Here is a 55,058-nt window from a genome sequence, read left to right as displayed (position 1 = left end):
CGATGGAGGCGTGGAGTCGAAAATATGAGGTCGAGGGGGCCGGTGCGCATGTCGACGTTACAATGCGTGAGCAGACCGATGAAAGCCGTAACCGCGCCGATCCAGAGGAAGACAGGCAACGGCGCGCCGAGCAGATAGAGCGGAATCTGACCGAGCGCGATCTTGAACAGCGTATCGATAACGTGAAAACGGCCCGTGTTGATGACCCATAGCCGTTCGACGCTGTGATGTAGCGCATGAAAGCGCCAGAGCGACAGATGCTCATGCGCGAGGCGATGCGCCATATAGAGACCGAATTCGGCGATGACGAGACCGAGTACTACCTGGAACGCCATGGACCATTGATCCGGCCAGAAATGCGAATGGTAGCTCAACGCCGGCTGCGCGACCGTCGCGACCGCCATCGGGAAGGAGGTGCCGATCGCAGCGGCGATCTGTACGCCCCCCTTGTTCAGCAGCGTGTGGGCAATATCGTTGAACGTCTCACCATCGCGCTTCTGCCAGGTCTTCTCGTAAGGCATCAGCCGCTCGAAGAGGGCAATCACCGCCACTGTCGACAGATAGACGACGTTGAACCAGAGCAGATGCATATTCGATTCGAAGGCGAAATATGCACCGGTCAATCCGGCACAGAAGATGGCGGGCCACAGCAGGGAGGAAACAGCAGCGTAAAGACGCGAACTGCTTTGAAATGTCATTCCATCATCCTCAGATTCTGATCAGCGAAAAATTTACGCGTGAGTATGCGGGATATGTAGCGCGGTGATTGTGGAGTCGAAAGCGAAATTTTTCCGTTAGCCGGCAACAGGCAGTTGGATAGGAGATCAAGACATGCGCATAGAGCGGGCGGCAGACGAATATCTGGAGGCGTGGGCGCGATTGCGTGTCGAACTTTGGCCCCATAGTTCGCTTGAGCATCATCGCGCTGAACTGGCGCAATTTCGTGCTGATGAAAATGCCGCTGCGTTTGTTGCGATCGATTCTGCCGGTCCTGTCGTCGGTTTTGCCGAAGCGACATTGCGGCATGATTACGTCAATGGTTGCGAGACTTCGCCGGTCCTGTTTCTGGAAGGCATCTATGTGCGGCCGGAAAATCGACGGGAAGGGGTGGCACAGGCACTTTGCGAGACTGTCGCCGTCTGGGGGCGGGAGGCCGGCTGCACGGAGTTCGCCTCGGATGCACTGATCGACAATCTTGCAAGCCATGCCTTCCATGCGGCGCTCGGCTTTATCGAAACCAGGCGCGTGGTTTATTTTCGCAAGCTCCTATAGCCGGGGGCGCATAGAAGCACCTGGTCATCCGAACGTCAGCTTGGTCTTCTGCTGGCCAGCCTCATCGAAGTTCTCCGGGGCCAGCCAGCGTTGGTAGCCGGCCTTCAACCGCGGCCAGTCGGCGTCGATCATGGCAAACCAGGCGGTGTCGCGGTTCTTGCCCTTCGCGATCATGTGCTGGCGGAAAATGCCTTCGAAAACGAAGCCGAAACGTTCCGCTGCCCGCTTCGAAGGTTCATTGAGGTTGTTGCACTTCCACTCGAAGCGGCGATAGCCAAGCGTGTCGAAAACGTATGATGCAAACAGATAGAGCGTTTCGGTCGTCACGCGGCTGCGTGCGATGGCGGGTCCCCAGAGGATACTGCCGATCTCGATGACACCATGCGTGTTGTCGATGCGCATCAGAGCCTGCCGGCCTTCGGCACGTCCTGTACGCTTGTCGATCGTCGCGAAGAAGAGAGGGTCGGAACTGGATGCGGCTTTCTCGAGCCAAGGCGAAAAGACGGCGCGATCGGCCGGCGCGTCTTCGAAGAGATAGCGGAAACGATCTTCCGCGCCGGGTGCGCGGGCCGAGGCAAAGAGATCGTCGCCATGACGGGCCGCATCGAGCGGCTCGATCCGGGTGTAGCGGCCTTCAAGGGCAATGCGCTCGGGGCGGGCGACGCCCTTCCAGTTCGTGAGATCCATATCAAAGTCCTTTGGTCATCAAATGCGGTTCAGCGAAGCCGGCCCGATTGTATCAGGTCTGCGAGGGATTGTGGCAGCTCTATCCCATTGGGCATGCCCGGCGCCGGTTGCGGCGGCACAAGGCGGCTTTCGATGGGCAGGATGCCGGCCCAGACGGGATGATCTGCCTCGTCCATGTCGCCGGGCGGGCCGTTGCGGATCTTGGCCGAGGCCTCATCGATCTTCATTCGCATCACCGAGGTCGCTTTCACTTCCTGAGCGGTCATCGGCCTTAAACTATCCCAGCGGCCGGGAAACAGGTCTTCGATAAAGCGACGCAGTGAATCCGTCTTTTCCTCGATGTCGTCGACCAGCCGAGCCGTGCCGAAGACCATGGCTGAGCGATAGTTGACGGAATGGTTGAAGGCCGAGCGGGCGAGCACATAGCCATCGATGATGCTGCAGGTCAGGCAGACCGGCATGTCCTCCGCAGCGCGCAGGAAGCGGCTGGCAGAGGAACCGTGCCAATAGACGTAGTCGTCCTCGCGCCAATGCAGGGTCGGTGTCACATAGGGCGCGCCGTTGATGACATAGCCGACATGACAGAGCGGCGCGGCATCCAGAATGGCGTGGACATCGGCATGAGCGTGGCTGCCACGCTTCGGGCTGCGCCGCACGCGGGTACGCTCGGTGGTTGGGTAGGTGCCGGTATTAGGGGGATAGTGATCGGCCATTTCTTCCTCACAGATCGGGCGTTGATCTGTGTCAGCAAAGAGGTAGGCTATAAACGGCCAGTTTTTCGATTTTTAGCAGACCAGTTGAGGTTTCATGACAGCGGTGGCGCAGTGGCCGGCACTGGACCGGATTTCGGGCGATCTGGAAGGGCAAGTCTATCGCCTGATGCGCGACCGCATTCTTCGTGGTCAAATGCCCGCAGGGCAGCGCGTGCCGTCGACGCGGGCGATGGCCGTCTCGCTCGGCGTTGCGCGGTCGACAGTGGTCAATGCCTATGATCGGCTCAAGGCTGAAGGCTACCTGCGCTCGGCATCGGGTGCGGCGACACGCGTTGCAGCGTTTGCGACGACGCCATTGTCGGGTCAGGTCGCACCGCCGCCGCCAAATTTGCCACGGATTACGGAATTCAAAAGGGGAGGCTTGTTCGAGCCGGGGGTGCCCGATGTCTCCAGCTTTCCCCATGCCGCCTGGGCGCGTTGTCTCGGCGCCCGTGGTCGTTCGTTGCGGGTGCATGATCTCGGCTACAGCGATCATGGCGGCGTTCGCGAATTGCGCGAGGCGATCCTCGACCATATCTCGGCGACGCGCGGCGTGGTTGCGCGTCCCGAGCAGATCGTGATCGTGCCGTCGACCGGTGCCGCGATCGGGTTGCTTGCGAGCGTATTGCTTCAGCCGGATCATCCGGGTGACATCGCCTGGATGGAGGACCCGGGTTATGCCAGCGCGCAGGCGATCCTGCGCATGGCCGGGGCCAGTCTCGTGCCGGTGCCTTGCGATGCCGAGGGTATCGATATCGCGCGAGGGGCTGGGCCATCGCCGCGACTGATCTATGTCACGCCCTCGCATCAATATCCGACCGGCGCCACCATGAGCCTGCCGCGCCGTCTCGCCTTACTGGAATTTGCCCGCGCCAACGGCGCGATCGTGCTGGAAGACGATTACGACAGCGAATTTCAATATGCGTCGCGCCCGATTGCCGCCCTGCAAGGCATCGATCACGGGGAAGTGGTCGCCTATATCGGCACCTTTTCGAAGACGCTCGCGCCTGGTCTGCGCGTCGCTTATGCCGTCATTCCCTCGCGGCTTCTGGCGGCGACCGAAGCGGCCCAACGGCTGAGAGGCGCCGTCGTGCCCGTTCACATCCAGGCGGCCCTTGCCGATTTCATGCGTGAGGGGCGGTTTCGTGCGCATCTGAGGCATATGAACGGTATTTATGCGGAGCGCATGACAGCAACCGTCGAGGCGCTTCGTCGCCATTGCGGCGCTGAACTCCAAGTCGGAGCTGGTAGCGGCGGGTTGCAGCTTGCCAGCTGGTTCCGCGATGCAGAGACCAATGATGTCGCCGTCGCGCGGATCATCAACGCCAATGGTTTCGCCGTGCGGCCGATATCGGCGCTGTATCTCGGCTCCGCGCGACCCGGGCTGCTGCTCGGCATTGCCCGTATGGAGGCGTCGGCGGCGGATGCGGCGGCGGCGAAAATTGCGAGGCTGCTCGAAGCGGCGCTTCTCAGCGCCTGAGGAACATCGCCCGATAGTCGCGCGGTGTCATGCATTTCAGCGCCCTGAACTGCCTGTTGAAATTGGCGAGCGAGCTGTAGCCGACGGCGTCGCTGATATGGTGGATGGCCTGATCCGTGGAAGAGAGGCGGGCGCAGGCATCGCCGATGCGCATGCGCATGAGGTAATCCGATATCGTCCCGCCGGTATGGCGGCGAAACATCCGGTGCAGACCGGAGACGCTGAGAGCCGCGATATCGGCTAGTTCATCGAGGCTGATTGCGCGGGCATAGTGAAGGTGCATATGCGTCAGGACGCGATCGATGCGCTCGCGGCTTTCCTTGAGATCCGGAGCTTGTGCCGGCGCGCTGGCGAGTGGCATCGCGTGCCGGTCTTCCGCAACCGTCACCAGAATGCTGAGCAAGGCCAGAAGGCGCTCGACGGGCGGCTTTTCGAAAATGGTTTCGAAGGTGGGGCGAACGGTGGCGGAGGTCGCCTCGGAAAAGCGGAGGCCATTATCTCCACGCCGCAGCATCGCTTCGATCGATCGGAATTCGACCGCGCCGCCTGTCATCTGCAAGAGCCAGTCGCGATTGAACCAGAGCACCAGTGCGATATGCGGCTTTTCTTCCTCAATCTTGACGCGCGAAACCCAGCTATGCGGCAGATTGGGGCCGACGAGAACGAGATCCCCGTCACCATAGTCGTCACTGTGGTCGCCGATGAAGCGCTGGCCGATGGAATTCAGCGTCAGCGTCAGTTCGAATTCCGGATGGTGATGCCATTGGAACGGAATGCAGTCGTCGAGCCTGCGGTTCAGCATGCTCCAGGATGCTTCCGGCGAACGGGGTAAAACTTCGAGATAGGGCCTCATGGGGCGTCCGTAGTGAGATATAAGCCAGAATAGTATCAGATTTGGCCAGAGCCGGGCAACATTGCCTCGCCGGTTGAAGCTACATCTTCCCTGTCACCCGAAACCAAAGGGGCCAGCGATATGGAGGAAACCGATGCAGCCTGCCTTGAAACGAGACGCGCACCCGACCGCATCCTCGGTCACCACGCAATTGAAGGATATCCAGAAGACATTGCCGCTCAGAGTGCTGTCGAAGGACGATTGGCGGCACTGGATCACGAAAGGCTATGTGATCGTGCGGCAGGCTGTGCCGGCTGCGAATGTCGAGCGGCTTGTCGAGCTTTTATGGCGTTTTGACGAGAAGGATCCGAACGATCCCTCCACCTGGTATGCGCCGCAGCGGCGCGAGCACAAGATGAAGGAACTCAACAATACTGGCATGCTGGAGATCTACAATCATCAGTACCTCTGGGACAACCGTATGGAAAAGCGGATCTATGATGTCTTCGTCGATATTTGGGATCGCGAGGATCTGTGGGTCACCATCGATCGCGCCAATCTCAATCCGCCGAAGAAGGTGAAGGGCAATCCGAATGGCTTCATCCATTGGGATGTCGATACCTCGATCCGGCCGCTGCCAATCGGCGTGCAGGGTGTTCTGAGCCTGAAGAAGCAGGATGGCGACGTGGGAGGATTCCAATGCGTGCCGGAACTCTTCGAGCATTTCGAAGAATGGGAAAAGACGCAGCCGGCAGATCGCGATCCCATGCATCCCGACATGACGGGTCTCCCGGTCGTCAATATCGACATGGAGCCGGGCGACCTGATGATCTTCAACTCGCTGCTCGCACATGGCGTCCGTCCCAACCATTCGGACAACCGCGTTCGCATGGCGCAATATATCTCCATGCATCCAGCGGAATATGACAATATCGCCGAGCGCGAGGAACGGATCCGCCTGTGGAGGGAATTGGATTCCCCGAAGCGCGACGCCTTTCCGGGCGATCCTCGCGAATGGGAAAAGCACAATGCGACGACGGCCAAATTGACGCCGCTCGGTGAAAAGCTGTTGGGCCTCAAGCCTTGGTAAGCAGCGGAAGGCTGATTTTCTGAAAGACATCGAGCGGCCTTGGGCCGCTCGAAGCGTTTGTGGAGACGTGCGGAGACCTGCGCCGCCGTCAGGTCTCATTCCAGCGGCGAATGACCGGCTCGGTCAGATCATGCTCGTAGCCAAGCACGCTGATGCTTGTGGTGTCGAGGATGAAATGCTCACCGCCTTCCGGCGGCAGGCCGACCCAGCGGGCGGCGAAGACGCGCAGGAAATGGGCGCTGGAAAAGATCAGGACGGAGCCGGCGATGCCGCGAAGTTCGCCGATGATGCGGTCGGCACGCGCGCCCACATCGGCGGCAGATTCGCCATCCGGGCAGCCGTCGCGAAAGACCTGCCAACCGGGCCGTTCGGCAAGGATCGCCTTGGTGGTGATGCCCTCATAGGCGCCGTAATCCCACTCCGCGAGATCCTCCTTGACGACGCGGCGATCACCGAAGCCGGCCAGCGCGCAGGTGTTTTGCGCGCGCTGCGACGGGCTGGACCAGACGGCGGCGAAATCGATCTGGGGTAGGCGAGCGGCGAGCTTGCGGGCAGCTTCCTCTCCGGCAGCGGTCAGGGGAATATCGGTGCGGCCGGTATGCCGGCCGGAGAGGCTCCACTCCGTCTGTCCGTGGCGTACCAGATAGACTTCGGGATAGGCGCTGCTCATGCCGTTTCTCCTTTGCATTTGCCGTGCGAAATTCTTCGCATCTGCGAAAGCGTCTGTCGAGAGCTAAAGCGGATTGGCAGCTGACCCGACAACCCTCTGCAAATCCAAGCTCTTGCAGAGGGTTGTGAATCTCATCGTTTCACGGCGCGGCGAACGCTGTAGAGCAGAATGGCGAGGCAGCCGACCAGTAGGAGAATCCCACCTGCGAGCGGCGGCATGGCGAGAAACTCCACCGCTCCGGCAATCACGAGAATGAGGATGAGGCAGAGCGTGGCGAGGCTGCCGTCATCGATGAACATGCCGATAAGCTCGGACAGGGCGATACGCAGGACGGTCATTGGGCTGCCTTCGCTGTTGGATTGCCGCGCAGGCCGCGGATGATGGCGTAGGAGGCAAGCGAGACGATCGCGAAGATGGCGATCAGGGCGAGATCCTCGCCCGGCCAATGCGCGCCAATGCCTTCACCGGTCCAGAAGATGCCAAAGCTCGTCAGCATGAGGCCGACGACGAATTTGAGGGTGTTTTCCGGCACGGTGGCGAGCGGGCGATGCACTAGCAGGCCGATGAGCATGACTAGCACGAAGGCGGCAAGCGCGCCGAGACCGGCATAGAGTGTCAGGCCATGCGCGCCGCCGACGGCGATGACGATGAAGACCACTTCGACGCCTTCCAGCAGCACCGCCTTGAAGGCGGCAAGGCCGGCGAGATAATCGGCGCGGCGATCGGTCGACTGCGCCTGCAGCGCGGCCGTCTCCTTCGAGAAGGCCGCCTCCTCGTCGTGCAGGGCGATGACGCCGAGCGAGCGAAGTATGGCCTTACGCAGCCAGCGCATGCCGAAGAGGATGAGGAGAACGCCGACGACGAACTGCAGCGTTTCGATCGGGATCAGCGCCAGCAGCGGTCCGAAGATGACAACGAGAGCGGCCAGCACGACAAGCGCAAGCGCGGCACCCGTGAGCGCCGGACGCCAGCTTCGTGTGACGCCGACGGCAAGGACGATAGTGAAGGCTTCGACGACTTCAACGAATGAGCCGAGGAACGACGCCGTCACCGTAGATAAAATAGGTGTGAGGCTGTTCATGAGATGATTCCCAAAATTGGGTTAGGGCTTTGAGTGCACACGGTATTTTCCGGACTGCTCTTCCTCATGTGCCGGATGAACTCGCACGTGAGACACTCCGGCTTGGCGATCTGGTTACCATTCACTTGCGTTTCCTGGTGCCGCGTTTGCTCCATGATTTATCGAGTGCACCGCGCAGCTGGCTGAGCTGATCGAGACTGTCGATGGCGGCGTCCTTACCCTTCGCGGCTAGCGCCACGATCAGAGATTCGATCAGCACCAGTGTGCCGGCATGCATGGCGAGGTGGCCGGCATTGCCGCGCGGCACAAGCAGGACTTCAGTCACCTTGTCGGCAATCTGTAAACCGAGATCATCGCTGATCAGGATGACCGGCACCTCATGCTTGCCGGCGTATTCCAGCAGCACTTCGACCTCACGATAGAGCGGGGCATAGGCCATCATCAGCACGACATCGCCTTTGCTTATCCAGAGCAGGCGGTCGGCCAAAGCGATGCCCGGCGTCGAAAGCGCATTGGTCGGCAGGCCGATGCGGTTGAACTGCAGGCTGGCATAATCCGCCATGGCGCCCGACGGGCCGATGCCGAAGACATGACGTCGGGCTGCCTTGGCAAGAATATCGACACAGCGTTCGAAGCTTGCGGCAAATTCCTCGCGTCGCAGAACATCCAAAGCCTGCACGTGCATACCGATGACATGATGAAGCGCATCGCCCGCCTGGCTGCCGGTTTCAGCCAGCGTGCGTTGCATCCGCATTCCGGGTGACGGCGTTCCCGTCAGCTCCTCAAGCAGGGCGGCCCGCAACATCGACAGGCTTTCGAAGCCGAGGGCGCGAGCGGTGCGGACGACCGTCGCGTCGCTGGTGCCGGCGAGCTGCGCGATTTGGGCGGCCGAATTCAACAGTGCGGCCTGCTTCTGATCGACGAAGAAACGGGCGATGCGTTGCTCGGCCGGTGCCAGCGTTTCCATCACATCGAGAACGCGGTCTTCGAAAGTGCGAGGTTTCCGTGTCGCTTCTGCCATCGAATGTCTTTTGTAGTGAATGCTACCAATTAGATTATCTGTAGCATTTACTGCAACAGAATGACAGCGCAAAACAAAGGGCGCTTCGCACCGTTGCAAAGCGCCCTTTTTGATCGCGTTGAAAGGCAAGCGCGGAGAGCAGGCTACGACTATTCCGCCAAGGCCGCGCGCACCGCCGGGATCACCTTTTGGCCGTAGAGTTCGATACAACGCAGCATCTTGTCATGGCCGAGCGCGCCGGCGCTGTATTTCAGCTGGAAGCGGCTGATGCCGAGCGTCTTGACGACCGGGGCGAGCTTGGCGGCGACCGTTTCCGGCGAACCGACATAGAGCGAGCCCTTTTCGATCTCATTGTCGAATTCCGCGCGCGTCATGGACGGCCAGCCACGCTCGCGGCCAATGCGGTCGCGCATCGCCTTGAAGCAGGGCCACAGCTCCTCGCGCGCCTGCTCGTCCGTCTCGGCGACATAGCCGGGTGAATGGATGCCGATCGGCTTGACGGGTTTGCCGAGCTGCTCGTAGGCGCGGTGATAGAGGTCGACATAGGGCTGGAAGCGATAGGGGCTGCCACCGATGATCGCCAGCATCAGCGGCAGATCGTAGTGAGCGGCGCGCACCACCGATTCCGGGCTGCCGCCGACGCCAATCCAGGTCTTCAGCTGGCCGCTCTCGATGGTCGGGAAGACCTTCTGGTTGCGCAGCGGCGGGCGGATGCTGCCCTGCCAGTTTACCGGCTCGTTTTTAAGGAGAGCCGCGAACAGATCCAGCTTTTCCTCGAAAAGCTGCTCGTATTGCGACAGCTCGAAGCCGAACAGCGGGAAGGACTCCGTAAACGAGCCGCGGCCGAGAATGACCTCGGCGCGGCCGTTCGAAACCGCGTTCAGGCTGGAGAAGCGCTGGAACACGCGGATCGGATCGTCCGAGCTTAGCACCGTCACGGCGGATCCCAGATGGATTTTCGATGTACGGCTGGCGATGGCGGCCAGGATCGTTTCGGGCGAGGAGACCGCAAAATCCTCGCGGTGATGCTCGCCAATGCCGAAGAAGTCGATGCCGAGCTGATCGGCAAGGATGCCTTCCTCGACGACATTGCGCAGCACCTGGGCATGCGGCAGTGGCGTGCCCTTGTCGTCGAAGGTCACGTCGCCGAAAGTGTCCAGGCCGAATTCGACATTGTTTGTCGTCATGATTTTTCCTGTCATGTGTCGAAATGATAATGTTGAGACAGCATGTAGTGCCGCTCCCGACCATCCACTACCCGGAAAGTTTCGGCTGACATCTTCGAAGAATTCGATAAGCCGACAGCAATCGACGATATTCGGCAATGCCGGCGTTGCGATCGGTGGCAGTCACGCCAATATTAGCTTCGACCTGAGCGCTGTTGGATCAAGGAGGAAACATATGGTCGCACTGAAAAAGGTGAACCTTACCAAAGCCTTTGCAGCCTTCGATGAGACATGGAGTCCGCGCATCGGCGGCGATATCAACGATTTCCAGGTCAAGCTCACCAAGCTGGAAGGCGCATTCCATTGGCACCATCATGAGGAAGAGGACGAGCTCTTCCTAGTCGTCAAAGGCACACTGCGCATGAAGCTGCGCGAGGAAAACGGCGGCGATATCGTCCTTGGCCCTGGCGAATACATCGTCGTGCCGCATGGGGTGGAGCATTGTCCGGTCGCCGAGCCCACCTGCGAAGTCGTGCTGTTCGAGCGCAATACGACGCTCAATACCGGCAATGTCGAAAACGAGCGGACGATCCGCGCGCTCAAGCATCTTTAAACGATCCCGATGGTCCGGCGGCCCGTCAAAAAGGGCTGCCGGACATTGACCAGTCCATCAGTTGAGCGCCAGCTTGTTCGACGGCGTGCGGCAAGCCGCGAAAACATCCAGCTTCGGATCATAGACCTTCGTCGAGACGTCCATCATGCCGAGAACGCTGTGGAAGATGTTGTCGTGAGAGTAGGTGCCCTCGGCGGCGTGCTTGGCGAGGCAGACCATATCGAAACCGGCGGCCTTGGCGAGATCGTCGGCCATCCACACCAGCATCGGCACATGCGTCTGCTGTGAAGGAGCGATGATATAGGGCGTGCCGTGCAGGTAGATGCCGTTTTCGCCGAGCGACTCGCCGTGATCGGAGAAATAGAGCACGGAGCCGGACATCGAGTTCGAACGTTGCTTCAGCTTGTCGATCACCATGGCGACGATGTGATCCGTGTAGAGGATCGTATTGTCATAGGCATTGGTGATTTCCTCCTGTGAGCAGGAGCTGAAGTCGTTGGAGCGGCAATCCGGCCGGAAACGACGGAATTCTTCAGGGTAGCGCTGATAGTAGGCGGGGCCGTGACTGCCGAGCTGGTGCAGCACCAGCACGCTGTCGCCCTTCACCTTGTCCAGCCAGCGGTCGACTTTGTCGATAAGGATCTCATCCTTGCATTCGCCGTCCTTGCAGAAACGCGGATCGGCAGAGGGTGGCAGGTAGGTATAGGAGACGCGATCGGTGACGTTGTAGCTGCCGGTGTCATTATCCAGCCAGGTCACATCGACCTTGGCATGGGTCAGGACATCAAGCAGGTTTTCCGTTTCCAGCCCCTTGCGATGGGTATACTGCCCGCGCGTATAGACAGAGAACAGGCAGGGTATGGAGGTCGCCGTTGCCGTTCCGCAGCTGCTTGTATTCGGGAAATAGACGACGTTGCGTTTTGCCAGTTCCGGATTGGTCATCTTGGCATAGCCGCCCAGCGAAAAATTCTGTGCGCGGGCCGTCTCTCCGGCAACGATGATCGTGACGCGCGGCTTGCCCTTGTCGACGACGCCGACCCTATGGGCGTCCGTGCCCAATGGCTGTGCGACGACGTTTGCGTTTCTTTGCGTATCTATGACGTAACGCACCGCGCTTGTGATCGGCATCACCGGATTGAGGGTATCCATCAGGTCGCGATGAGCGCGGCCGACGCCAGCATAAGTCTTATAGAAGGTCGTCCCGGCAATGACGAAGATCGCCGAGCAGGCGAGGATGACGGCGGTATTGTAGGCGAGTTTCTTGAAGATCGGGCGATGGACGATCCGGACCCATGCGACGAAAAGCGACGGCACGACGCCTGTCAGCATAACATAGGTGATGAAGCGCGTCGTGATCAGATGGCCGCTTTCCGCGCCTGTCGAAACAGCCGCATTGCGGATCATCTCCTTGTCGATGATGACGCCGAACTGGTCGTTGAACCAGGACGATACGGATGCCACCAGAATGAAGAAGATCAGGACCGGCTTCGTGACGTATTTGGCGGAGAAGAGCGTGAAGAGCGCCATGATGGCCGCGGAAATACCGATGACGAAGGCGGCAAAAGCGGCCGGGTCAGCGACAAAATAGCCATAGGACTTTGTCCAGAACATCTTGTTTGTCACGAGAAGTACATAAAGCGTGGCTATAAGGCACAGTGTGACACTGCCGACTGCTGGCCTGAATATGTGTCGGCCAGATGATGCGTTTTCGCTGGTCAATGGTTGTCTCCGAGGCGTGGGCTATCGGCTGGGCGCCTGTAAACCCATCACTGCAGGATGGCGCTTTGGCTGTTGAAGCCGGCCACCATGGTTGCCAATCCTGACATTTACCTGAATGACAAGCTTTTGTGCAGGGCTATTTCGGGCCTGATTCCGATTGTCGTCTTTTTTGCCGGCTTCATATCCGGAGTTCAGGTCGCCGTCAGAAATAGGCATCATAGCTGCTTGATTGCAACTGGGGATGCAATCGTGCGGCTTCTGTTGGTCGAAGACAATGTACTCATAGGCAATGCCGTACAGGATCATCTGCGTGCGGAGGGGTGGTCGGTCGATTGGTCCATGGATTTGGAATCCGCCAGGGGGGCCGTCGCGGCCGAAGCCCACGACGTGATGCTGCTTGATCTTCGCTTGCCCGATGGCAGCGGTCTCGATCTGCTCAAGCTCATGGAAGCGCGCGGGGAAACGACCCCAGTCATTGTCATGTCGGCCTATGATCAACTGTCGGACCAGATGACGGCCATGAATATCGGTGCCGTCGACTATCTCGTGAAGCCTTTTGCGCTAAGCGAGATGGCAGTTCGCGTGCGTAAGGCGGCAAGGCGCCGCCGCTTGATCCGCATACGCAACGCTGGTTGACCCGGCGGCTTTCAGGGCCGGGCTGTGTTTTCCGACCGCAGGAGATCGATTATAGCGATGGTTGCGGCAAAGACCACCAGGGACAAGAGCCAGCCCAGGACCGCGTCGGACAGATAGTGTGCTCCGGTCATCACGCGCATGATCGGCATCATGATCGAGACGGCAGCCAGGGGAATGCCGAGCGGAAAACGCAGGCGCGGCGGCAGCAGCAAGACGAGGCAAAGCAGCCAGCCGGCAGACGACGCCTCGCCGGAGACGAAAGAGCAATTTCCAAGACACCGGCCGGCAAACGAGCCTGCCTGGACGAAATCCAGCGAGCCGCCGAAGAGATCCGTGCTGCGCGGTCTCGGCCTGCCGCTGTAGCTCTTGAGCAGCGTGTTGACGATGAGGCCGCAGCCGATGACAAGCGATATCAGTGCAGCGATATACCGATCCGTTTTCAGCGTCCGCCAGCCTGCGCCGAATTTGCGCCAGGACGAAATCAGGTTGGCAATCAGGACGACGACGGCGATATAGGGCAGGGCGAGCGTCACATCTCGCACGATCTCGAAGATACGGTTCTTGGCCAGGGCAAAGGCGCCGCAGACTTCACCCGGAATGACGGCGGATGCGCAGGGCGTAGCAGTGAAGACACTCTTCGCGACGACGAGATCGATATCGGGAAATCGATAGAAGACGAACAGCAGCACCCACCAGAGCGCGAAGAGCGCGAGAAACGCAAAAAAGGATCTGCTGACAGCAGCGGTCCGTTTTGTGTAAGCAATGGAGTTGTCGTACATCGTAGACGCTGGCCACTGTCTGAACAGGTTCAAAACAAGTGCCCGTTCGCGTTGTGCAAACGCCCAAAGGCCACTATCGGGCGTCTTTTATGACAGAAGCCTGACAGTAACCTGAAAGATCAAACAGTTAAGAAAGTCCCTTGGGGCTTGCTAGCCCGCTAAAGCGACTGCGGCGGTTGACGGTGCCTTTCTCTATTGTGTGCGGTTACTTATTCGCCGGTCTTGAAATAGGCTTCCAGCCGGTAACCGTCGGGATCAATGACGAAGGCGGCATAGTAGAACTGGCTGTAGTCGGGCCGGATGCCCGGCTTGCCGTTGTCTTCGCCGCCATTGGCGATGCCGGCGGCATGAAAGGCGTCGACAGCTGCCTGGCTTGGCGCCACGAAACAGAAATGCAGTCCGGAACCGCGATCGGCGGGAACGGGATGTTCCACCTCACTGACCCAGAACTGGGCACGCTCCGCCCCATATCCAACTGTGCCATCGAAGTTGCTGACGCGCTCGTAGCCAAGGGGAGAAAGGGCTGCGTCATAAAATTTCTGCGCCCGCGCCAGGTCTTTGACGCCGATCGAAATATGGTCGAACATGAAAACGAGCTCCTGCCGTGTTGTCTGCAGAGCTTTGCGGAAGGTACGCCATGGAGAAGCGCCGGCTTTCGAAAGTCCGCAGGTCGAATTCGTCTCACCATCTTGCAACGGTCATGGGAAGTCAACAAAACGAAGCGATGGGCCGTCTGGTCGCTTGCCCCGGGTGTTTCGTCTATAAATGGTCGAAGGATGCCGCTCCCGGTGAGATCAGCGGATTGAGAGCGGGATTTTTCGATGCTCGGCCGCGATGCGAATTTTTCAAAACGACTGTCGATTTCCGGAGAGCAGCTTCGTCGTCAATATGAGCGAGTTTATTGAGCGGCAATGGTGCCAGCACCTCGCTTCCGGAGAACATTTCCATGCGTTTCATGTCTATCGTCACATCCACCGATTTCATGCATCCGACGCCGGAGCTTGCCGAGGCCATGCACAAGCTCGCCGATCGGGAAATCAAGGCCGGCCGCATGATCGATACGGCGGGACTGATGCCCCTTGCGACGGGCGCCCGCGTCACGATCAAGGATCGCAAGCTGAGTGTCGTCGACGGTCCCTTCGTGGAGGCCAAGGAGGTCGTCGGCGGTTATGCCATCTTCGAACTGCAGAGCAAGGAGGAGGCCGTGGCACTGGCAGTCGAGTTCATGCAATTGCACAAGGATTTTATGCCCGGTTGGGAAGGCACATGTGAGGTGCGTGCTTACTTCGAGCCAAATGCCGAAGGTGTATGCGACCCGCTCGCCGAAGCAAGGGCATGATGCTTTCGATTCGTGGCCGGGGCGGGCGGCCTTGACAGCCGCCGGCACCCACCGAGCGATCCTTGCCGTCTGGCGGATCGAACAACCGCGACTCATCACCAGCTTGGCGCGATTGTTGCGCGACGTGCCGCTGGCTGAGGATCTGACACAGGAAGCGCTTGTTGTCGCCTTGGAGCGATGGCCGGAAACGGGCATCCCCGAGCGGCCGGGCGCTTGGCTTATGACCACTGCGAGGCGTCGGGCGCTGGACCATTTGCGTCGCCGGCGAATGCTAGACCAGAAGCACGAGATGATCGTTCGAGAGATGGAGGAGGAAGAGCAGATCATGCCCGACCTAGACACCCCTCTCGATGACGACATCGGCGATGAAATGCTGCGCTTGATCTTCACGGCATGCCATCCGCTGATCCCGCGCGAGGCGCGGGTGGCGCTTGCCTTGCGGATGATCTGCGGTCTGACGACCGAGGAAATCGCCAGGGCGTTTCTCGCGTCGGAGGCAACGATCGCGCAGCGCATCGTCCGCGCCAAGAAGACATTGTCGGAATCGGGACTTTCCTATGAAACGCCACACGGTGAGGAGCTGTCGCAGCGCCTCGCCTCGGTGCTGGAGGTGGTTTATCTGATCTTCAACGAGGGATATACGGCCGCGCGCGGCGAGAATTGGATGCGGCTGCAATTGTGCAGCGAAGCGCTGCGGCTCGGGCGAATATTGACGTCCGTGGCACCGCAGGAGCCGGAGGCACATGCATTGCTGGCCCTGATGGAGCTGAACGGATCTCGCGCCGCGGCCAGGACGGATGCCGACGGCAATCCGATTTTGCTGCTCGATCAAAATCGCGGCCGCTGGGATCGACTGCAGATCCGGCGGGGTCTGCAGGCCTTGCGACGGGTACAGGAACTTGGCGGCGCCGGCGGGGTTTATGCCTTGCAAGCCGCGATCGTCGCCTGTCACGCGAAAGCGAGGACAGCTGATGAAACCGACTGGAGGCGGATTGCCGATCTCTATGAGGAACTTGCCAAGCTTGTTCCTTCCCCGATCGTCGAACTCAATCGCGCTGTCGCTGTCGGCATGGACAAGGGTCCCGAGGTGGCGTTAGACATCATCGACGGTCTCCGCGATGAGCCCGCGCTGAAGGACTATCATCTTCTGCCGAGCGTTCGCGGCGATCTTCTCCGCAAGCTTGGCCGATGCGATGAAGCGCGGCAAGCCTTTGAGACGGCGGCCGCACTTGCTGAAAATCGGAGAGAGCGTGATTTCCTGATGCGCCGTGCTGCCGAAGCCGCCGACGCCGCCGACACAGGGAAGGATTGACCCGCCGGAGAGGCGGGTCATCTTGCTTTGAACTATTCTGCAGCCTGATAATTCGTGGCCCTTGCCGCGGATGAGCGCGGGCCGACGGCGGCGAGCAGCGTTATGGCGGCAGCGAGGATCGTCACGAAACCGATGCCGGCGATATAGGGGTTCCAGCCGAAGCTCGGAGCCGCACTGAAGACGGCTGACGCCGCCGCCAAAATGATGCCGCCGCCGATCTGGAAGGAGGCAAACAGCATGCCCGAAGCCAGGCCGGATTCATCGTCGCCGACGTCCGAGAGGGCTGCAACCTGGATCGACGGATAGGTCATGGCGTAGCCGACGCCGAGCAGGAGCTGCGAAATGGCGACGAGTACCATCGTATCGATATGCCCTGCCGACAGCACCCAGAAGAGATAGCTGATAGCCTGCAATCCCACGCCGAAGGTCATCAGCAAGGTCGTGCCGCGGTTCTGGCCTATCGTTGCAAAGCGCGGTGCCAGGAACATCACGCAAGTGCCGCCGATGGCGAAAGCGAAGCCGGTGGCGAAGGCCGACCAGCCGACGACGGTCTGGTAATAGAGCGTCGCAATGAACTGGAAGCCGACATAGGCTCCCTGGTACAGCGCGGCGACGGCATTGGCATGGCTGAGCTTGGTGCGGCGGAACATGGCAAGCGGCACCATCGGATCATGATGGCGCGACTCCACGGCCAGGAACAGCAGGATCAGGATCAATGCGGCAAGGAGCGAGCCCCAGGTCGCGAAGGCCTGCCAGCCATCGGCGGCGGCATTGGTGACGCCGAAGACGAAGAGCAGCAGCCCGGGGGTGATCGTCAGGGCGCCGGCCCAGTCGAAGCGGGCGCGCGCGTCGCTGCGCTTGTGGTCGGCTGGCAGGACGAGCGGGGCGACGATCAGCGCCAGGATGGCGATGGGAGCACCCATGACGAGGGTCGCGCGCCAGCTGATGAGGGTTGCCGCTCCACCCAGCACCATGCCGAGCACGAAGCCGGCAGCACCGGTGGAGGAGAAGACGCCGAGCGCCTTGGCACGGGCATTGCCGTCTCCGAAGACGAAGAGAAGAAGGGCCAGTGCTGCCGGTGCGGTGAAAGCGGCCGCAATGCCCTTGATCAGGCGGGCGGCGATGAGCGTCGGCGCGCTGTCGACGAAGCCGCCGGCAATGCTGGCGGCGGCGAAGATGCCGAGCGACCAGAGGAAGACGCGACGGTGGCCGAAGAGATCGGCAACACGGCCGCCGAGCAGCAGGAAACCACCATAGCCGAGCACATAGGCGCTGACGGCCCATTGCAGCGAGGTCGCCTGCATGCCGAGCTCTTTCTGGATTGCGGGCAGGGCCACGCCGATGGTGGAGACGTCCATGGCGTCGAGGAAATTGGCGGCGCATAGCAGCAGCAACGCCAATCCCGCCCCGCTCCGGGTTTGGGAAGAAGTCATCGGGATCGTTCCTTTCTGTGCTGCCGCCTTTTTGGGAGGTTGAAAACGGCAGGGAACGAGAAAATGTACATCTTCAAACCCTATTGCAAATTGATAGTAACCATGTCAGGTATTACTCATAATGATGAATGATGCGACGCTTCGAAAGATCGATCTCAATCTGCTGCTCGCCTTCTCCGTGCTGATGCAGGAGCGGAATGTGAGCCGCGCGGCCGAGCGGTTGCTGCTCGGTCAGCCTGGTCTTTCTGCCGCGCTGCGCCGCCTGCGCGAGACGCTGGACGATGAATTGTTCGTGCGCGTAGGGCGTGGCTTACAGCCCACGCCGCGGGCGCTGGCGATTGCGCCGGCGATCGAGGATGCGCTCTCCGGCATCGAACGCGCCATTCGTCCGCCGGCAGCCTTCGATCCCGAAAACTGGCATGGCGAGTTCCGCATCGGGCTTTGCGACAATCTCGAATCCTCCTTCTTCGGACCGCTGGTGGCGCGGTTGCGCCGGCTTGCGCCGAATGCGCGACTGACCAGCGTGGCGTTCGACCGGCGCGACGCTGTGCGCCTGCTGGACGAGGGCGCCTTTGACTTCAGCATCTCGGTGCATGACGAGCCGGCCTCCTGGCATGTACGCGCGCCGCTGTTCGAGCAGGCTTCGCTCTGCATCTATGATGGCCGGCATCTCAAATGTGCGGCGCCGCTGAGCCTGGAGCACTTCGCCAACGCGCCGCATGTGACCGTTTCGCTGGAAGGCGCGACATCTACCGGCGTCGACGTCGCTCTCGCGCGCCTGGGCCATCGCCGGCAGGTCGTCGCGACGGTCCCCCGCTTTTCCGCACTGCCGTCGACACTCCGGGCCATCCCAGCCATTGCGACGGTTCCCGAAGCCATTGCCCGCTGCATGGCGCAATTGCACGACCTGACGATTTCAGAGCCGCCTTTCGAGCTGCCGGCCGATCCGGTGACGATGCTTTATCGCCGCGTCGATCAGGCCGATAGCCGTTCGGTATGGTTCCGCCGCCTTTTTGTCGAGGTCGTTAAGGAAGCGCTCGAGGCCAGCGGGTGCCGCATGGGTGTTTCCACGGATGCCTGCTGCTACGATCCGCCTGAACTCGCAGAAGCTGTTTGACCCTTCGAGCGGAAGGCACCATGATCCGGCACACCTCTCGCCTTTCCCTGCGGATGCCGGAAGAGCGCGATCTCGACTTCGTCACGGCTTTGTTTGCGCGGCCGGAGCTGGTCGCCCATCGGCCCGATCCAACGCCGGATTCGCCTGCGGAAAGTGCCCGGCGGCTCGCTCGGGATCAGGCGCACTGGCGCGTGAACGGCTTCGGGCGCTGGGCGATCGAAACGGAAGGGCGGCTGATCGGCTTTGGCGGCGTTACCGTCTCTACGGAATTCGAGGGGCTCAATCTCTCCTATCACCTGCACCCCGATTATTGGGGAAGCGGCTACGCAACGGAATTGGTGACGGAGGCATTGGCCTTCGCCCGGCATGATCTGCGGGCGACACGCGTTATCGGGCTGGTGCGGCCCGTCAATGTTGCCTCCCGGCGCGTCCTGGAAAAATGCGGTTTCGGCTTCGAGCGGGAGGTCACGCTGCATGGCGCACCGACTCATCTCCTGTCCTTCAAGCTGCCCGTGGCGAGCGCCGGCGAACAGGACTAGCCGTCCGGATAGGGCATTGCATCCTTATGCACGAAACGGCCGTCCGTGCTGGAGCTCATCATGTCGACGTCCGAGCAGGTGATGAGATCGGTCGGTGAGCGCGTGCCGGCCTCGAGATAGATGGCCGTGCTATTCGATTTGTTGATCATATGATGGCCGTTGCCGGAGCCCTTCGGGAAGGCCGCGCAATCGCCGGCGCGCAGCACCGTCTCGCCATCATCCTCGATCAGCGTCAGCTCGCCTTCCAGCACATAGACGAATTCATCCTCTTCCGAATGCCAATGCCGCTGGCTCGACCAGTTGCCTGGCGGCAGCCGCATCAGGTTGACGCCGAAATCCCTGAGGCCGCCGGCATCGCCCAGTCGCTGCCTGACGCGCTCGGTGGAGTGATCATTGAAAGGAGCGGGATAGCGCGTGCCCTTGATTTCCGGCACGGCTGCAACATCGATCTTCGGCATGATGATCCTGCCTGCGATTTGCCAAGGGTGGATATGCTGTTTGTGCGGTTTCAAGTCTAGCAAGACTCAGCGCTGTCAGTCCAGCATCCCATCCCGCATTACATCCTTGCGATATCCCCGGTAAGCGCCTGGCAAACAACCTCTTTTGCCGTTTCTTGTCATGTATCTGTCATCGTCCGTACACATGTGCGTCGTTTGGGCAACAGAGTATATGTACATGCTGTCACATATATCGGGTCCCTCATTTCGATCCTTGTAAAAGCAAAATACTAAATGCAGCTTACTATTCGGAAGCGAGGCCTTGGGCTTCGAGTTAGCCACTGAAACTTGATGTCGGACGGCCCCCCAGGTTCGTATCTCGCGCAAGTTCGTTTGAAGAATGGAGTTACAATGAACATCAAGAGCTTGCTTATCGGCTCGGCTGCGACCCTCTGCGTCGTATCTGGCGCTCATGCGGCTGATGCTATCGTCGCCGCCGAACCGGAGCCGCTGGAATATGTGCGCATCTGTGACGCGTTCGGCGCCGGCTATTTCTTCATACCCGGCACGGAGACCTGCTTGCGCGTTGGCGGCAAGGTCCGCACCGAAGGCCAGTGGAAAGATCCTTACAATCGCGACAGCAACTTCGGCACCAAGTGGCATACCCGCGCCGAACTCAACCTCAATACCGCGACGGACACCGAATATGGTCCGCTGAAGACCGAAACCATCGTTCGCTGGGACTGGAACGACGGCGGCTCGACCTCCACCAACCTGCTGTGGGCCTACATCACTCTCGGCGGATTCACCGTCGGTAAGACGGATTCGCAGTACAACCAGTTCGTCGGCTATGCCGGCGACGTGATCCAGGACGACGTCATCTATGACGGTCCGTATGAATTGAACCAGCTGACCTATAATTACGACAGCGGCACGGGCTTCACGGGCGTCATCTCGCTCGAAGACAGCAATTCGGGAACGACGACCAGCGCCTATGGCGGCAGCTGGCAGCTCTCGAAGGCTGATCACTACGCTCCGAACGTTGTCGCCGGTCTCGGCTACAAGGCTGGCGCGTGGCAGTTCCGCGTGGTCGGCGGTTATGATTCCATCGTGGAAGAAGGTGCCATCAAGGCGCGTATCGATGCCGATTTCGGCGTCTTCTCCGCCTTCCTGATGGGCGGGTGGAATACCGACGGCGACAAGCTCAACCAATATGCCGGTTCGAACCAGAACGTCTCGGCCTGCACGACCTCCGACGGCGTCGTTCACGGCGCGGATTGCGGCTGGGGTGACTGGGCTGTGTGGGGCGGCGTCGGCGTTCCGATCAACGACAAGCTGAAGTGGAACGTTCAGCTTGCCTATACCGACTCCAAGATCTTCGAAGCGACCACGAACGTCAAGTTCAACCCGGTCAAGAACCTGCTCGTCGAGCCGGAATTCACCTATGTTCATTATGACCTGCCGAGCGACGATAGCTTCTCGGGTATCCTGCGCTTCGAGCGGACCTTCTGAGGCTTTTGGTCTCGGCTGATCTTCACAGAAATGAGGCCCGGTCTTCGTATCGGGTCCCATCTGTCGTGACGGACGATTTCTAAATCTCCGTTCGCACCGCATCCTGCCGACAGACACCATGCGGTGCGTAGTGACCTCCAGCGCAATCGTATCCGAACGGGCGCCGGTCACTCTTGGCAGTGGTCAAACAGCCGATAAAGGGAAGTCGGCTCACTGTCATAAATCCAATGCTAATCAACGACTATCTCATTTTCGATAGCGCCCTTCGGCGCGACCAAAGGAAGCCCCATGAAGACGATCATGATACTTGCCGCAATTGGAATGTTCTCCACGAACGCGATGGCCATGTCGGCCTATAATTCCAAGTCGATGACCTGCGCAGCCGTGCATGAAAAGATGGCTCAGGAAGGGTCGATCGTGTTGAGATATCCCTCACATCATCCGGGCCTGATGATGTACAGCCGCACCGTCTCGAATTCGATGGCTTGCCTGGGGCAAGGCGCCATGGCCAACGCCAGCGTGCCCACCAGCGACGACCCCAGCTGCAAGATCAAGACCTGCAGCTTCGCGACCGGCAAGGGGCCGAACAAGAACCATTGAGCTGATGGTACAAGGCTAACCAGCTCTTACAGGCAGAACACCGGCACGGCAGGATATCCTGCCTGCCGATGCATGATCGCGAGCTGATCAGGATGGCGAAGTTAACCGGATGGCAGCTTGCTTCTTCTCCGGCCTTTGAATGCCGGGCCGACTTGATGTTCTTCGGCTGAACGATTCACTCGATCGCTTCTTTGGGCATGCTTGCAAGCCGCACCGTGATCTCGAAAGCGCCAGCCGTCTTGATCTTTTGAAGAGAGAAGGAACCGCACCCGACAGGATTCGAACCTGTGACCTTTGGAATCGGAAAGCAGGCGTGAATGAATTTCCGCTGCTTCCTCTTGTTTACCCCATTCTGATTTTGCTATCTAGATCAAGCGGTAAGCAATTTCTGCGATTACAATGGTCCGGATCAAATTTACCCTGATTTGCTTCCTGCTGCTTCCTATATGCTTCCTGTAACAGGTGGGGTTGCCGGCTTGGCGAAACTGACGAAAAGAATGATAGACGCCCTTGAGGCGCGCGACAAAGATTATTTTGAGTGGGACGACGAGTTGCCAGGCTTCGGGGTCCGGGTCTGGCCTAGCGGTCGCAAGACTTATGTTGCCCAATACCGGGTGGGCAAGCAGACGCGTCGTTTCAAGATCGGCATCCACGGTCCATTGACGGTTGAGGAAGCTCGCAAAGAAGCCAAGGGTGTTCTCGGTGATGTCGCTCGCGGTGATGACCCGCAGCTTGACCGTTCGACACGGCGCAAAGCGCTCACAGTCAAAGAACTTTGCGACATGTATTTCGAGGCAGCCGATAAAGGGCTTGTGTTCGGCAAGCGCGGGAAGCCGAAAAAGTCATCAACCTTGTACGTCGATAAGGGGCGGGCAAACCGTCATATTATTCCCCTGATAGGTAATCGGATCGTTCAAGAACTAACTACTGCGGACGCTATCAAGATGATGCGTGATGTGACGACCGGTAAAACTGCAGCGGACGAGAAAACGGGAAAACTACGAGGAAGGGCGGTTGTTACCGGCGGGGCCGGGACTGCCTCGCAAGCAGTGACACTTCTTAGCGCAATCTTCACTTATGCCGTTTCGGAGGGGATCATCCCGACGAATCCAGCGCGTGGCATTAAGAAGCCCGCTGTCGGCAAGCGCACCCGCCGACTTAGCCCGAAGGAGTATCGAGCGCTTGGTAAAGTGCTTGAAACCGCAGACGATGAGCTTTGGCAAGGCGTTGTCGGCACAAAGCTGTTTTTGTTGACCGGATTCCGGTTGAGCGAGATTGCAGGTCTAATGTGGTCTGAGCTCGATAAGGCGGGGATGTCAATCGGCATCGTAACGGGACCCCTTATCGGCTCCCAAAAGGGACCCCTGCCTCTGGTTGCATCGGGTCAGCGCGCGTAGGCCCGGAGCTCTCCATTTAGCGCAGGGGCCTGCGGGCGCGGGTTGTTTGTCTTTTCGGCTTTAGCTTTGAGAGCGGTTTTTGAAGCGCCAGGATTCATTCCCGGTCTCAACGATTTCGCAATGGTGGGTTAGCCTGTCGAGGAGGGCGGCGGTCATCTTGGCGTCGCCGAAGACGGCCGGCCACTCGCCGAACGCCAGGTTCGTCGTGACGATGATCGAGGTCCGCTCGTAGAGCCTGCTGATCAGATGGAAGAGGAGCTGGCCGCCGGCCTGAGCGAATGGGAGGTAGCCGAGTTCGTCCATGATGACGAAGTCGAGCCTGGTGATGAAGTCGGCCAGCCGCCCCTGCTTTCCGCTACGTGCCTCCGTCTCGAGCCGATTGACGAGGTCGACGACGTTGAAGAAGCGGCCGCGTGCGCCGTTGCGGATTAGGGCGCGTGCGAGCGCGATGGACAAATGGGACTTCCCCGTGCCGGTTCCGCCGACCAGAACGATATTGTGCTGCTCGGCGAGGAAGGCTCCTGTCGCAAGCTGGCGCACGAGCCCTTCGTTGACCGGCGTGTCGGTGAAGTCGAAGTCGTCGATGTCCTTGGCCAGCGGCAGCTTGGCGACGGTGATCTGGTATTTGATGGAGCGCGCCTGCTTCTCGGCGATCTCCGACTGAAGTAGGTCGCCGACGATGCGTGGCGGTTCGTGCTGCCGCTTGATGCCGGAGGCCATGATCTCGTCATAGGCGCTGCGCATGCCGAACAGCTTCAGCGTGCCCATCATGTCAAGGATTTGGGATCGTTCCATATCAGCTTGCCCTCCTAAGGCTGTCGTAACGGGCGCAATCGGCCAGAGGCTCGTGGGTCAGGCGAAGCACGTCGGGAATGGAAAGGATGGCGGCCGGCTGCGGATCACGCTTGCGGGCCAGGATGTTGATGATGACGGCAGCCGAGAATACGCCCTGATCGAGCGCCTCCTGGCAGGCCGCTTCGACGGCGGGGAGTCCGTCCAGGCCCACACATTCGAGGATCGACACCATCTGCCGGTCGCCGTCATGCATGGCCTTCAGCCGGCGGCGCACCTTCTCCATGGCGGCGGGCAAAACCCAGTCGTGGAATGGCGCACCGTTGCGCAGCGCTCCCGGTTTGCGGGTCAGGACCGGCACGTAATGCCACGGATTATAGATCGTCTCGCCACGGCCGAAGCAGCGATCGTGTTGGCCGATCTCCACGCCATCCTGCCGGATGACGATGCGATCGGCATAGGCATGTATCTCGGCCGGGCGGCCGACTGCCGTGGACAGCACCGAGTATTTGTTGTTGTCGAAACGCACGAGGCAGGTCTTGCCGATCGAGGCCTGCACTGCGTGGAAGCCGTCGAACTTGCCGGGATAGCCGACCAGGTGCGGCCGTTCCCCATCGAACACCTCCCAGATCGTGCGCTCCGTTTGATCGACATGCTTGTGGGCGCGGGCATAGCTGATGCACTTGTCCAGTAACCAGCCATTCAGCTCATCGTAGGATTTGAAGCGTAGCCGCGGCGTGAAGAAGCGTTCCCGCACCAGATTGACCTGGTTCTCGACCTGGCCCTTCTCCCACCCCGACGCAGGCGTGCAGGCCACCGGCTCGATCAGGTAATGGCTGCACATCTGCAGGAAGCGGCGATTGTACTGCCGTTCCTTGCCGACGAAGACCGTCTCCACCGCGGTCTTCATGTTATCGTAGATGCCGCGCGTGCAGGCCCCGCCGAAGAACGCGAACGCCCGGTCATGGGCATCGAAGACCATCTCCTGCGTCTCGCGCGGATAGGCTCTCACATACATCATCCGGCTGTGGCAGAGCCGGACATGCGCCACCTTCACCGTCGTCGTCACGCCGTTCAGCACGACGATCTCGTGGCTCCAGTCAAACTGGTAAGCCTCGCCCGGCGCATAATAGAGCGGCACGTAGGCTTCCGCCGTTACGGAGCCGCGTTCCTTCGCCCAGGTTCGGGCGTAGCGCCGGACTGTGTCGTAACCGCCCTCGTAGCCGAGGTCGCGCAAGTCCTCGAATATCCGGATCAGTGTCAGCCGTTCGCGAGAGGATTTGGCCTCATTGGCGAGCAGCATTCCATCGAGCTGATCGCGCCAGGGCCCGAGCTTCGGCTGAGGTTGACGGGTCCGCTCATATTTGAACTCCGTCTCATCGCTGCGCAGAACCTTCCGCACCACTTTCCGCGATATGCCAAGCTCCCGGCAGATCGCCTTGATCGACTTGCCCTGCACACGGGAAAGTCGACGTATCTTTAGAATTGTCTCCACAACAAGCATCCAAATAAAAAGCCTCCGATGAAACCGGAGGCTGTTGTAACCCCATCGCAGATGGGGGTCCCGTTTGGACGCCGATCACCCCAAATGCGGGGTCCTTATTCCATGCCTAATCACAGCCTCGGCCGTATCCTGAACAAGATCTGGCAGGACTTCGGCTGCAACCAGAAGGCCGTCGAAGTCGCGAACCTTCATTTGATCGGTGGCGGTTATAATTGGCGGCAGATGCGGGGCATTTCCCGCCTGTCCATGCACGCGCTCGGCTGCGCCGTCGATATCGACCCGGATCACAATAGCCTGGGCGATCCGACCCCGGTTATCGGCCGACGCGAGGATCTGCACGTCATCTATGTGTGGGAGCAGATCGGCGACGTGCTGTGGGAGCGTGAACGCATCGAGCAGAAGCGCGCCACCTTCGCGGCGATGGACGAAGCCTTCGACGACGTCATGACCCGCTACCGTGTCGGTCGGGCCTGCATCGACCAGACGGGCATGGGCGAAAAGGTCGTGGAGGATGCGCAGGCTCGTTACGGGTCCCGCGTCGAAGGCGTGCTTTTCACCGGACCGAACAAGCTCATCATGGCGACACGCGGCAAGGAGCGGTTCGAGGATCGCACCGTCCGCATCAAGATGGGCGACCAGAAGCTTCGTGCCGACCTGCATAAACTTCGCAAGGTCGCATCGGCGACCGGAGCGCCGCGCTTCGTGGCCGAGCGTGATGAAGATCACGCCGACCGCACCTGGGCTGCTTTCCTCGGCATTCACGCCGCCGATGGTCCGGGGCGAGAATACGACTATCAGGCAGCTCCACCCAACAAGAGCCGATATACCGACATTCACGGAACACACGGCCGCAAGGCCAATGAGGGGGCACACGATGGGAGCCATCCAGGACGGATGGCTCCTGTATTATGAAGATAAAGAGACCCCGCCGTCACCCGCGATCGATGGCAAGCTCTGTATCGTGAAAACAGCCGATGGCCGTATTCTCACGCGCAAGGTGCGCCGTGCCTGGTTGCCGAACCGCTGGGACCTGGAAACGGTCAGTGGCGAACAGCTATTCGACCAATATCTGATCTGGGCGGAGCCAGTGACGTTGATCCAGCCGTACGAACTTTCCGACGATGAAAAGCGGATGATCGCTTTGGCAGATGAGCGGTAAGAGCGGTCGCACCTCTATCGCTTCTCCATCATGTAGATGAAGATTGCGAAGCCGCGCTTCTCGCAGCGGCGGCACTTCAATAGCTTTTCGAGATCCTTGGTTCTCGCGTCTGGCCCGAACTTGCTGACCAGATCCTTTCGATTGATCCACCTCAGCCATCCGCAGCGGCATTTGGCGTGTAGGATCTGCCATTCCGAGATGCTGCCAAGGCTCGTGTCCCCCAGCTCCAGATAGCCCCGTGGGACTTTGACATCAGGCGACCATTCAATCTTGTGAAATGCCCTGTCGGGCAGCGGTGCCATACGGCAGCGATCCCAGCCGGTCTTAGCGAAGTCTTTGCAGCCGACAGCCTTCGAGACGACATCCGGCAGGCTCTTGACGCTGATATCGCCCAGCACGCTCAGCATCGAGTCGACGCTGTAGTTTTTCGAGATCCGGCACCGTGGGCACCAGAAGCAGGCCGTTTCGCCTTTGTGATACGACAGCCATGGGATGCTGTCTGACCATTTGGAGATGACTTCCATGCGGGCACACTCTTGCTCGTGTTTTCGTTCGCCGCATGACACGCTGGCCCGCCCGCCAAGCCCTCTGAAGATGTTACGATCGCCGGACCGTTTCAAGCCACCTTTACAAATTGATTTCAGTTGCCATTTGATGTTGCGCGCTGTGCCACGCGATTTTGCGCGCTACACATCGACCAATTTGTGCCGTCACGCTGGAAGAGAACAAAGGGCTGATTCGGCTGCTTGAAGCGCTGTAACAAGGGAACATGGTCTCCAATGGTGTTACTATGGTAGCGCGGCTGCGCTAAAGTTGTGCTAACGCGCTCCGGTCCAGCGAATGGCTGCCATTGAAAATAAAGAGCTTTTTTCGAGCTGAAAGGAATTGTGCTAACGCTGTGCTAGCGTATTTCCAGTTCTTTAGAGATCAAGAATAAAAATAAAACTAAATGATTTCAATTAGTTGGATACGCACCCGACAGGATTCGAACCTGTGACCTTTGGAATCGGAATCCAACACTCTATCCAGCTGAGCTACGGGTGCATGCCGTGGCGGTTTTGAATCGCCTGTCCGATGGCTGGTTCTTAGCCTAGGAAGCGCTTGGCTTCAATCGGGAAAATTCAGGAAAGCGTGAGATCGGACGTTTTGTTGGGATAAGGCCGCGGGCTTTGGGCGCGCGGCCTTGCTGTCATGGGTGGTATCGGCTCATTCCTTCATCGCGCCGGGGCCGGGGGTGGCCTTTGGCGGCACCTTGCCGAGGATGATCATGCCGAGGACTTCGTCCTTGGTGACGTCTTCGGTGCGGGCATGGCCGACGACCTGGCCGTTCTTCATGACCGAGACGCGGTCGGCGAGGTCGAAGACGTCGTGGATGTCGTGGCTGATGAGGAAGATGCCGATGCCTTCCTTCTTCAGCTGCTTGATGAGCTCGCCGACCTGCGCCGTCTCCTGGGGGCCGAGTGCCGCGGTCGGCTCGTCCATGATCAGGATACGGGCATCGAAGAGGATGGCGCGGGCGATCGCGACCGACTGGCGCTGGCCGCCGGAAAGAGCCTTCACCGGTTCCTTGAAGCGCTTGAAATTGGGGTTGAGGCGCCCCATGACCTCGCGGGCCTTGGCCTCCATCGCGACGTCGTCGAGCGTGCCCCAGCGGGTCTGCAGCTCACGGCCGAGATAGAGATTGGCGGCGGCGTCGACATTGTCGGCGACGGCAAGCGTCTGATAGATCGTCTCGATGCCGTATTTCTTGGCGTCGCGCGGGCTGCGGATATCGGCGGGCTCGCCATTGATCAGGATATCGCCGCTGTCGCGCTTGTAGGCGCCGGAGAGAATCTTGATCAGCGTCGATTTGCCGGCGCCGTTATGGCCGAGAAGAGCGACGACTTCGCCGGGGTAAAGGTCAACCGAGGCGTTGTCGACCGCGTGGATGCCGCCGAAGGAGATGGAAATGTTCTTCATTTCCACAAGCGGAGTGGTTTGATCCGTCATGGTTCAGAATTCCTTTTACTTGGCGCGCGAGCGGTAGACGATGTCGAGCCAGACGGCGATGACGAGCACGACGCCGACGACGACGTTCTGGATCGGCGTATCGACATTGGCGAGCCCCATGCCCGATTGCAGCGACTGCATGACCAGGGCGCCGAGCATGGCGCCGGCGATGGTGCCGCTGCCGCCGGCAAGCGAGGTGCCGCCGATGACGGCCGCGGCGATGGTGAAAAGCTCATAGGTCGTGCCCTGCGAATTGGCGGCGGCGTTGAGGCGGGCGGTGGAGATAGCCGCGGCGACCGCTGCAAGCAAGCCCATCAGCGCGAAGATGCGCACCGTTACCCAGCGCGTCTTGATGCCGGCGAGCTCGGCTGCTTCCGGGTTGCCGCCGATCGCGAAGACGTAGCGGCCGAAGCGCAGGCGGGTGGCGATGAAGGTCATGATGATACCGATGCCGACGGCGATCAGTACCGGCACGGCGATGCCGTAGGGAATATCGAGCCCTGTTTCCGGCCAGGGAATATTATGCTCGGTCGCGTATTTCTTCGCGATGCCGGTTGGCCAGTAATAGATGTTGAAGACGTAGATCGTGACGAGGACGAGGGCGGAGCCGAGGATAGCGAGGAAATATTCCGCCCAGAGCGGCCGGCGCGGGAAGTTGAAGCGCTTGCGCTGATGGCGCCCGCCGATAATGCCGAGAACGATGAACACGCAGGCGAGTACGCCGAGGATCCAGCTCCAGGTCGCACCGATCGAACCTTCGGCGCCGCCGCCCATGATGCGGAAGGTGGCGTCGAGCGGGGCGACCGTCTGGCCGCTGGTGACGTACCAGGCAAGGCCGCGCCAGGCGAGAAGGCCGCCAAGGGTGACGATGAAGGAGGGGACATTCAGGAAAGCGATGATGACGCCTTGGAAGGTGCCGAGCAGCGTGCCGATGACAAGGCCGCAGATCAGCGTGATGACCCAGGTCCAGGAACTGTCGAAGCCGAGATAGGCGGGCAGGTATTTTGCCTGGATAACGCCCATGATCATGGCGATGAAACCGAGCATGGAACCGACGGAAAGGTCGATATTGCGGGTGACGATGACCAGCACCATGCCCGTCGCCAGCACGGCGATCTCGCAGGTCTGAACGGAAAGGTTCCAGAGGTTTCTGGGGGTCAGGAAAAGGCCGCCGGTATAGACGTCGAAGCCGATCCAGATGATCAGCAGTGCGCCGATCATGCCGAGCAGGCGGGTATCGATTTCAGTCGCGCGCAGGAAGCGCGTGACGGCGCCTTCTTCCGCATTGCGCGGACCGCTCGATGTTGTGGAATGTGTCATGTCGGCCATCGCTTTGCCGTTCTCCCACTTGTTGGGCGCAGGCCCGCGAATGCTCTTTCTTGATCGCTGGGCAGTATCCGCGCTGGTCACACTAGACGTCATCGCTCGCCCATCCGGTTGTCCCGGGTCCACGACCGCCATCCGGCGGGCCGATCGGATATGCGATGACGCAACACATGCGGGAGGCCTTCATTCCCATTCTGGGTTTGGTTGCGAGCCTCTCATCCGCATTCGACGCCGCAATGGAGAGCCCCTTGCGGCGTCGGCATTATCTTCGGGTCAGCTCGTCAAGCCGGTGCTTATTTGCAGGCAGCGACGCTGCCGGCCTTCACGCCCTGGCAGGCTTCAGCCTTGGAGATCCAGCCTGCGTCGATGACGACGTTCAGGTTGTCCTTGGTGATCGGGATCGGGGTCAGGAAGACCGACTTCATGGCGACGTGCTTCGGGCCGCCGTTGAAGGTCTGGACGCCTTCGATCTGGTCCTGGGTCTTGCCGCCGGCAAGAGCGAGGGCGATTTCAGCGGCGCGCTTGCCGAGTTCGCGCGAGTCCTTCCAGACCGAAACGGTCTGCGTGCCGAGCGCGATGCGGTTCAGAGCGGCCTTGTCGGCGTCCTGGCCGGAAACCGGCACGGAACCTGCGAGACCCTGGGCGTCGAGAGCGGCAACGGCGCCGCCGGCGGTGCCGTCGTTGGAGGCGACGACCGCGTCAACCTTGTTGTTGTTGGCGGTGAGGAACTGCTCCATGTTGCGCTGCGCGTTCTGCGGCAGCCAGCCGTCCGTATAGGCTTCGCCGACATTCTTGATCTTGCCGGCGTCGATGGCGGACTTCAACACTTCCATCTGGCCGGAGAACAGGAAGTCGGCGTTCGGGTCGGACGACGAGCCCTTGATGAAGACGTAGTTGCCGGCCGGCTTTGCCTTCAGGACTTCGCGAGCCTGCATGCGGCCCACTTCCTTGTTGTCGAAGGTGATGTAGAAGGCGGCCGGATTTTCGATCAGGCGGTCATAACCAACAACCGGAATGCCTTCGTCAGCGGCCTTTTCGACGGCCGGGCCGATGGCATCGGAGTCCTGAGCGAGAATGATGAGGGCGTTTGCACCCTGCGAAATCAGCGACTCGACATCGGTCAGCTGCTTGGAAGCGGACGACTGGGCGTCTGCGGAAATGTACTTGGCGCCGGCGGCTGCCAGAGCCTTCTTGATGGCTGCTTCATCCGTCTTCCAACGCTCTTCCTGGAAATTCGACCAGGAAACGCCGACGACGAGATCCTTGGCGAAGGCGGCCGTCTGCATGGTCAAAACGATGGCCGCGCCCGCAGCCAGCTTGATGAAAGCTTTCATGTGATCCTCCCGAGTGAATGCGACCGCACGTATCCTGAACTCCCGTCGGCCGCGGCGAAAATGCTGACAAGAAAAGCTTTGGACTTTTTTCTCGACAGTCGAGAAATTTAGTGTCAGAGATTTTTTCAGCTGTCAACACCCGCGCCGCCAGGTTTCATCGGTCGTCCGAAAAAGCTATCAGGGGCTGCGGAGGAGGAGGGTTGAATGAGCAGGGAGTTTGCAGATGCTGGCCAAATCGAGCACCGAATTGGTCCGTCAAAAGAACAGCGCCTTGGTCTTGTCGGCGCTGCGCCGGCACGGGCCGCTCGCCCATACCGAACTCTCTGATTTCACCAGGCTCTCCTCCGCGACCGTATCGGTCATCACGGCCGATCTCGAGCGGGCGCAGATCATTGAAAAGGCCGAGCAGCAGGCGGCCAGCGGCCGAGGACGGCCCCGCGTTTTGTTTTCGCAGCGGCGTGACTGCGGCTATCTGATCGTCGTCGTCATTTCATCGGATGCCGTGCAATATTCGCTCGTCGATTATACCGGTCGCCTGATCGACCGCTTTACCGAGGACAGGCAGCAGAACGCTACGGGTGTCGAGCGCTTCGTGGCCGGATTGCGTGATGCCCTGAACCGGATTGTCACCCGCTCGCAATTACCGCGCGACAAGGTGCTGATGATCTCGATCAGCAGCAAGGGGCTTGTCGATACTTCGGCGCCGGTGCTGCGCTGGTCGCCGATCTTCGGCCGCGAGGAAATCGATTTCGCCGCCGTGCTTCGCGAAGAATGGTCGGCGCAGATCATTCTCGGCAATGAGACTTTGCTGGTGGCTGCCGCGCTCGGGCGGCAGGAGGAAATCAGCACGCGCGGCGATTTCCGCTCGCTGGCGGCGCTATCGCTCGGCCATAGTATCGGGCTCGGCATCGTGCGCCGGGAGCATGAAGGCGAGCATCATATATCCGCGCCCAATTTCGGGCATATGATGCATGTGCCCGGCGGCGCTCTTTGCCGCTGCGGCGCTCGTGGATGCATCGAGGCCTATGCCGGTTTCTACGCCATGCTGCGGACGGCCTTCGACGTGCCGCTCGACACGATCCCGGCGAAGTTCGTGCCGATCGCCGAACTCGACAAGATCGCCGCGAGCGCGCGTCACGGCGGGCGCCGCAATGTGCTGGCCTTCCGTCAGGCCGGCCTGGCGCTCGGCAATGGCCTTTCGCGCGTGTTGAGCCTGCACGAGCGGATGCCGATCGTCATTACCGGGCCGGGCGTACGCTACTATGATCTGCTGATCGAGGGCATAACCGAGGGCCTGGCGGAATCGCATGTCGTGCGCATGGAGGGCATGCCGGAGCTGCGTGTTATCGCCGACGAGCCGACGCTCGTCTTCGAAGGGCATCTGAACCGCGCATTTTCGATCATCGACAATGATATCGTGAAGAGGGGAGCCTCGGTCGTCGAGCTGCGCGATCAGGCGGGTTGAGAGGTGAGGGCGGGGCAAGGCTTGGCAATGCGGCCGGCCGCAGGATCATCACCCCGCTCAATCTGTCAGGCCCAAAGGCTGTTCATCTTCGCGGACCTGAAGAATACGGTCGATCAGCCCCCATTCCAGAGCCTCTTCCGCGGTCATGAAGTGGTCGCGGTCCATCGCGCGTTCGAATTCTTCGTAGGAGCGGCCACAATGCTCGGCGTAAAGCCGCGTCATGCGATGCTTCGTTCGTCTCATTTCTTCCGCGTGGATAAAGATGTCCGATGCCTGTCCCTGGAATCCGCCCAATGGCTGGTGAATATGGATGCTGGCATTTGGAAGCGCAGTGCGTTCGCCCGGCTGGCCCGACATCAAGAGGAAAGAGCCCATCGAACGGGCTGTTCCCATGCAAAGCGTATGCACCGGGGCACGAACATAACGCATGGTGTCGTACATTGCGAGGCCGCTGGTCACGACACCGCCGGGCGAATTGATGTAGAGATGGATCGGTCTCTTGGGATTTTCGGCTTCGAGAAACAGCAGTTGCGCGCAGACGAGGGCCGAGACGTCGTCGTTCACCTCGCCATTCAAAAAGATGATTCTCTCGCGCAGCAGGCGGGAGTAGATGTCGAAAGACCGCTCTCCTCTGCTGGATTGTTCCACGACCATAGGGACGAGTTGCATCGCTTCGCGCATCGGCGAACTCCAATGTTATTGAAATTGTTGATCTATTCAGAACGTCAGGCGGCGCGCATGACGGTCAGGCCGTTATTGTTTGCCGCAGCCTTTTCAGTCTCACGAAGCCGAACGTCATCGAGCTCGTGGATGATCCGCAGGCAGGTGCCGCCGTTTGCGTTCGAAGATATCTTGAAAGTCACGGTGCTTTCGAGGAAGGGCGGTGTGTCGTCCCGCAGCCTGTAGCTGACTTCTTTGCCCGGCGTGACCGATATCGACTCGGGACTGGCCAAGGCCTCCTGCGGCAGCCAGTTTTGGCGAAGCTCAGGGGTGCTGATTGCACGCCAGACTTTTTGCGGCGGTTCGCTGAGCTGGTATTCCAGCTCGATGCCGTTCTTTCGCTCAGGGATCTTGAGATTGTTCATTGATCCATATCCTTCAGCAACACCTTGAGAGCCTCGATGCGAGCGGGCCAGTATGCGCGGTATTTCGCCAGCCATTGGGCGATGAGGGCAAGTCCCTCCGGATCGACCTCGTAATTCACGAACCGCCCCCGTCGTTCTTCCCTGACCAGCCCGGCACTCCGCAGAACCGCTAAGTGCTGCGACATCGCCGGTTGGCTGATGTCGATACCTTCGCGCAGGGCGCTGGCATTCATGCCGCCCGTCGCCAGCTTCTCGAAGATGGCGCGGCGGGTCGGATCGGCCAAAGCCCGGAATATCTCATTCTCTATCATGGCAACAGATAAGCATGGACTTATGTGATTCGCAAGAGGTTTCCATCGAAGCCTCTCGGGAGTTCGAGATCGCGCCAAAGAAAAAGCCCGCCGCGAATGGTGATCGCGGCGGACTTTTGGGAGGATCACATTCCTTGAGGAATGGAGACGGCTCAGTCGATCTTTACCAGGCGGCCTTCCTTGACGGACTGCAGGGCGGCATCCGCCAGCTTCAGCGCGGCAAGGCCGTCGGCGCCCGATGGTGTGATGGCGGTGCCCTTTTCGATCGCGGCGATGAAGCTTGCGATCTCGTTGGCATAGGCTTCGGTGTAGCGAGTCATGAAGAAATCATGCAGCGGCGGGCGGGTGTAGCCATCGCCGTTTGCGACTTCGATCGAGAAAGGGCGCTGGTTTTCGGCCGACACCAGACCCTTCGAGCCATGGATCTCGATCCGCTGGTCGTAGCCGTAGGTGGCCCGGCGCGAGTTGGAGATAACAGCCTGCTTGCCCGATGCCGTCTGGAGGATGACGGAAACGCTGTCGTAATCGCCGGCTTCGCCGATTGCCTTGTCGACGAGGACTGCGGCGGTTGCGGTGACAGCGACCGGTTCTTCGCCGAGCAGGAAGCGGGCCATGTCGAAATCATGGATGGTCATGTCGCGGAAAATGCCGCCGGAGCGCTTGATATAATCGACAGGCGGGGCGCCCGGATCGCGTGAGGTGATCGTCACCATCTCCACGGCGCCGATGCGGCCTTCGTCGATGGCCTTCTTCACGGCCATGAAATGCGGGTCGAAGCGGCGGTTGAAGCCGACCATCAGCTTGCCCTTGGTTTCCTCGACAACCTTGATGCAAGCCTTGACGCGGGCGACGTCGAGATCGATCGGCTTTTCGCAGAAGACGGCCTTGCCGGCACGTGAAAAGCGCTCGATCAGCTCGGCGTGGGTATCGGTCGGCGTGCAGATGACGACGGCATCGATATCCTTGGCGGCCTCGATCGCCTCGATTGTGCGGACTTCGCAGCCATAGGCTGCGGAGATGGCTTCCGCAGCCGCGGGAAACGCATCCGCAACGGCGACGAGCTTGGCGTTGGCATCGCCGCTGACGGCTTTCGCATGCACCTTGCCAATGCGTCCTGCACCGAGCAGACCAAATCTGACAGTCATTTCTACCTCCCTGAATTCGGAATAAATGGACCGAATATAAATCTCTGTGGAATTTTCATTCCATTTTCCGGTGGCGGCGTCAAGCCGCCTGAACTTCACAATCCTCAAAATCACCGTTCGATGCCGGCTTAGCCGAAATCCGCTCAAGGAGTCTTATTTTATCCGGAAGGCTTCACAATTTTCCCGATGATGCGCTAAAGACATGTCTTCTTGAACAGGCAAAAGAGACCTATGCAACTGATCGATCCCAGCCATCCGCTCTACAAGCCGCTTTGGGTGCGCATCCTCATCGTGGCCGTCTGCTTTGGCTGGGCAGCCGTCGAAACGCTCGGCTCGCAGCCATTCTGGGCGATGCTGTCGGGTGCGCTCGGCGCCTATTCGGCCTGGATGTTGCTTCTGAATTTCAAACCACAACCACCCGAAGCGACCAGCGATGCGCCCGCGCAAGACGAGCACGCCGAGGACGACGAACCGGCAGACGACAAGAAATAATCACCGCCTGAGGCGGCGTATGGCTTCGTCGATCAGCTGATTGGCGAGTGTCATGCGGGTCGTCGCCTGTTCGCGGAAGAGGGTGGCGACGCTGTCCGGATGATTGGCCTTGGCGAAGTTACGGCGCTTTTCCTGCAGGGTTTCGCGTGTGAGGTCGGAGGTGATTGCGAGTTCGGCTGCAACCTCTTCCCGTGACGTTCGGCTGAGATGCCCGGGCATGACCGGCGGCTCCGGTTCTTGCGGCGCGGGTTCGGGCTTTGGTTCCAATTCAGGCAGGATGACGGGATCGCCAAGATTGTCGCGATAGGCTTCGTCTGGCCGATGCGTGTCTGGCGTCTCGCCGCCCGGCACCGTTGCGGCAAAGCTGACGTTCAGCCCGCGGATGCGATGCGCGGCCTCTTCCTTTTCTGAACCGTCCTCTTCGCTATCGAGACGGTCGAGCACGGATTGAAACAAAGATTGCTTGAACAGCATGTGTGATCTCCACGCCAAGCTTCATAGGAGTGGAAGTTGGCGCGGAGCTTATGGCTTGCTCTTATGTCAGCGAGAGATGCCGGCTCTCCTCCAGGATCATGTCATGCAGCAGACGCGCGCTCGGCGGCATGGCGCGCTCGCGGGCGGTGATGAGGCTGTAGGGCCTGACGTCGATATCGAAATCGATCGGCAGGATAGAGGATTCGCCGGCCTGAGATGTCTGCCCGCAGATGAATTGCGCCATGTCGAGCGCGATCGGCGCAATCGCATCCGTCTTGCAGACGACTGCAAGCGTCAGAAGCAGAGACGAAGTGTTGACGACGTTTTCCGGCAAGGGCACGCCCGCGGCAAGGAAGATGTCCTCCACCTTGCGGCGAAGCAACGTGCCCGGAGGCTGGAATACCCAATCGTAACCGGCCAGATCATGCAGGCCGGCAACGCCCTTCTCAAGCAGCGGATGCCCATTGCGGACCACCAGGCAGGCTTTCTCGACGCCGATCTCATGGGCGGTGAACAGACGCGGATCGAGATCATCCGGGATGCGGCTGATAATGAAGTCGTGGCGGGCGGCGAGCAGCTCGCGCGCGAGCACATTGCTGTTCTCGACCTCTATATTGATCTCTATGCCGGGATAGCTGCGTGTCACGCGCTGGATCGCTGGGACGACAAGGCTGATCGCCGGCGCGGTCACAGCCCCCAGAAAGACCGAGCCGCCCTTGCCGGTCCGCAAGGCACCTAGCTCCCGGCCTGCCTCGCGCAGCTCCAGCAGGATCTTGCGCGCCCGCTTGGCAAGAGCGAGGCCGAAAGGGGTCAACACGACGCCTCTGGCGACACGCTCGTAAAGCGGGCTTTTGACAATCGACTCCATTTCTGAGAGCATGCGTGAAGCTGCAGGTTGTGACATATTCATGGACTCAGCGGCCGCAGAAATTTGCCCGTGATCCTCGATCGTGACGATCATGCGCAGGTGATTGAGCTTCAAACCGGCTTTCAACAACGCATCGTCGCGAAAATTGTCGGAATGAATCTCAATGCCATCGCTCACATAATCGTTATATATTTTCTCCATAACGGCCAATTTTCCCCTTCATCGGCAAAAAAGTACTATTTTTTAACATTATACCAAACTCGGTATATGTTTAGCCAGTTATTCTATTTGACAGTTATACGAAATCGTACGAGTTTGCCGATTGTGCGCTGGGTACAGCTCATAAACCGTGAGAGCGTGGAGGAGACCTACTTCGTTTCTCACAATTAGAAGTAAATCATTCCTTCTACGGAACCTGCCGCAGTTTCGGGCGGGCATTTTTTGTCCGCCGCATTTATCAACAAGGGAGAGAGTAATGAAATCCATTATCTCATTGATGGCCGGCGCTGCGTTCGGCGTCGCTACGCTGGTGGTACCTGCCTTCGCGGCGGACAAGGGCACGGTAGGCATCGCCATGCCGACCAAGGCTTCGGCTCGCTGGATCGATGACGGCAACAACATCGTCAAGCAGCTCCAGGCCGCCGGTTACGGCACCGACCTGCAGTATGGCGACGACGACATTCCGAACCAGCTCTCGCAGATCGAGAACATGGTCACCAAGGGCGACAAGGTCCTCGTCATTGCCTCGATCGACGGCACCACGCTGTCCGACGTTCTGCAGAAGGCTCACGATGCCGGCATCAAGGTCATCGCCTATGACCGTCTGATCCGCAACAGCCCGAATGTCGACTATTATGCGACCTTCGACAACTTCAAGGTCGGCGTCCTGCAGGCAAACTCGATCGTCGACGCTCTCGGCCTCAAGGATGGCAAGGGTCCGTTCAACATCGAGCTGTTCGGCGGTTCTCCGGACGACAACAACGCCTTCTTCTTCTATGATGGCGCAATGTCGGTCCTGAAGCCGTACATCGACAGCGGCAAGCTCGTCGTAAAGTCCGGCCAGATGGGCATGGACAAGGTCGGCACGCTGCGTTGGGATCCGGCAACGGCCCAAGCCCGCATGGACAACCTGCTGTCGGCCTACTACACCGACGCTCATGTCGATGCCGTTCTGTCTCCGTATGACGGCCTGTCGATCGGTATCCTCTCCGCGCTCAAGGGCGTCGGCTACGGTTCCGGCGGCGTGAAGCTGCCTATCGTTACTGGTCAGGACTCCGAAATCCCGTCGGTCAAGTCGATCATTGCCGGCGAGCAGCACTCCACGATCTTCAAGGACACCCGTGACCTCGCCAAGGTCACCGTCAACATGGTCAACGCTCTGATGGAAGGCAAGACGCCTGAAGTCAACGACACGAAAACCTACGACAACGGTGTCAAGGTTGTTCCGTCCTACCTGCTGACCCCTGTCGCAGTCGACAAGACCAACTACGAGAAGGTTCTCGTCGAGGGCGGTTACTACAAGGCCGATCAGCTGAAGTAATTTCCCGACATAGCGGTCAGGGCTCGCTCAATGCGAGCCCTGGCTTTGATATTTAAGACGATCGCGCGGTCTGCTATGTTCGATCGCGGCGTTGGATACGGACAATGGACAATACCATTCTCGAAATGCGGAACATAACCAAGTCGTTCCCCGGTGTGAACGCCTTGGAAAATGTCAATTTGAAAGTCCGTCAGGGCGAGATTCATGCTTTGGTTGGTGAAAACGGAGCCGGCAAATCTACCCTCATGAAGGTGCTATCGGGTGTCTATCCGGCCGGCACGTACGACGGCGATATCTACTACGATGGGGCAGTCCGTCAGTTCAAAACCATCAGGGACTCCGAAGATATCGGCATCATCATCATTCACCAGGAGCTGGCGCTCGTTCCACTTCTGTCGATCGCCGAAAACATCTTCCTCGGCAATGAAGTTGTCGCCAATGGCATGATCAATTGGCAGGAAACCTTCAGCCGGACCAAACAACTTCTTTCCAAAGTCGGCCTCAAGGAATCTCCGAATACGCTCGTGACCGACATCGGCGTCGGCAAGCAGCAGCTCGTCGAGATCGCCAAGGCCCTGTCGAAGAGCGTCAAGCTGCTCATTCTCGACGAGCCGACGGCATCGCTGAATGAAAACGACTCCGATGCGCTCCTCAATCTCCTCATGGAGTTCCGCAAACAAGGCATCACCTCGATCATCATCACGCACAAGCTCAACGAAGTGCGCAAGGTGGCCGACCAGATCACTGTGTTGCGCGACGGCATGACGGTGAAGGCGCTGGACTGTCACGAAGAAGAGATCAGCGAAGACATCATCATTCGCAACATGGTCGGGCGCGAGCTTGCCGACCGCTATCCGCCGCGTTCGGTGCCGATCGGCGAAACGATCTTCGAAGTGAAGAACTGGAATGCCTTCCACCAGCAGCATCGCGATCGTCAGGTCCTGCACAATATCAACATCAAGGTGCGCAAGGGCGAAGTGGTCGGCATTGCCGGCCTGATGGGCGCGGGCCGTACCGAATTCGCCATGAGCGTCTTCGGCAAGTCCTATGGCCACAAGATCAGCGGCGAAGTCTTCCTGGACGGCAAGCTGGTCGACACCAGCACGGTGCGCAAGGCGATCGATGCCGGTCTTGCCTATGTGACCGAAGACCGCAAGCAGCTCGGCCTGGTTCTGACCAACAGCATCCTGCACAACACGACGCTTGCCAATCTGCTTGGCGTTTCCAAGGCGACCGTCATCGACGACGTGCGCGAGCTGCAGGTGGCGACGAACTATCGCTCCAAGCTACGCATCCGTTCGGCCGGCGTCTTCCAGGAAGCGGGCAACCTTTCCGGCGGCAACCAGCAGAAAGTGGTGCTGTCGAAATGGCTGTTCTCAGACCCGGACGTCCTGATCCTCGATGAGCCTACACGCGGCATCGACGTCGGCGCCAAGTACGAAATTTATTCCATCATCAACCAGCTTGCCGCCGACGGAAAGGGTGTTCTGATGATTTCATCGGAAATGCCCGAGCTTCTCGGCACTTGCGACCGCATCTACGTCATGAACGAGGGTCGAATTGTTGCCGAACTGCCGAAGGCAGAGGCAAGCCAGGAGAGCATCATGCGCGCTATCATGCGCTCAGGGGAGAAACAACAATGAGTTCGGCCAACCCAGCCACGGAAAGCAGCCACGTCGTTTCCATCGGCGACCACATCCGCAACAACATCCGCGAATACGGCATGTTGATCGCGCTCGTCGTCATCATGCTGCTGTTTCAGTATTTGACGAACGGCGTTCTCTTCAGGCCGCAGAACCTGACCAACATCGTGCTGCAGAATTCTTTCATCGTCATCATGGCGCTTGGCATGCTGTTGGTCATCGTGGCCGGCCATATCGACCTTTCGGTCGGCTCCGTCGTCGGCTTCGTCGGGGCGGTTGCGGGCGTTCTGGTCGTGCAGATGCATATGAATCTTGCGCTGGCGACGGCCATTTGTCTGCTGATGGGGGCCGCGGTCGGCGCCTGGCATGGGTATTTCATTGCCTACCACCGCATTCCGTCATTTATCGTGACATTGTCAGGCATGCTGGTTTTCCGCGGCCTGACCTATACGATCATCAACACGACCGGTAACGGCAGCAGCATCGGTCCGTTCCCGCCGGCATTCCAGATCGTTGCAACTGGCTTCATTCCGGATTTCGTCGACATGGGCGGCATCCATTCGACATCGATGTTGCTGACGGTCGCCATCCCGATTGTCATGTTCCTGCTGTCGTGGCGCCGCCGCACCGTCAACGAAAAGCACGGTATCGATGTCGAGCCGTTCAGCTTCTTCGTCGCCCAGAATCTGGTGGTTGCCGCCGCCGCCATCTTCATCGGCTACCAGATCTCTTCCTATAGAGGTCTGCCGAACGTTCTGGTTCTCATGCTGCTTTTGATCGCGCTCTACAGCTTCGCAACGCAGCGCACGACGATCGGCCGCCGCATCTATGCCATGGGCGGCAATGAAAAGGCGACGAAGCTCTCGGGTATCGATACCCGCCGCCTGACCTTCTACACCTTCATCAACATGGGCATCCTGGCGAGCATCGCCGGCATCATCATCGCGACACGCCTGAATTCGGCAACCGCAAAGGGCGGTGACGGTCTCGAACTCGACGTCATCGCGGCCTGCTTCATCGGCGGCGCTTCGGCCTCCGGCGGCGTCGGCAAGGTGACGGGTGCCGTTATCGGCGCTTTGATCATGGGCGTGCTGAACCAGGGCATGTCGATCCTCGGATACCAGACGGACTCCCAGAAGATGATCAAGGGTGCGGTCCTGCTCGCTGCCGTGTTCATCGACGTCTACAACAAGAACAAGGGCTGACCGCTTAGCGATCAGCCGAGACTTTAAAAACCAAATCCATGACAGAGTCCGGCTCTCGCAGAGAGCCGGAACGGGAAGTTGCATCCAATCTCTGTCTGTTAGGAAAGGATGAAAGACATGCTCATCTCGCAGATCAAGGGTTCGAACGGCGAGATCGTCGTTGCGGTCCGCAACGGACCCGGTGAAGCTGCCAAGGTCGTCGTCAATGGCGGTAGCGTCTACAAGCTTGCAATGGAGGCCGCCGATAGCGGCAAGTCGCTGGCATCGGTGATCGAGGCACATGGTCTCGGTGAGGCGATCGATCTCGAAAAAGCCTATGCAGAGGGCCGTTTCCTGCCGCCGATCACGCATCCGGATGCTGCTCATCTGCACCTGACCGGCACCGGTCTGACGCATCTCGGCTCTGCCGCGACACGTGATTCCATGCACAAGAAGACGACGGAAGCAGCCGAAGAGACGCTGACCGACTCCATGAAGATGTTCAAGATGGGCATCGAGGGCGGCAAGCCGAAGGCAGGCGAGAAGGGCGTGCAGCCTGAGTGGTTCTACAAGGGCAATGGCTATGGCGCTGCGGCCCCGGGTGCGGCACTCGTATCTCCATCCTTCGCGCTCGATGGTGGCGAGGAGCCGGAAATGGCCGGCATCTATGTCATCTCCAGGGACGGCACGCCGTTCCGCATCGGATTTGCCCTGTCGAACGAATTTTCCGATCACGTCACCGAGCGGATCAACTATCTCTATCTCGCCCATTCCAAGCTGCGTCCGGCAAGTTTCGGCCCGGAAATCCGCATCGGAGTGGCGCCGGAAGATATTCGCGGCACGTCCCGCATCAAGCGCGGCGACAAGGTGATTTTCGAGAAGCCTTTCCTCTCCGGCGAAGCGAACATGTCGCATACCTTCGCGAACCTTGAATATCACCACTTCAAATACGGCATCTTCCGCGTTCCAGGCGATGTGCATGTGCATATGTTCGGCACCGCGACGCTTTCGTTTGCGGAAGGCATCAAGCCGGAAGTCGGCGATGTCTTCGAGATCGAGGTTGGCGAATTCGGTCTGCCGCTGCGCAATCCGCTGGCGATCGATGCAGAGAAAGAAGTGGCTGTTCGTCAGCTGTAATTCATCGAGCCCGGCCGCAAGGGATCGACCGGGCGTTTTCAATACGATCCAGGAAGGCATGACGCCATGACCATTCATCAGAACTTGATCGCCGGGGAGTGGACGGGGACGAACGGCACCGAGAACATCAACCCGTCGGATACGAACGAGGTCGTCGGCCTCTATGCGAGCGCAAGCGCGCAGGACGTTACGGATGCGATCGCTGCTGCGAAGGCTGCTTTTCCGGCCTGGTCGCGCTCCGGCATTCTGGAGCGCCACACAATCCTGAAGAAGGCCGGCGACGAGATCCTGGCGCGCAAGGACGAACTCGGCGCGCTGCTGGCCCGCGAAGAGGGCAAGACGCTTCCGGAAGCCATTGGTGAAACCATCCGTGCCGCGCAGATCTTCGAATTCTTTGCCGGCGAGGCGCTGCGCCTGGCAGGCGAGGTGGTGCCTTCCGTGCGCCCGAACATCGGCGTCGAGATCACGCGCGAGCCGCTCGGCGTCATCGGCATCATCACGCCCTGGAACTTCCCGATCGCTATTCCCGCCTGGAAGATCGCGCCGGCGCTCTGCTATGGCAACACCATCGTTTTCAAGCCGGCCGATCTCGTGCCGGGCTGCTCGTGGGCGATCGTCGATATCCTGAACCGCGCCGGTCTGCCGAAGGGTGTGCTGAATCTCGTCATGGGCAAGGGCTCGGTCGTCGGCCAGGCGATGCTCGATAGTCCGGTTCTTTCCGGCATCACCTTCACCGGTTCGGTTGGCACCGGCAAGCGCGTGGCGCTTTCCTCTGTCGAGCATGGCCGCAAGTACCAGCTAGAAATGGGCGGCAAGAACCCGATGGTGGTGCTTGACGATGCCGATCTGACGGTTGCCGTCGAAGCAGCCGCCAATTCCGCCTTCTTCTCGACCGGCCAGCGTTGCACGGCTTCGTCGCGCCTCATCGTCACCGAAGGCATTCACGACAGGTTCGTGGCGGCGCTGACGGAGAAGCTGAAGACGCTCAACGTCGACAATGCCATGAAGTCGGGCACGCATATCGGCCCGGTCGTCGATGCCAAGCAGCTGAAGACGGATACGGACTATATCGAGATCGGCAAACAGGAAGGCGCCAAGCTTGCCTTCGGCGGCGAGCTCGTCAGCCGCGACACGCCCGGCTTCTATCTGCAACCGACGCTCTTCACGGAAGCGACGAACCAGATGCGCATCAGCCGCGAAGAGATCTTCGGGCCGGTCGCGTCCGTCATCCGGGTGAAGGATTACGATGAGGCGCTGGCCACAGCCAACGATACGCCGTTCGGCCTTTCTTCCGGCATTGCCACGACCAGCCTCAAGCATGCGACGCATTTCAAGCGCAATGCGGAAGCCGGCATGGTGATGGTCAACCTGCCGACGGCGGGCGTCGATTTCCACGTGCCGTTCGGCGGCCGCAAGGGCTCGTCCTTCGGTCCGCGCGAGCAGGGCAAATATGCCGCCGAATTCTTCACCACCGTCAAGACGGCTTACACGCTCGCCTGACCACCGAATTCAAGGCCCGGGAGCGAACGAGGCGACCCGGGCGACACAAAAGGTATAGAGACTATGAAAAAGAAAGCTGAATGGCCGCGCAAGCTGCGCTCCTACGACTGGTTTGGCGGCACAGGCAAGAACGCAATCATGCACCGCTCCTGGATGAAGAATCAGGGCCTGCCGGCGGATACGTTCGACGGCCGTCCGATCATCGGCATCTGTAACACCTGGTCGGAGCTGACGCCCTGCAACGCGCATTTGCGCGATCTTGCAGAGCGCGTGAAGCGTGGCGTCTACGAAGCCGGCGGTTTCCCCGTCGAGTTCCCTGTCTTCTCCGTTGGCGAAAGCACGCTGCGCCCGACGGCGATGATGTTCCGCAACCTCGCTGCCATGGATGTCGAAGAAGCGATCCGCGGCAATCCGGTCGATGGCGTCGTGCTGCTCGGCGGCTGCGACAAGACTACGCCGAGCCTGCTGATGGGTGCGGCTTCCGTCGACATCCCCGTCATCCTCGTTTCCGGCGGTCCGATGCTGAACGGCAAATGGCGCGGCAAGGATGTCGGTTCCGGCACGGCAATCTGGCAATTCTCGGAAATGGTGAAATCCGGCGAGATGTCGCTGGATGAATTCATGGACGCGGAGCAGGGCATGGCCCGCTCGGCCGGTAGCTGCATGACCATGGGTACGGCTTCGACCATGGCGTCGATGGCCGAAGCGCTCGGCATGACGCTGCCCGGCAATGCCGCCATCCCTGCGGTCGATGCTCGCCGTCGTGTTATCTCGCAGCTTTCAGGCCGCCGCATCGTCGACATGGTCAAGGAAGACCTGAAACCATCAGACATTCTGACCAAGGAAGCTTTCGAAAACGCCATCCGCGTCAATGGCGCCGTCGGCGGCTCGACGAATGCCGTTCTGCACCTTTTGGCGCTTGCCGGCCGCGTCGGCGTCGACCTGTCGCTGGACGATTGGGATCGCCTCGGCCGCGAAGTGCCTACGATCGTCAACCTGCAGCCGTCGGGCAAGCACCTGATGGAAGAGTTCTACTATGCCGGCGGTCTACCGGTTGTCATCAAGGCGGTTGGTGAGATGGGCCTGCTGCACAAGGACGCGATCACCGTTACCGGCGATACGATCTGGGCGGGCGTCAAGGATGTGGTCAACTACAATGACGACGTCATTGTTCCCCGTGAGAAGGCGCTGACGCAGTCGGGCGGCATCGCTGTTCTCCGCGGCAATCTCGCGCCGAAGGGTGCTGTCCTGAAGCCGTCCGCCGCTTCGCCGCATCTGATGCAGCACAAGGGCCGCGCCGTGGTCTTCGAAAGCATCGAGGACTATCACGCCCGTATCAACCGTGACGATCTCGACATCGACGAAAACTGCATCATGGTGCTGAAGTATTGCGGCCCGAAGGGTTATCCGGGCATGGCCGAAGTCGGTAACATGGGCCTGCCGCCGAAGGTGCTCAAGAAGGGCATCACCGACATGATCCGTATTTCCGATGCGCGCATGTCCGGCACGGCCTACGGCACCGTCATTCTGCACACGGCTCCGGAAGCCGCCGATGGCGGCCCACTGGCGCTAGTTCAGAACGGCGATATCATCGCCGTCGACGTTCCCGCCCGCACTATCCAGCTCGAAGTGTCGGATGAGGAACTGGCCAAGCGCCGCGCCGCATGGGTTTCTCCGGTCAAGCCGCTCACCGGCGGCTACGGCGGTCTCTATGTGAAGTCGGTCATGCAGGCAGATACCGGCGCCGACCTCGACTTCCTCGTCGGCCCGCGCGGCTCGGAAATCCCGAACAATCGCGACAGCCATTAAAAGCTTATCTTCTGGAATTGGAAGAAGGGGCGGGACGAGAGTTCCGCCCTTTTTTCGTCCCTGGGACTTCGAGGCGGCATTGACTATCCTGTATGAGATGACCATAATTTATGTACATCTGTACGGGAATAATGTTCATGTCTGTCAAATCTGTCGGTGCAGCCGAATTCAAGGCAAAATGTCTTCATCTGATCGATCAAATGGGCGATGATGGAGAGCCTATTGTCATTACGAAGCGTGGAAAGCCGGTCGCTCTGCTGACCCCCGCGCCGGGGAAATCGGATCGCCCCAGCATTATCGGCGCGATGAAGGGTACTGTTCTCCATTATGACGATCCGTTCCTGCCTGCTATCGATGCTGAAGAATGGGACGCGACGCGTTGATCGTCATCGATACGCATGTTCTGATCTGGGCTATGCACGACGATCCCAGGCTGAGTGCTCGGGCTCGTAGGCGGATCGATGAAACGACGGCGCGCAGTCGCATTCTGGTCTCGGCGATCACTCCTTGGGAAATCGCCATGCTCGCGGAAAAGGGACGTATCGCACTCGGTGACGACGTTGGCCGTTGGCTCGCCACGGCACTGGCTTTGCCTGGTTTGGAGCTAGCTCCCATGGAGCCACAGATTGCGGTGGACAGCGTTCGGCTGCCGGGTGAATTCCATACCGATCCGGCAGACCGAATTATCGTGGCGACAGCGCGCTTTCACCGTATTCCGCTGCTGACAGCCGATGATGCAATCCTTCGCTATGGCGCCAAAGGCCATGTCGAGGTTTTTTCGGCAGGATGAATTTGCCTATCAGCTCTGGCTTTGGCTCTGACTTTGCCCCTGGCTCGCGACCGTCACCTTGACCATAAGGGTTTCGCCCGGCGTGCCGATGCGCATGCCCGAGACGGGTGCCGCATCCCGATAGCATAGGCCGGTCGCGATGCGGACATAACGGGCATCGGGGCAGACGTTGTTGGCCGGGTCGAAGCCGACCCAGCCGAGGCCGGGCACGTGTGCTTCGGCCCAGGCATGCGTCGCAGCCTGCTCGTTTTTTCCTTCCATCATCAGGTAGCCGGAGACGTAGCGGGCGGGGATTCGTAGTGTGCGGGCGCCGGCGAGGAAGATATGGGCGTGGTCCTGGCAGACGCCGCTCTTGGCTTCCAGTGCCTGTTCCGCCGTCGTCTCGGTGTCGCTGGTGCCCGGCTTGTATTCCACGGTCTCGTGGATTGCCTTCATCAGCGCGTGCATCCTGCTGAGCTCATTGTCGCCGGAAACGCTACGCAACAGCTCCTTCGTCAGCTTGCCTGCCTTGGTGCGTGGTGATTCCCGCAGGAAGAGCCAGAGCGGGCTGAAGCCCTGATGCAGCCCGACGACGCCATTGAGATCCTGTGTCTCGACTTCGCCCGAGGCGATGATCTTCGTTGCGTCCTGCTGTCCATCGAGGGATACCAGCGTGGCGCGATTGCCGAACTGGTCGTCATATTCCACCTCGGGCTTGGCGCCTTCGACCGAGAGCTTCCAGTCGATGACCGTCTGTCCCACGCCGGTCAGCGGCGTCAGGTGCAGCCGCTGCAGTGAGAATTGCGCCGGCTCGTCGTAGCGATATTCCGTGATATGGCTGATCGTCAGTCTCATGATATCGCCCGCCTATTCGTAGAACCGGTAGCCGTCGGAGATTTCGGCGCCCAACTGATTGTTGCGTGCGACGAAATCCTCGAGGAACTCATGCAGGCCCTGGTCCATGATCCGCTTGATCGTCAGCTTTTGCAGCGACTTGCGGATAGCTTCCGCTGTATCGTGCGCCGGCAGCCGTTTTTCATATTCGGCGCTGAGATAACCTATGTTGCTGACGATCTTTTCGTAGCAATAGGCGAGCGAGCGCGGCATCTGGCCGTTGAGGATCAGGAAGTCGGCAATGTTCGCCGGCTTGTATTCGGGATCATAGGCCCATTTATAGGCCCGGTGCGCGGAGACTGATCTGAGGATCGATTCCCATTGCGCGTTGTCGAGCGAGGAGCCGACATGCGAGACGGACGGCAGCAGGACGTAATATTTCACGTCGAGAATGCGTGCCGTGTTGTCGGCACGCTCGATGAAGGTGCCGATGCGGGCGAAATTATAGAGTTCGTTGCGCAGCATCGAGCCGTGGAAGGCGCCGCGGATGAGGCCCGCCCGCTGCTTGATGACGTCGATCGTCTCGGGCAGTTCAGCCGTCTTCAGCTTCTTGCCGAGCAGCGACTTCAGCTCGATCCAGCATTCGTTGGTCGCCTCCCACGTGTCGCGGGTCAGCGCCGTGCGCACCATGCGGGCATTGTTGCGGCCATATTCGATGCAGGACATGACGCTCGACGGATTGGAGCGGTCGCGCATCAGATAATCGATCGCGTCGGTCCCGGTCAGCTTGTTGTGCACCTCATTGTAGGCTTCGCGTACGCCGGCGCTTTGCAGGACGCCATCCCAGTCGTCGTCGACGGCATCGCTGCGGGTCAGCGACATGCGCTGGCCGGCGTCGACAAGGCGGGCTATGTTTTCGGCGCGCTCGATGTAACGGAACATCCAGTAGAGGCCATTCGCGGTTCTTCCCAGCATGTCCGATCAGTCCTCCAGAACCCAGGTGTCTTTGGTGCCGCCGCCCTGGCTGGAGTTGACCACCAGCGAGCCTTCCTTCAGCGCCACGCGGGTCAGCCCGCCGGGGATGATCCGCACCTTGTCTGAGACGAGGACGTAGGGCCGCAGATCGACGTGCCGCGGGGCAATGCCCTTGTTGACGAGGATCGGCACTGTCGAGAGCGAAAGGGTTGGCTGCGCGATGTAGTTATTCGGCTTGCTCTTGAGTTTTTCGGCAAAGGCCGCCCGCTCCTTCTTGGTGGCCGTCGGTCCCACAAGCATGCCGTAGCCGCCGGACCCGTGGACTTCCTTGACGACGAGATCGGCGAGGTTATCGAGCACATATTGCAGGCTGTCTGGCTCCGAACAGCGCCAGGTCGGCACATTTTCGAGGATCGGCTTGCGGCCGGTATAGAATTCGACGATCTCGGGCATGTAGGAATAGATCGCCTTGTCGTCGGATATGCCGGTGCCGGGTGCGTTGGCGATGGTGATATTGCCGGCGCGGTAGACATCCATGATGCCAGGAATGCCGAGCGCGGAATCCGGGCGGAAGGTGAGGGGATCGAGGAAATCGTCGTCAACGCGGCGGTAGAGCACGTCGATCGCCTCGTAGCCCCGCGTCGTGCGCATCTTCACCTTGCCGTCGATGACGCGCAGATCCGAGCCTTCCACCAGTTCCACACCCATCATGTCGGCAAGGAAGGAATGCTCGTAATAGGCGGAATTATAGATACCCGGCGTCAGCACGGCGACGCGCGGCTTGCCGGTGCAGCCGGGAGGGGCGAGCGATGCCAGGCTCTGGCGCAGCAGCAGCGGATAGTCCTCGACGCGCTGCACCTTGTTCTGGTGAAACAGCTCGGGGAACATCTGCATCATCGTTTCACGGTTTTCCAGCATGTAGCTGACGCCGGAAGGTGTTCGGGCATTGTCCTCGAGCACATAGAACTGGTCTTCGCCGGTGCGCACGATATCCGTGCCGACGATATGGGTGTAGACGCCGCCCGGCGGGCGGAATCCGATCATTTCAGGCAGGAAGGCGTCGTTCTTCTCGATCAGCTCGCGCGGGATGCGGCCGGCGCGGATAATTTCCTGCTTGTGGTAGATGTCGTCAAGGAAGGCGTTGAGGGCGATGACCCGCTGTTCGATGCCCTGGGCGAGTTTGCGCCATTCGCGGCCTGAAATGATGCGGGGGATGATGTCGAACGGGATGAGCTTTTCGGAGGAGTCTGCGTGCCCGTAGACCGCGAAGGTAATACCCGTTTTTCGGAAGATGGTTTCCGCATCGCGGGATTTGGCAATGAGGTGGCCCCTGTCCTGGCCTGAATACCACTCGAAGTATTTCTCGTAAGGCGCGCGCGGACTTTCATCCGCAGTAATCATTTCATCAAATGCCAAAGGTGCGGTCCCCGTGTTTTTACCCATTTGAATACAACGGTTTTTACAATGCAAGAACTATGCGCAGTTGCCATCGCGAATTTCTGAATGTCGAAAAATGCCGTATTTACAGGCATTTAAGAGTAACAGGGTTGTTGCCTGCCAGCTCTTGTCGCAATCTGCGGATCAAAATTTGAGCATCTGCTTCTTTTGCCGACTGAGTGCCTGGGTGATGGCTGAGGTTTCTGAAACCAGAAGGGTGACTCGCCGGACGTGAAGAAAAATTGATCGCTGTTTTCAGCAGATCGATTTTGACCGCACAGCCGCTATCGGCTATCAGCCTTCAACCCCTCCGCGCGACACCCCGAGTCGACCAGGATTCCGGATCCCAAGCGCCACATATATCGGTCCGATTCCCATGTCCCTCGATAGGCTTGCGCCCGCGATTTTTGTCCTTCTCTGGTCCACCGGCTGGATCGTCGCCAAATATGCTTCGCTGCATGCGGGTCCCTTTACCTTTCTGATGATCCGCTACAGCCTTTCGGCGCTTGCTTTCGTGCTGCTCTGTTCGATCGTCCGCGCCCGATGGCCACGCGACTGGACGAGCGTGTTTCGGGCTGTCTATTCAGGGATTTTCCTGCACGGCATCTATCTGGCCGGCCTTTGGTGGGCGATTGCCGAGGGCGTGCCGGCCGGCATTTCCGGCATCATTGCGGCGCTGCAGCCGCTGATGACCGCCATGGCCGCACCGCTTCTCGTCGGCGAGCGGCTGCGGCCGATCCAGAAGGTCGGTCTGCTTCTCGGTTTCCTCGGCATTGCGATCGCGATCTCGCCGAAACTCCTGGCGACGGATACGGCCAACCTCTGGCAATCGGCGGTGCCGCTTGTCGTCAACCTGTTGGCTATGGTCTCGGTAACTTATGGCACGCTCTATCAGAAGCGGTACCTTCAGACAGGCGACCTCAGAACCATTGCGACCCTGCAATATGTCGGCGCGCTGATCGTGACCGTTCCCTTGGCCTTCATCTTCGAAGATTTGCACTTCGACGGCACGCAGACGGCGATCCTGTCGCTCCTCTGGTCGGTCTTCGGCCTGTCCATGGGCGCCGTCGGTCTGCTGCTCTATCTCATCCGCCGCGGGCAGGTGTCCCGCGCCGCATCGCTGATCTACCTGATGCCGCCGGCCGTCGCCATCGAGGCCGCCATCGCATTCGGCGAGCCGCTGACGCTGCCGATTATCGTCGGCACGGTGATTGTGGTGATCGGTGTCTACCTCACCAATCGGCGTCAGGCGGAAGTCGTGCCGGAATAGGCTCTACGACTTCTTCAGGGCATCGCTCCGTTGCCGCCATCGTAAGAGCCTGCCATCGACAACTACCAGGCTGGAGATGATCAGAGCCAATCCGAGGAATTCGTAAGGTTCCAGACGCTCTCCAAGGAATGCGGCGCTCAAGATGATCGCGCTCGCCGGCACGAGCAGCGTCACCAGCGACGCATTTGTCGCCCCGGCGGAGGCGATGAGATTGAAATAGAGAATGAAGGCGAAGGCAGTCGTTACGATTGCAAGAGTTCCAATGGCCAGCCAGATCGAGATATTCGTACTTATGATTTCGCCCGGATCGTAGAGAAGAAGGACGATCGGTATCATAACGATGGTGGAGGCGGTCAACTGGCCGGCGGCAACAACGACCGGCTTGATATCCCGAAATCGCTTCGCGAAAACGGCCGCGAATGCATAGGAAATTGCCGCTCCGATGACCGCAAGCTTTGCCCATGTCGGTCCGCCCAAATTGGCGAAGAGCCCTGGACCGATCATAATGGCAGCGCCGCCAATCCCCAGAGCCACGCCGGCGAGCTTGCTGGCGGAGAGCTTTTCGTCAGCCGTCAGCAGATTTGCGACCAGGACTGTCCAGAGGGGCGTTGTCGCGTAGAGCACCGAGGCAAGGCCCGCTCCGATCTCCGTTTGGCCGCTGAATATCAGAGAAAACGGGATGACGTTGTTGAGCAGTGCGAGACCCAGGAACGAAGCTGATCTGGCAATAGCGGGCGCAAAGGAAATGTTACGCAGGCGCAACCAGACATGCAGAACTAGCGCGGCAATCGAAACCCGATAGAGCACCAGCGCCAGCGGCGGGATTTCTGCCACCGCTATACGGGCAAAGAAAAATGATCCGCCCCACAACGCGCCGAGAAGCAGGAGCTGCCCCCAGTCGCTTGCCGACATCGGCCGCGTTGCCGTCTTTTGCAATGCACTGCCTCCCAAGCCTCCCAACACGCTCTAGACTATGCCGGGAAGTATCTGCAGGCAGGAAACAGTCATCCAAACATTGGTCGCCAAGCGAAATGGAATGTCAGGTAGCTTCGAAGTTTCGAATTTACTCTCATGGCTACGTTCGTAGTCTTCATGCAGGCCGTCAACGGAGGAACTATCGATGGCGATTGAGATTCGGCCTGCTGTCGACGGCGATTTGTCGGGCATTGCCCGAGTTGTGGTCGATGCCTGGAGGGCGACTTTTGTCGGGCTGCTGCCGGAGGATTTCCTCAAGGGCATGTCCTATAGACATCAGGAGCAGCGCCATCGCCGCTATCTGGGTCATGCCGGCATTGCTTATTACGTGGCGGAAGACGAGAAAGGCGAGGTTGTCGGATTTGGGAGCGGAGGGTCAAGCCGGCATTCGGGCTTCCCGCAGGAAGCTGAAGTTTACGCGCTTTATCTTCTGCCTGGCTATCAGCGCCGCAAGATCGGTTCGGCTCTCTTTACTAAAGTGGCGCGAGCTCTCAAAGATATGGAACATAAAGGATTGCTGGCGTTGGCATTGGAGAACAATCCAAACAAGGGTTTCTACGAGCGCCTGCGCGGTCGACCAGTGGCGACGGGGTCGCTTACATTCGGCGAAACTGCAATCGGTCAGATCGCATATGTTTGGGATGATCTCCCGGCTTTAATCGAAAGCCTGCAAAGCCAGGCGGAATAACCAAAGAAAAAGGGGGCCAATCAGCCCCCTTGAACTCTATCAGGCGCGTTCGCGGCGCTGGCCGCTATTGCTGCGGCGGCGCATGCGGCCGTTGCCGCCATTGCGCTGTTCGCCCTGAGCGCCATGCTCTTCGTTGTGGCGTCCCGCGGGACGGCCGTGAGAATGGCGCTGGCCGCGATGGGCGCCGCCCTCATGCGCGGCACCGTTGCCGTTGGACTGGCCGTTGTGCTGCTTGCGAGCGGGGCGGAAATCCGAGGTGGAGGCAAGGTCGTTGTCGATCTCCGGGCGCGGCGTCGGTTCGTTGCGGCGCTGGCCACGGAAATCGGCGTTGCGATTGTTTTCGCGCTGCGGACGCTCGTTGCGCGGACGGCGTTCCTGGCGCTCGCCAGCCTCGCCACGAGCCTCGCCGTTTTCCTTGTCGAAGAACGGACGGCGAGCCGGACGTTGCGGGCGGCTTTCGCTACGCTCGCGTCCCTGGCCGTTCTGGCCTCTGCCCTGGCCGCCATTGCCGTGATTACCATTACCTTGACCGCCGCGGCCCTTGCCGCGAACGGGACGGCCGCGATCGGCCGGAGCTTCGCCGCTCGCAACGGCGATCTCGATACCCATCAGGCGCTCGATGTCACGCAGCAGGCGGATTTCGTCGGGCGAGCAGAAGGCGATAGCGATGCCATCGCGACCGGCGCGCGCGGTGCGGCCGATGCGGTGGACATAGGCATCCGGCACTTCCGGCAGGTCGTAATTGTAGACGTGCGAAACGCCGGGGATATCAATGCCGCGGGCTGCAACGTCGGTTGCGACGAGAACCCGGACGTCACCATCGCGGAAGCCCTTCAGAGCGCGCTCGCGCTGGCCCTGGCTCTTGTTGCCATGGATGGAGGCGGCGGCATAGCCGACATGGTCGAGATGCTTCGTCAGCTTCTCGGCGCCGTGCTTGGTGCGCAGGAAAACGATCGAGCGGCCATCCGGGTTGGCGTTCAGAGTTTCCTTGAGGATCTCCGTCTTGTGGTTCTGGCCAGCGACGAAATGGACATATTGCTCCACCTTGTCGGCAGCCTTGCCGGGCGGGGTGACTTCCACCTTGACCGGATTGGTCAGATAGTCGGAAGCGAGGTCGGCAATCGCCTTCGGCATGGTTGCCGAGAAGAGCAGGGTCTGGCGCTTGGCCGGAACGAGCTTGGCGATCTTGCGGAGATCGTGGATGAAGCCGAGATCGAGCATCTGGTCGGCTTCGTCGAGAACGAGGTGCGTGACGTGGCCGAGGGAGATGGCGCGACGGCTGATGAGGTCGAGCAGGCGGCCCGGCGTCGCGACGAGAATGTCGGTGCCGCGCTCCAGCTGAAGCTGCTGCTTGTTGATCGAAACACCGCCGACGACGATGTTGATGCGCAGCGGCGTCTTGCGAACGAAGAGCTTCAGATTGTCGGCGATCTGGTTGACGAGTTCGCGGGTGGGGGCAAGGATCAGAGTGCGCGTCGTGCGGTTATCCGGGCGCTTGCCTTCCTTGGTCAGTATTTCGATGATCGGGAGGCCGAAAGCGGCCGTCTTGCCGGTGCCGGTCTGGGCGAGGCCGATGAGATCGCGGCCCTGGAGAACGAGCGGGATCGCCTGTGCCTGGATCGGCGTCGGCGTAGCGAAGTTGTTCTGGGACAGCGTATCTACGATCTGCTTGGAGAGACCAAGCGAGTGAAAATCGGTCAATTCAATACCTTTCGGGGCGCCACAGAAAATAGGCCGGGTCGCACCATGCGGTCCGGTCTGTCTCTGGCGTCAAGAACCCCGCGTGAAGTGGGAACTTGTAAGTTGGAAATAGCTTTCCCAGCGCATTGGCCGCAACGCTTGGCGCGGCCTCATTCATAAAAGCGCTTT

The 55,058-nt window shown here is 59.9% G+C and carries 57 protein-coding genes, 1 tRNA gene and 1 pseudogene (1 of these 59 only partly in view); 26 read left to right on the top strand and 33 right to left on the bottom strand.

Annotation, left to right across the window (positions count from 1 at the left end; all coding sequences use genetic code 11):
- Positions 1 to 698, bottom strand: the 5' portion of a protein-coding gene (locus tag I8E17_RS11530) for a sterol desaturase family protein (protein WP_069612812.1). 298 nt of this gene lie to the left of the window's left edge; the window shows 698 of its 996 coding nt (coding positions 1–698); it begins with the start codon at positions 696 to 698; its stop codon lies beyond the left edge, outside the window.
- 133 nt (positions 699 to 831) lie between these two features.
- On the opposite strand from I8E17_RS11530, the gene aac(6') reads away from it, so the two are divergent.
- Positions 832 to 1,272, top strand: coding sequence for an aminoglycoside 6'-N-acetyltransferase (aac(6'), locus tag I8E17_RS11525; RefSeq protein WP_069612811.1), 441 nt, complete (start codon positions 832 to 834; stop codon positions 1,270 to 1,272).
- A 24-nt stretch (positions 1,273 to 1,296) separates the two neighbouring features.
- Here the strand turns inward: aac(6') and I8E17_RS11520 are convergent, their stop codons facing one another.
- Both I8E17_RS11520 and I8E17_RS11515 read right to left on the bottom strand, forming a co-directional pair.
- Entirely contained in the window at positions 1,297 to 1,959 is a 663-nt protein-coding gene (locus tag I8E17_RS11520) for a GNAT family protein (protein ID WP_069612810.1), read from the bottom strand.
- 29 nt (positions 1,960 to 1,988) lie between these two features.
- Positions 1,989 to 2,672 carry a pyridoxamine 5'-phosphate oxidase family protein gene (locus I8E17_RS11515; protein ID WP_069612809.1) on the bottom strand — a complete coding sequence of 228 codons (684 nt, stop codon included), beginning with the start codon at positions 2,670 to 2,672 and terminating at the stop codon, positions 1,989 to 1,991.
- Between the two features lie 94 nt (positions 2,673 to 2,766).
- Between I8E17_RS11515 and I8E17_RS11510 the strand changes: the two genes are divergently transcribed.
- On the top strand, positions 2,767 to 4,191 hold the full coding sequence (locus tag I8E17_RS11510; protein WP_069612808.1) for a PLP-dependent aminotransferase family protein: 1,425 nt from the start codon (positions 2,767 to 2,769) through the stop codon (positions 4,189 to 4,191).
- Here I8E17_RS11510 and I8E17_RS11505 read toward each other — a convergent pair.
- Positions 4,181 to 5,044: an AraC family transcriptional regulator gene (locus tag I8E17_RS11505; protein WP_069612807.1), complete on the bottom strand. Its 864-nt coding sequence runs from the start codon at positions 5,042 to 5,044 to the stop codon at positions 4,181 to 4,183. The two genes, I8E17_RS11510 and I8E17_RS11505, sit on opposite strands and share 11 nt — an antisense overlap.
- 133 nt (positions 5,045 to 5,177) lie before the next feature.
- Between I8E17_RS11505 and I8E17_RS11500 the strand changes: the two genes are divergently transcribed.
- Entirely contained in the window at positions 5,178 to 6,113 is a 936-nt protein-coding gene (locus I8E17_RS11500; protein WP_069612806.1) for a phytanoyl-CoA dioxygenase family protein, read from the top strand.
- Positions 6,114 to 6,201: 88 nt separating this feature from the next.
- Here the strand turns inward: I8E17_RS11500 and I8E17_RS11495 are convergent, their stop codons facing one another.
- The 5 genes from I8E17_RS11495 to I8E17_RS11475 form a co-directional block, all read right to left on the bottom strand.
- Positions 6,202 to 6,783, bottom strand: a complete 582-nt coding sequence (locus tag I8E17_RS11495) for a histidine phosphatase family protein (protein WP_069612805.1) — start codon at positions 6,781 to 6,783, stop codon at positions 6,202 to 6,204.
- A gap of 131 nt (positions 6,784 to 6,914) precedes the next feature.
- On the bottom strand, positions 6,915 to 7,121 hold the full coding sequence (locus I8E17_RS11490) for a hypothetical protein (RefSeq protein ID WP_069612804.1): 207 nt from the start codon (positions 7,119 to 7,121) through the stop codon (positions 6,915 to 6,917).
- Positions 7,118 to 7,864, bottom strand: coding sequence for a COG4280 domain-containing protein (locus tag I8E17_RS11485; RefSeq protein ID WP_069612803.1), 747 nt, complete (start codon positions 7,862 to 7,864; stop codon positions 7,118 to 7,120). The genes I8E17_RS11490 and I8E17_RS11485 overlap by 4 nt, the downstream gene beginning before the upstream one ends.
- Before the next feature lie 121 nt (positions 7,865 to 7,985).
- On the bottom strand, positions 7,986 to 8,885 hold the full coding sequence (locus I8E17_RS11480) for a MurR/RpiR family transcriptional regulator (RefSeq protein ID WP_069612802.1): 900 nt from the start codon (positions 8,883 to 8,885) through the stop codon (positions 7,986 to 7,988).
- Positions 8,886 to 9,034: 149 nt separating this feature from the next.
- On the bottom strand, positions 9,035 to 10,072 hold the full coding sequence (locus I8E17_RS11475) for an LLM class flavin-dependent oxidoreductase (RefSeq protein ID WP_069612801.1): 1,038 nt from the start codon (positions 10,070 to 10,072) through the stop codon (positions 9,035 to 9,037).
- A gap of 214 nt (positions 10,073 to 10,286) precedes the next feature.
- Between I8E17_RS11475 and I8E17_RS11470 the strand changes: the two genes are divergently transcribed.
- On the top strand, positions 10,287 to 10,664 hold the full coding sequence (locus tag I8E17_RS11470) for a cupin domain-containing protein (RefSeq protein WP_069612800.1): 378 nt from the start codon (positions 10,287 to 10,289) through the stop codon (positions 10,662 to 10,664).
- 57 nt (positions 10,665 to 10,721) lie between these two features.
- Here I8E17_RS11470 and I8E17_RS11465 read toward each other — a convergent pair whose 3' ends face one another.
- Positions 10,722 to 12,275, bottom strand: coding sequence for a phosphoethanolamine--lipid A transferase (locus tag I8E17_RS11465; RefSeq protein WP_229002020.1), 1,554 nt, complete (start codon positions 12,273 to 12,275; stop codon positions 10,722 to 10,724).
- A gap of 357 nt (positions 12,276 to 12,632) precedes the next feature.
- Between I8E17_RS11465 and I8E17_RS11460 the strand changes: the two genes are divergently transcribed.
- Complete coding sequence (locus I8E17_RS11460; protein ID WP_069612871.1) at positions 12,633 to 13,019, top strand: response regulator; 387 nt, start codon at positions 12,633 to 12,635, stop codon at positions 13,017 to 13,019.
- Between the two features lie 11 nt (positions 13,020 to 13,030).
- Here I8E17_RS11460 and I8E17_RS11455 read toward each other — a convergent pair whose 3' ends face one another.
- From I8E17_RS11455 to I8E17_RS11445, 3 genes are all read right to left on the bottom strand, one after another.
- Positions 13,031 to 13,798 (bottom strand): phosphatase PAP2 family protein, encoded by a 768-nt coding sequence (locus I8E17_RS11455; RefSeq protein WP_069612798.1) that lies wholly within the window; start codon positions 13,796 to 13,798, stop codon positions 13,031 to 13,033.
- Between the two features lie 209 nt (positions 13,799 to 14,007).
- Complete coding sequence (locus I8E17_RS11450; RefSeq protein ID WP_069612797.1) at positions 14,008 to 14,385, bottom strand: VOC family protein; 378 nt, start codon at positions 14,383 to 14,385, stop codon at positions 14,008 to 14,010.
- A gap of 172 nt (positions 14,386 to 14,557) precedes the next feature.
- Positions 14,558 to 14,755 carry a hypothetical protein gene (locus I8E17_RS11445; protein ID WP_141720051.1) on the bottom strand — a complete coding sequence of 66 codons (198 nt, stop codon included), beginning with the start codon at positions 14,753 to 14,755 and terminating at the stop codon, positions 14,558 to 14,560.
- Here I8E17_RS11445 and I8E17_RS11440 point away from each other — a divergent pair.
- Positions 14,745 to 15,137 (top strand): YciI family protein, encoded by a 393-nt coding sequence (locus I8E17_RS11440; protein ID WP_069612795.1) that lies wholly within the window; start codon positions 14,745 to 14,747, stop codon positions 15,135 to 15,137. The two genes, I8E17_RS11445 and I8E17_RS11440, sit on opposite strands and share 11 nt — an antisense overlap.
- Before the next feature lie 31 nt (positions 15,138 to 15,168).
- A complete protein-coding gene (locus tag I8E17_RS11435) occupies positions 15,169 to 16,449 on the top strand; it encodes an RNA polymerase sigma factor (RefSeq protein WP_069612870.1) in 1,281 nt (426 codons plus the stop codon).
- A gap of 32 nt (positions 16,450 to 16,481) precedes the next feature.
- Here the strand turns inward: I8E17_RS11435 and I8E17_RS11430 are convergent, their stop codons facing one another.
- Positions 16,482 to 17,882, bottom strand: a complete 1,401-nt coding sequence (locus I8E17_RS11430) for an MFS transporter (protein WP_069612794.1) — start codon at positions 17,880 to 17,882, stop codon at positions 16,482 to 16,484.
- A gap of 121 nt (positions 17,883 to 18,003) precedes the next feature.
- On the opposite strand from I8E17_RS11430, the gene I8E17_RS11425 reads away from it, so the two are divergent.
- Both I8E17_RS11425 and I8E17_RS11420 read left to right on the top strand, forming a co-directional pair.
- Entirely contained in the window at positions 18,004 to 18,999 is a 996-nt protein-coding gene (locus tag I8E17_RS11425; RefSeq protein ID WP_069612793.1) for a LysR family transcriptional regulator, read from the top strand.
- A 20-nt stretch (positions 19,000 to 19,019) separates the two neighbouring features.
- Positions 19,020 to 19,538 (top strand): GNAT family N-acetyltransferase, encoded by a 519-nt coding sequence (locus I8E17_RS11420; RefSeq protein WP_069612792.1) that lies wholly within the window; start codon positions 19,020 to 19,022, stop codon positions 19,536 to 19,538.
- On the opposite strand, the gene I8E17_RS11415 is transcribed toward I8E17_RS11420, so the two are convergent.
- Entirely contained in the window at positions 19,535 to 19,996 is a 462-nt protein-coding gene (locus I8E17_RS11415) for a cupin domain-containing protein (RefSeq protein ID WP_069612791.1), read from the bottom strand. The genes I8E17_RS11420 and I8E17_RS11415 overlap by 4 nt on opposite strands.
- Before the next feature lie 390 nt (positions 19,997 to 20,386).
- On the opposite strand from I8E17_RS11415, the gene I8E17_RS11410 reads away from it, so the two are divergent.
- The 3 genes from I8E17_RS11410 to I8E17_RS11400 all read left to right on the top strand — a co-directional run bounded on the left by I8E17_RS11410 (position 20,387) and on the right by I8E17_RS11400 (position 23,484).
- Positions 20,387 to 21,487 (top strand): porin, encoded by a 1,101-nt coding sequence (locus tag I8E17_RS11410; RefSeq protein ID WP_069612790.1) that lies wholly within the window; start codon positions 20,387 to 20,389, stop codon positions 21,485 to 21,487.
- Between the two features lie 288 nt (positions 21,488 to 21,775).
- A complete protein-coding gene (locus I8E17_RS11405; RefSeq protein WP_069612789.1) occupies positions 21,776 to 22,087 on the top strand; it encodes a hypothetical protein in 312 nt (103 codons plus the stop codon).
- A 476-nt stretch (positions 22,088 to 22,563) separates the two neighbouring features.
- Complete coding sequence (locus tag I8E17_RS11400) at positions 22,564 to 23,484, top strand: integrase arm-type DNA-binding domain-containing protein (protein WP_229002019.1); 921 nt, start codon at positions 22,564 to 22,566, stop codon at positions 23,482 to 23,484.
- A 60-nt stretch (positions 23,485 to 23,544) separates the two neighbouring features.
- Here I8E17_RS11400 and istB read toward each other — a convergent pair whose 3' ends face one another.
- Together istB and istA are read right to left on the bottom strand one after the other, a co-directional pair.
- On the bottom strand, positions 23,545 to 24,279 hold the full coding sequence (gene istB / locus I8E17_RS11395) for an IS21-like element helper ATPase IstB (protein WP_003501246.1): 735 nt from the start codon (positions 24,277 to 24,279) through the stop codon (positions 23,545 to 23,547).
- Positions 24,257 to 25,780, bottom strand: a pseudogene (gene istA / locus I8E17_RS11390) (IS21 family transposase). The gene istB and the pseudogene istA overlap by 23 nt, the downstream one beginning before the upstream one ends.
- A 102-nt stretch (positions 25,781 to 25,882) precedes the next feature.
- Here istA and I8E17_RS11385 point away from each other — a divergent pair.
- Together I8E17_RS11385 and I8E17_RS11380 are read left to right on the top strand one after the other, a co-directional pair.
- On the top strand, positions 25,883 to 26,692 hold the full coding sequence (locus I8E17_RS11385; RefSeq protein ID WP_229002018.1) for a hypothetical protein: 810 nt from the start codon (positions 25,883 to 25,885) through the stop codon (positions 26,690 to 26,692).
- Positions 26,655 to 26,939 carry a hypothetical protein gene (locus I8E17_RS11380; RefSeq protein WP_219510683.1) on the top strand — a complete coding sequence of 95 codons (285 nt, stop codon included), beginning with the start codon at positions 26,655 to 26,657 and terminating at the stop codon, positions 26,937 to 26,939. The genes I8E17_RS11385 and I8E17_RS11380 overlap by 38 nt, the downstream gene beginning before the upstream one ends.
- Positions 26,940 to 26,953: 14 nt before the next feature.
- Here I8E17_RS11380 and I8E17_RS11375 read toward each other — a convergent pair whose 3' ends face one another.
- From I8E17_RS11375 to xylF, 5 genes are all read right to left on the bottom strand, one after another.
- A complete protein-coding gene (locus tag I8E17_RS11375) occupies positions 26,954 to 27,559 on the bottom strand; it encodes a hypothetical protein (protein ID WP_219510685.1) in 606 nt (201 codons plus the stop codon).
- Positions 27,560 to 27,909: 350 nt separating this feature from the next.
- Positions 27,910 to 27,983: transfer RNA gene (locus I8E17_RS11370), tRNA-Arg, on the bottom strand.
- Positions 27,984 to 28,145: 162 nt separating this feature from the next.
- Positions 28,146 to 28,928 (bottom strand): ATP-binding cassette domain-containing protein, encoded by a 783-nt coding sequence (locus tag I8E17_RS11365; protein ID WP_069612788.1) that lies wholly within the window; start codon positions 28,926 to 28,928, stop codon positions 28,146 to 28,148.
- 15 nt (positions 28,929 to 28,943) lie between these two features.
- Positions 28,944 to 30,257 carry a sugar ABC transporter permease gene (locus I8E17_RS11360; RefSeq protein WP_069612787.1) on the bottom strand — a complete coding sequence of 438 codons (1,314 nt, stop codon included), beginning with the start codon at positions 30,255 to 30,257 and terminating at the stop codon, positions 28,944 to 28,946.
- A gap of 290 nt (positions 30,258 to 30,547) precedes the next feature.
- Positions 30,548 to 31,588, bottom strand: coding sequence for a D-xylose ABC transporter substrate-binding protein (xylF, locus tag I8E17_RS11355; RefSeq protein WP_069612786.1), 1,041 nt, complete (start codon positions 31,586 to 31,588; stop codon positions 30,548 to 30,550).
- A 223-nt stretch (positions 31,589 to 31,811) separates the two neighbouring features.
- Between xylF and I8E17_RS11350 the strand changes: the two genes are divergently transcribed.
- Positions 31,812 to 33,053 (top strand): ROK family transcriptional regulator, encoded by a 1,242-nt coding sequence (locus I8E17_RS11350; RefSeq protein WP_069612785.1) that lies wholly within the window; start codon positions 31,812 to 31,814, stop codon positions 33,051 to 33,053.
- A 57-nt stretch (positions 33,054 to 33,110) separates the two neighbouring features.
- On the opposite strand, the gene I8E17_RS11345 is transcribed toward I8E17_RS11350, so the two are convergent.
- The 4 genes from I8E17_RS11345 to iolG all read right to left on the bottom strand — a co-directional run bounded on the left by I8E17_RS11345 (position 33,111) and on the right by iolG (position 35,594).
- Positions 33,111 to 33,734 carry an ATP-dependent Clp protease proteolytic subunit gene (locus tag I8E17_RS11345; RefSeq protein ID WP_069612784.1) on the bottom strand — a complete coding sequence of 208 codons (624 nt, stop codon included), beginning with the start codon at positions 33,732 to 33,734 and terminating at the stop codon, positions 33,111 to 33,113.
- Between the two features lie 44 nt (positions 33,735 to 33,778).
- A complete protein-coding gene (locus tag I8E17_RS11340; RefSeq protein WP_069612783.1) occupies positions 33,779 to 34,138 on the bottom strand; it encodes a hypothetical protein in 360 nt (119 codons plus the stop codon).
- Positions 34,135 to 34,449 carry a metalloregulator ArsR/SmtB family transcription factor gene (locus I8E17_RS11335; protein ID WP_069612782.1) on the bottom strand — a complete coding sequence of 105 codons (315 nt, stop codon included), beginning with the start codon at positions 34,447 to 34,449 and terminating at the stop codon, positions 34,135 to 34,137. Before I8E17_RS11335 ends, I8E17_RS11340 begins: the two co-directional genes overlap by 4 nt.
- A gap of 152 nt (positions 34,450 to 34,601) precedes the next feature.
- A complete protein-coding gene (gene iolG, locus I8E17_RS11330) occupies positions 34,602 to 35,594 on the bottom strand; it encodes an inositol 2-dehydrogenase (protein WP_069612781.1) in 993 nt (330 codons plus the stop codon).
- 231 nt (positions 35,595 to 35,825) lie between these two features.
- Between iolG and I8E17_RS11325 the strand changes: the two genes are divergently transcribed.
- On the top strand, positions 35,826 to 36,086 hold the full coding sequence (locus I8E17_RS11325) for a hypothetical protein (protein ID WP_069612780.1): 261 nt from the start codon (positions 35,826 to 35,828) through the stop codon (positions 36,084 to 36,086).
- Here the strand turns inward: I8E17_RS11325 and I8E17_RS11320 are convergent, their stop codons facing one another.
- The gene (locus I8E17_RS11320; RefSeq protein ID WP_069612779.1) at positions 36,087 to 36,560 is read right to left on the bottom strand and encodes a hypothetical protein; all 474 of its coding nucleotides are present in this window, start codon (positions 36,558 to 36,560) and stop codon (positions 36,087 to 36,089) included.
- Between the two features lie 61 nt (positions 36,561 to 36,621).
- On the bottom strand, positions 36,622 to 37,629 hold the full coding sequence (locus I8E17_RS11315) for a LysR family transcriptional regulator (protein WP_069612778.1): 1,008 nt from the start codon (positions 37,627 to 37,629) through the stop codon (positions 36,622 to 36,624).
- Positions 37,630 to 37,903: 274 nt separating this feature from the next.
- On the opposite strand from I8E17_RS11315, the gene chvE reads away from it, so the two are divergent.
- The 8 genes from chvE (at position 37,904) to I8E17_RS11275 (ending at position 47,031) form a co-directional block, all read left to right on the top strand.
- A complete protein-coding gene (gene chvE, locus I8E17_RS11310) occupies positions 37,904 to 38,968 on the top strand; it encodes a multiple monosaccharide ABC transporter substrate-binding protein (protein WP_069612777.1) in 1,065 nt (354 codons plus the stop codon).
- A 104-nt stretch (positions 38,969 to 39,072) separates the two neighbouring features.
- On the top strand, positions 39,073 to 40,611 hold the full coding sequence (gene mmsA, locus I8E17_RS11305; protein WP_069612776.1) for a multiple monosaccharide ABC transporter ATP-binding protein: 1,539 nt from the start codon (positions 39,073 to 39,075) through the stop codon (positions 40,609 to 40,611).
- A complete protein-coding gene (gene mmsB / locus I8E17_RS11300; RefSeq protein WP_069612775.1) occupies positions 40,608 to 41,816 on the top strand; it encodes a multiple monosaccharide ABC transporter permease in 1,209 nt (402 codons plus the stop codon). Before mmsA ends, mmsB begins: the two co-directional genes overlap by 4 nt.
- A gap of 117 nt (positions 41,817 to 41,933) precedes the next feature.
- Positions 41,934 to 42,932, top strand: a complete 999-nt coding sequence (gene araD1 / locus I8E17_RS11295; RefSeq protein ID WP_069612869.1) for an AraD1 family protein — start codon at positions 41,934 to 41,936, stop codon at positions 42,930 to 42,932.
- Between the two features lie 66 nt (positions 42,933 to 42,998).
- Positions 42,999 to 44,432 carry an aldehyde dehydrogenase family protein gene (locus I8E17_RS11290; RefSeq protein WP_069612774.1) on the top strand — a complete coding sequence of 478 codons (1,434 nt, stop codon included), beginning with the start codon at positions 42,999 to 43,001 and terminating at the stop codon, positions 44,430 to 44,432.
- A 63-nt stretch (positions 44,433 to 44,495) separates the two neighbouring features.
- Positions 44,496 to 46,241, top strand: coding sequence for an L-arabinonate dehydratase (gene araD / locus I8E17_RS11285; RefSeq protein WP_069612773.1), 1,746 nt, complete (start codon positions 44,496 to 44,498; stop codon positions 46,239 to 46,241).
- A 137-nt stretch (positions 46,242 to 46,378) separates the two neighbouring features.
- Positions 46,379 to 46,624: a type II toxin-antitoxin system Phd/YefM family antitoxin gene (locus I8E17_RS11280; RefSeq protein WP_069612772.1), complete on the top strand. Its 246-nt coding sequence runs from the start codon at positions 46,379 to 46,381 to the stop codon at positions 46,622 to 46,624.
- Positions 46,621 to 47,031, top strand: a complete 411-nt coding sequence (locus tag I8E17_RS11275; protein WP_069612868.1) for a type II toxin-antitoxin system VapC family toxin — start codon at positions 46,621 to 46,623, stop codon at positions 47,029 to 47,031. The genes I8E17_RS11280 and I8E17_RS11275 overlap by 4 nt, the downstream gene beginning before the upstream one ends.
- 9 nt (positions 47,032 to 47,040) lie before the next feature.
- On the opposite strand, the gene I8E17_RS11270 is transcribed toward I8E17_RS11275, so the two are convergent.
- Genes I8E17_RS11270 through I8E17_RS11260 form a run of 3 tightly spaced genes read right to left on the bottom strand, consistent with a single transcriptional unit; the run spans position 47,041 to position 50,235 of the window.
- The gene (locus tag I8E17_RS11270) at positions 47,041 to 47,865 is read right to left on the bottom strand and encodes a transglutaminase family protein (protein WP_069612771.1); all 825 of its coding nucleotides are present in this window, start codon (positions 47,863 to 47,865) and stop codon (positions 47,041 to 47,043) included.
- A 12-nt stretch (positions 47,866 to 47,877) separates the two neighbouring features.
- Positions 47,878 to 48,819, bottom strand: coding sequence for an alpha-E domain-containing protein (locus tag I8E17_RS11265; RefSeq protein ID WP_069612770.1), 942 nt, complete (start codon positions 48,817 to 48,819; stop codon positions 47,878 to 47,880).
- A gap of 6 nt (positions 48,820 to 48,825) precedes the next feature.
- Positions 48,826 to 50,235, bottom strand: a complete 1,410-nt coding sequence (locus I8E17_RS11260) for a circularly permuted type 2 ATP-grasp protein (protein WP_069612769.1) — start codon at positions 50,233 to 50,235, stop codon at positions 48,826 to 48,828.
- Between the two features lie 397 nt (positions 50,236 to 50,632).
- Here I8E17_RS11260 and I8E17_RS11255 point away from each other — a divergent pair, with 397 nt between their 5' ends.
- Entirely contained in the window at positions 50,633 to 51,526 is an 894-nt protein-coding gene (locus I8E17_RS11255; RefSeq protein ID WP_069612768.1) for a DMT family transporter, read from the top strand.
- 3 nt (positions 51,527 to 51,529) lie between these two features.
- Here the strand turns inward: I8E17_RS11255 and I8E17_RS11250 are convergent, their stop codons facing one another.
- Positions 51,530 to 52,438, bottom strand: coding sequence for a DMT family transporter (locus tag I8E17_RS11250; RefSeq protein ID WP_069612867.1), 909 nt, complete (start codon positions 52,436 to 52,438; stop codon positions 51,530 to 51,532).
- Positions 52,439 to 52,682: 244 nt separating this feature from the next.
- On the opposite strand from I8E17_RS11250, the gene I8E17_RS11245 reads away from it, so the two are divergent.
- The gene (locus I8E17_RS11245; RefSeq protein WP_162751103.1) at positions 52,683 to 53,189 is read left to right on the top strand and encodes a GNAT family N-acetyltransferase; all 507 of its coding nucleotides are present in this window, start codon (positions 52,683 to 52,685) and stop codon (positions 53,187 to 53,189) included.
- A 39-nt stretch (positions 53,190 to 53,228) separates the two neighbouring features.
- Here the strand turns inward: I8E17_RS11245 and I8E17_RS11240 are convergent, their stop codons facing one another.
- Positions 53,229 to 54,890 carry a DEAD/DEAH box helicase gene (locus tag I8E17_RS11240; RefSeq protein ID WP_069612766.1) on the bottom strand — a complete coding sequence of 554 codons (1,662 nt, stop codon included), beginning with the start codon at positions 54,888 to 54,890 and terminating at the stop codon, positions 53,229 to 53,231.
- Between the last annotated feature and the right edge of the window lie 168 nt (positions 54,891 to 55,058).

Source organism: Rhizobium sp. AB2/73, from assembly GCF_020871915.1.
Lineage (GTDB): Bacteria > Pseudomonadota > Alphaproteobacteria > Rhizobiales > Rhizobiaceae > Rhizobium > Rhizobium dioscoreae.
Note: the sequence above shows the minus strand (reverse complement) of the source record. Positions and strands in the feature narration are given on the sequence as shown.

Excerpts from the sequence above, each read along its gene's own strand:
- I8E17_RS11325 (WP_069612780.1), top strand. The coding sequence starts at position 35,826 with ATGCAACTGATCGATCCCAGCCATCCGCTCTACAAGCCGCTTTGGGTG.
- mmsB (WP_069612775.1), top strand. The coding sequence starts at position 40,608 with ATGAGTTCGGCCAACCCAGCCACGGAAAGCAGCCACGTCGTTTCCATC.
- I8E17_RS11345 (WP_069612784.1), bottom strand. The coding sequence starts at position 33,734 with ATGCGCGAAGCGATGCAACTCGTCCCTATGGTCGTGGAACAATCCAGC.
- I8E17_RS11520 (WP_069612810.1), bottom strand. The coding sequence starts at position 1,959 with ATGGATCTCACGAACTGGAAGGGCGTCGCCCGCCCCGAGCGCATTGCC.
- araD1 (WP_069612869.1), top strand. The coding sequence starts at position 41,934 with ATGCTCATCTCGCAGATCAAGGGTTCGAACGGCGAGATCGTCGTTGCG.
- I8E17_RS11485 (WP_069612803.1), bottom strand. The coding sequence starts at position 7,864 with ATGAACAGCCTCACACCTATTTTATCTACGGTGACGGCGTCGTTCCTC.
- I8E17_RS11515 (WP_069612809.1), bottom strand. The coding sequence starts at position 2,672 with ATGGCCGATCACTATCCCCCTAATACCGGCACCTACCCAACCACCGAG.
- xylF (WP_069612786.1), bottom strand. The coding sequence starts at position 31,588 with ATGAAAGCTTTCATCAAGCTGGCTGCGGGCGCGGCCATCGTTTTGACC.
- I8E17_RS11425 (WP_069612793.1), top strand. The coding sequence starts at position 18,004 with ATGATGAATGATGCGACGCTTCGAAAGATCGATCTCAATCTGCTGCTC.
- I8E17_RS11495 (WP_069612805.1), bottom strand. The coding sequence starts at position 6,783 with ATGAGCAGCGCCTATCCCGAAGTCTATCTGGTACGCCACGGACAGACG.
- I8E17_RS11475 (WP_069612801.1), bottom strand. The coding sequence starts at position 10,072 with ATGACGACAAACAATGTCGAATTCGGCCTGGACACTTTCGGCGACGTG.
- I8E17_RS11455 (WP_069612798.1), bottom strand. The coding sequence starts at position 13,798 with ATGTACGACAACTCCATTGCTTACACAAAACGGACCGCTGCTGTCAGC.
- I8E17_RS11280 (WP_069612772.1), top strand. The coding sequence starts at position 46,379 with ATGTCTGTCAAATCTGTCGGTGCAGCCGAATTCAAGGCAAAATGTCTT.
- I8E17_RS11480 (WP_069612802.1), bottom strand. The coding sequence starts at position 8,885 with ATGGCAGAAGCGACACGGAAACCTCGCACTTTCGAAGACCGCGTTCTC.
- I8E17_RS11420 (WP_069612792.1), top strand. The coding sequence starts at position 19,020 with ATGATCCGGCACACCTCTCGCCTTTCCCTGCGGATGCCGGAAGAGCGC.
- I8E17_RS11270 (WP_069612771.1), bottom strand. The coding sequence starts at position 47,865 with ATGAGACTGACGATCAGCCATATCACGGAATATCGCTACGACGAGCCG.
- I8E17_RS11335 (WP_069612782.1), bottom strand. The coding sequence starts at position 34,449 with ATGATAGAGAATGAGATATTCCGGGCTTTGGCCGATCCGACCCGCCGC.
- araD (WP_069612773.1), top strand. The coding sequence starts at position 44,496 with ATGAAAAAGAAAGCTGAATGGCCGCGCAAGCTGCGCTCCTACGACTGG.
- I8E17_RS11290 (WP_069612774.1), top strand. The coding sequence starts at position 42,999 with ATGACCATTCATCAGAACTTGATCGCCGGGGAGTGGACGGGGACGAAC.
- I8E17_RS11410 (WP_069612790.1), top strand. The coding sequence starts at position 20,387 with ATGAACATCAAGAGCTTGCTTATCGGCTCGGCTGCGACCCTCTGCGTC.
- I8E17_RS11470 (WP_069612800.1), top strand. The coding sequence starts at position 10,287 with ATGGTCGCACTGAAAAAGGTGAACCTTACCAAAGCCTTTGCAGCCTTC.
- I8E17_RS11445 (WP_141720051.1), bottom strand. The coding sequence starts at position 14,755 with ATGAAACGCATGGAAATGTTCTCCGGAAGCGAGGTGCTGGCACCATTG.
- I8E17_RS11250 (WP_069612867.1), bottom strand. The coding sequence starts at position 52,438 with ATGTCGGCAAGCGACTGGGGGCAGCTCCTGCTTCTCGGCGCGTTGTGG.
- chvE (WP_069612777.1), top strand. The coding sequence starts at position 37,904 with ATGAAATCCATTATCTCATTGATGGCCGGCGCTGCGTTCGGCGTCGCT.
- istB (WP_003501246.1), bottom strand. The coding sequence starts at position 24,279 with ATGGAACGATCCCAAATCCTTGACATGATGGGCACGCTGAAGCTGTTC.
- I8E17_RS11465 (WP_229002020.1), bottom strand. The coding sequence starts at position 12,275 with ATGTTCTGGACAAAGTCCTATGGCTATTTTGTCGCTGACCCGGCCGCT.
- I8E17_RS11510 (WP_069612808.1), top strand. The coding sequence starts at position 2,767 with ATGACAGCGGTGGCGCAGTGGCCGGCACTGGACCGGATTTCGGGCGAT.
- I8E17_RS11450 (WP_069612797.1), bottom strand. The coding sequence starts at position 14,385 with ATGTTCGACCATATTTCGATCGGCGTCAAAGACCTGGCGCGGGCGCAG.
- I8E17_RS11440 (WP_069612795.1), top strand. The coding sequence starts at position 14,745 with ATGCGTTTCATGTCTATCGTCACATCCACCGATTTCATGCATCCGACG.
- I8E17_RS11380 (WP_219510683.1), top strand. The coding sequence starts at position 26,655 with ATGGGAGCCATCCAGGACGGATGGCTCCTGTATTATGAAGATAAAGAG.
- I8E17_RS11340 (WP_069612783.1), bottom strand. The coding sequence starts at position 34,138 with ATGAACAATCTCAAGATCCCTGAGCGAAAGAACGGCATCGAGCTGGAA.
- I8E17_RS11505 (WP_069612807.1), bottom strand. The coding sequence starts at position 5,044 with ATGAGGCCCTATCTCGAAGTTTTACCCCGTTCGCCGGAAGCATCCTGG.
- I8E17_RS11415 (WP_069612791.1), bottom strand. The coding sequence starts at position 19,996 with ATGCCGAAGATCGATGTTGCAGCCGTGCCGGAAATCAAGGGCACGCGC.
- I8E17_RS11265 (WP_069612770.1), bottom strand. The coding sequence starts at position 48,819 with ATGCTGGGAAGAACCGCGAATGGCCTCTACTGGATGTTCCGTTACATC.
- iolG (WP_069612781.1), bottom strand. The coding sequence starts at position 35,594 with ATGACTGTCAGATTTGGTCTGCTCGGTGCAGGACGCATTGGCAAGGTG.
- I8E17_RS11490 (WP_069612804.1), bottom strand. The coding sequence starts at position 7,121 with ATGACCGTCCTGCGTATCGCCCTGTCCGAGCTTATCGGCATGTTCATC.
- I8E17_RS11350 (WP_069612785.1), top strand. The coding sequence starts at position 31,812 with ATGCTGGCCAAATCGAGCACCGAATTGGTCCGTCAAAAGAACAGCGCC.
- I8E17_RS11360 (WP_069612787.1), bottom strand. The coding sequence starts at position 30,257 with ATGGCCGACATGACACATTCCACAACATCGAGCGGTCCGCGCAATGCG.
- I8E17_RS11405 (WP_069612789.1), top strand. The coding sequence starts at position 21,776 with ATGAAGACGATCATGATACTTGCCGCAATTGGAATGTTCTCCACGAAC.
- I8E17_RS11320 (WP_069612779.1), bottom strand. The coding sequence starts at position 36,560 with ATGCTGTTCAAGCAATCTTTGTTTCAATCCGTGCTCGACCGTCTCGAT.
- I8E17_RS11255 (WP_069612768.1), top strand. The coding sequence starts at position 50,633 with ATGTCCCTCGATAGGCTTGCGCCCGCGATTTTTGTCCTTCTCTGGTCC.
- I8E17_RS11365 (WP_069612788.1), bottom strand. The coding sequence starts at position 28,928 with ATGACGGATCAAACCACTCCGCTTGTGGAAATGAAGAACATTTCCATC.
- I8E17_RS11430 (WP_069612794.1), bottom strand. The coding sequence starts at position 17,882 with ATGACTTCTTCCCAAACCCGGAGCGGGGCGGGATTGGCGTTGCTGCTG.
- I8E17_RS11385 (WP_229002018.1), top strand. The coding sequence starts at position 25,883 with ATGCCTAATCACAGCCTCGGCCGTATCCTGAACAAGATCTGGCAGGAC.
- I8E17_RS11500 (WP_069612806.1), top strand. The coding sequence starts at position 5,178 with ATGCAGCCTGCCTTGAAACGAGACGCGCACCCGACCGCATCCTCGGTC.
- I8E17_RS11315 (WP_069612778.1), bottom strand. The coding sequence starts at position 37,629 with ATGGAGAAAATATATAACGATTATGTGAGCGATGGCATTGAGATTCAT.
- mmsA (WP_069612776.1), top strand. The coding sequence starts at position 39,073 with ATGGACAATACCATTCTCGAAATGCGGAACATAACCAAGTCGTTCCCC.